The following is a 48,419-nucleotide window of genomic DNA, read 5'->3' on the forward strand; positions in this document are numbered from 1 at the left end:
GGCAGAGAGGTCACACCCGTTCCCATACCGAACACGGAAGTTAAGCTCTCTAGCGCCGATGGTAGTTGGGACCTTGTCCCTGTGAGAGTAGGACGTCGCCAAGCAACTAAAAACACAAGTCATTTGACTTGTGTTTTTTTGTATTGTTAAAAAGAATAGGAAAGAAGTAATGGTAATACAAACACGTTGCCCAAGAGTTAATCATATTATATAAAAGATGAGTGTATATTTTTCTGTAAATTGTTAAGGATTAGAAGTATAAAATAGGTTCACTTAAATAGGGAGGGAAGGTTATGAAATTACAAAGTGAAGTTTGTATTGTTTGTGAGACAAAAAGAAAAGAAGGTATATATGTTTATAATAATTTAATATGCTATGAATGTGAAAAGGATATGGTGAATACAGAGACAGATGATCCGAAATATATACATTATTTAAAGCAGCTTCGAAAATTAGAAGTATCATATTTTTAAATAGGCATATGCCTATTATTTTTTTTGTTCTGTATAATAGATAGAGAATGAATAATAAGGAAGAGATGTAGATGAATCAAAATCGTATGCCTTTATATGAGGCGTTAATAGAGTTTAAAGAAAGAGGGCCGTTATCCTTTCATGTTCCAGGTCATAAGAATGGTTTAAACTTCCCTCAGGAGGCAATAAGAGAGTTTAAAGATATTCTATCTATTGATGTAACTGAGTTAGCAGGACTAGATGATTTGCATAGTCCGTTTGAGTGTATAGATGAGGCACAACAATTATTGGCTGAAGTTTATAATACAAAGAGGAGCTATTTTTTAATTAATGGTTCAACAGTCGGGAACTTAGCAATGATTTTGTCTTGTTGCGGGGAACATGATATTGTTCTTGTACAAAGAAATTGCCATAAATCAATTATTAATGCTTTAAAACTTGCGGGAGCAAATCCCATTTTTTTAGATCCATGGATTGATGAAGCTTATAACGTACCGGTGGGAGTTCGTAACGAAATTATTAAGAAAGCAATTGAAAAGTATCCAAATGCGAAAGCACTCATTTTAACGCATCCTAATTATTATGGTATGGGTATGGATCTAGAGGCAAGCATCGCTTTTGCACATGCACATAAAATCCCTGTTTTGGTAGATGAGGCACATGGGGCACATTTGTGCTTGGGAGAACCATTCCCGAAGTCAGCATTAACATATGGTGCAGATATTGTAGTTCATTCTGCACATAAAACATTACCCGCAATGACAATGGGTTCCTATTTACATATAAATAGTCACTTAGTAGACGAAGAGAAGGTTACTACTTATTTAAGTATGCTACAATCTAGTAGTCCATCGTATCCAATTATGGCTTCCTTGGATATAGCACGCTTTACAATGGCGCGTATAAAAGAAGAAGGTCACAGTGAAATTGTTGAGTTTTTACGAAGATTTAAGGAACAATTACGTTCTATTCCCCAAATCGCCATTTTAGAATATCCGTTGCAAGATGAGTTAAAGGTCACCGTACAAACTCGTTGTCAGTTATCAGGGTACGAATTACAGTCTGTATTTGAAAAGGTCGGTATATATACAGAGATGGCTGATCCGTACAATGTCCTATTTATTTTACCCTTACAAGTAAATGAGGGATATATGAAGGTTATAGAGATGATCCGAGTAGCATTGCAACATTATGAGGTGAAAGACAAGAGGGAATCTATTCGTTATACTTATAAAGGTGAATTCTCTCTTTTACCGTATACGTATAAACAACTAGACGGATATGAAACAAAGATAGTATCTATAGAAGAGGCTGTTGGAATGATAGCGGCGGAAATGGTGATTCCGTATCCACCTGGAATTCCATTGATTATGTATGGAGAGAGAATTACTTCAGAGCATAAAGAGCAAATTATGTATTTAGAGAGAGCAGGAGCTCGTTTTCAAGGGAATACGAAATATATGAAAGTGTATGATATAGAAAGTAGGTTTTAGGATGAAGGGATTATTTGTAACAATTGAGGGCCCAGAAGGTTCAGGTAAAACAACGTTAATTAAAAGCTTATTGCCATATTTTGAACAAAAAGCACAAAAGGTAATGGCGACAAGGGAACCAGGCGGTATTGCAATTTCTGAGGACATTAGGACGATTTTACATAAACAAGAATATACGATGATGGAAGCACGTACAGAAGCGCTTCTTTATGCTGCTGCGCGCAGACAACATTTAGTAGAAAAAGTTATGCCAGCACTTAATGAGAACTACCTCGTGTTATGTGATCGTTTTATAGATAGCTCTTTAGCATACCAAGGCTATGCAAGAGGATTGGGTATGGATAAGGTATTTGAAATAAATCGTTTCGCAACAGAGGACTGTATGCCTAGTTTAACAATTTATCTAGACATTGAGCCTGAGGTTGGTTTGGCTCGGATTGAAAAAGATGCAGGACGTGAAGTAAATCGACTAGATATGGAAGATATCTCTTTCCATAAACGTGTGCGCGAAGGGTATTTACAAGTTGTAGAACGTTTCTCGGATCGTATTGTATTGGTAAATGCTGATCAGCCGATGGAAAAACTTATAGAAGAAGTTGTTCAGCTTATAGAAGATAAATTGTTATAATAGAAGGAAAGAATGAAATAAGTGAGGTATGCATTATGACGAAGACGTGGGAGCAGCTTTCTGCTATACAACCCATCGGTGTAAAAATGTTGATGAATAGCATTGCAAAAGAGCGTATATCCCACGCTTACTTGTTAGAGGGAGGGAAAGGGACAGGAAAGTTTGCGACAGCAATTCAAATGGCAAAGAGTTTCCTCTGTTCTGAGCGAAATGGGGTAGAGCCCTGCCATGTATGTACAAACTGTAAGCGAATTGATTCAGGTAACCACCCTAACTTACATATTGTAAAACCAGACGGATTATCTATTAAGAAGCAGCAAATTCATGATTTACAAGAAGAGTTTTCAAAAACAGGATTAGAAGCAAATAAAAAATTATATATTATTGAGCATGCAGATCGTATGACAGCAAATGCGGCAAATACACTTTTGAAATTTTTAGAAGAACCAAGTAGTGATACAACTGCTATTTTACTTACTGAACAAAGTCATCAAATTTTAAATACGATTTTATCTCGTTGCCAAGTTGTTACGTTTAGACCGTTACCTACGGAATCTTTAATTAGAAGATTACAGGATGAAGGGATTACAGCATCTTTATCGACACTTGCTGCTCAACTTACAAATAGTTTTGATGAAGCTTTAGCTTTATGTAGTGATGAATGGTTTGCACAAGCACGAGCTTTAGTGATAAAATTATGTGAAGCGCTCGAAAAAGATAAAACCTCTATTTTTTTTGTACAAGAAAAATGGGGAAAACACTTTGGAGAGAAAGAACAATTACAGCAAGGTTTAGATATGTTACTCCTTATTTATAAGGATTTATTATATGTTCAACTTGGAGAAGAAGATCGTCTTGTTTTTCATGAGCAGAAAGAGATGTTTGAATCGTTTTCCTATGCTCAGAAGCGCATTGTATCAGCTCTCTTTAATATATTAGAGGCAAAAAATAGAATCAACGCTAATGTAAATGCGCAGCTTGTGTTCGAACAGTTAGTGTTGCGGTTGCAGGAGGGATGACCGTTTTGTATGATGTAGTAGGTGTTCGCTTTAAGAAGGCCGGGAAGGTATATTACTTTGATCCAAATCAGTTCGATATCTCTGAAAATGAGTTTGTCATTGTAGAAACGGTAAGAGGTATTGAATACGGAAAAGTAGTTATTACCAAAAAACAAGTTGATGAAAACGACGTTGTATTACCGCTAAAAAAGGTTATTCGTATTGCAAATGAAAATGATCGTACCATTGTTGAAGAGAACAAACATGCTGCCAAAGAAGCATATCAAGTCTGTCAACAAAAGGTAGTAGAGCATAATCTTGATATGAAACTTGTAGATGTAGAGTATACATTCGATCGTAATAAGATTATTTTCTATTTTACTGCGGATGGTCGGATCGATTTCCGCGAACTAGTGAAGGACTTAGCCGCAATTTTTAGAACAAGAATTGAACTAAGACAAATTGGTGTTCGTGATGAAGCGAAGATGCTAGGTGGTATTGGTCCATGTGGTCGTATGCTTTGTTGTTCTACTTTTTTAGGGGATTTTGAACCTGTATCCATTAAAATGGCAAAGGATCAAAATTTATCATTAAATCCTGCAAAAATCTCTGGTTTATGTGGTCGCTTAATGTGTTGCTTAAAATATGAGAATGATGAATATGAGGCAGCAAAGGAACAACTTCCTGATTTAGATCAACGTATACAAACCCCGCATGGTACTGGCCGTGTTATCGGATTAAATATTTTAGAAAGATTAATTCAAGTGGAACTAGTAGACAAGGAACGGATAGTAGAATATACGTTAGATGAGTTAGTAAATAAAGGGGTCGTTTCGAGTCAAACCACAGATTAATGAGGTGGGTGCTTGTGGAGAAAAAAGATATTTTTGAATCGGTTTCTAGTATGGAAGAGCAAATTGGACATTTATACAAACAGTTGGGAGAGTTAAAACAGCATCTTGCAGAGTTGTTGGAAGAAAACCAGCATATAAAAATGGAAAATAACAATTTGCGACACCGTTTTGAAGAAGTGCAGAATAAAGAAAAACAAAAAACTCAAAAACGTAAAGAAGTGAAGCCGAAAACAGATATTGGTGAAGGCTATGACAATTTAGCGAGACTGTATCAAGAAGGTTTTCATATTTGCAATCTACATTATGGAAGTGTACGTAAAGAGGGAGATTGTTTATTCTGTCTGTCATTCTTAAATAAAAAGTGAAATTACCTTTCCAATTATAATTGGAAAGGTAATTTTTTATACATGAAATAGGGTAGGTTAAGGGTAAGAAAAGGAGCAGTATATGAATTTATATGAAGATGAACGTTTAGATTACTTATTAGCACAAGACATGAAGATTATACAAAGCCCATCAGTATTTAATTTTTCTTTAGATGCCGTTTTACTTGCAGATTTTGCATGGATACCAATTCAAAAGGGGAATTTACTTGATTTGTGTACAGGTAACGCGGTTGTTCCCCTTCTATTAAGTACAAGAACAAAAGGAAATATTACTGGTGTGGAAATTCAAGAACGCTTATATGATATGGGAGTAAGAAGTGTTCAATACAATGGGTTGGAAGAAAGAATTCACCTCATACATGGAGATTTGAAAGATATGCCAGAGAAACTTGGGCGTCATCAATATGATGTTGTTACATGTAATCCACCATATTTTCAAACACCTCAAACTTCAGAGAAAAATATGAATGAACATTTAGCGATAGCTCGTCATGAAATTATGTGTACATTAGAAGATGTTGTATCTGCAAGTAGTCAGTTAGTAAAACAAGGTGGGAAAGTAGCGTTTGTACATCGTCCAGGGCGATTACTAGACATTGTCACATTAATGCGTAAATATAAAATTGAACCAAAGCGTGTGCAATTTGTTTATCCTAAGGTTGGAAAAGAAGCAAATACATTGTTAATTGAAGGAATTAAGGATGGAAATGCAGATTTAAAAATTTTACCACCTCTCGTTGTATATGAGAACAATAACGAATATACAAAGGAGCTACGTTCAATTTTATATGGAGAAGAATAAGCATTTTTTTTATGTGGTAGAGTGCTCTGATGGAAGTTATTATGCTGGATATACAAACCATATAGAAAAGAGAATTCAGACTCATAATAGCGGCAAAGGAGCTAGGTATACACGCGCCAGGCTTCCTGTCGTTTTAAAATATGTAGAGACCCACAATGATAAGCGTACAGCTATGCAAGCGGAGTATTACTTTAAGCAATTAACGAGAAAACAAAAAGAGGCATATATGCAAAAAGGAGAACGCTATGTGGCAACAAAAAAGCTTTCAACAAAATGAAAAGGGAGTTTTATATTTAGTACCAACTCCTATTGGAAATCTAGAAGATATGACATTTCGTGCAATCCGAATTTTAAAAGAAGTTGATTTAATTGCTGCTGAAGATACGAGACAAACGAAAAAACTTTGTAATTATTTTGAAATTGAAACACCTGTCACGAGTTATCATGAGCACAATAAAGAAGTAAGTGGGAAGAAACTATTAGAGAAATTAGAGGATGGAAAGAATATAGCACTTGTTAGTGACGCTGGTATGCCGTGTATTTCTGATCCAGGTTACGATATTGTTGTTGAGGCAGTAGCTGAGCAATACCATGTAATTCCGCTTCCTGGAGCAAATGCAGCCCTTACAGCATTAATTGCATCCGGCCTTGAAACACAGCAGTTTTATTTCTATGGTTTCTTGCAGAGAAACAAAAAGGAACGGAAGATGGAGTTAGAAAAGCTTCGTTATGTACAAACTACAATGATGTTTTATGAAGCGCCTCATCGTTTAGATGATACTTTAATTTCGATGCAGGAAGTGTTGGGAAATAGAGAGATTGTATTATGTCGAGAGTTAACGAAAAAATTTGAGGAATTTATTCGAGGAACAATCGAAGAAGCAATTGAGTGGACGAAGCAAAATGAAGTACGTGGTGAGTTTTGTATTTTAGTAGCAGGTTCAACAGAAGAACCAGCTCCAGAAGAACAATGGTGGGAATCTCTTTCGGTATATGATCATATTGAACACTATATAAATGAAAAAAGTATGAATTCAAAAGAAGCGATTAAAACAGTCGCTAAAGATCGAGATTTGTCGAAAAGAGATGTATATCAAATCTATCATGTCGATAAAAAATAAGCTTCTCATAATTGAGAAGCTTATTTTGCTGTTTCGATATAATCTTGAAGTTCGTTTAAGATTTGCTCAGCGCCTTCTTTGCTTAAGATGATTTTACCTTCAGCTAAAGAAAGGTTACCGTCAGATACTTCACCAGTTACTTGGCAAGTCATGTTTGGTTTATATTTCTTTAAGATGATTTTTTCGTCATCAACATAGATTTCAAGAGCGTCCTTTTCTGCAATACCTAAAGTACGGCGTAATTCGATTGGAATTACTACACGACCTAATTCATCAACTTTACGAACAATACCAGTAGATTTCATAATTTTTTTCCTCCTAAATAAATAGTTTATAAGTTTCGAGTCTATTTTTAGATTCGTCATTTTTCGACAAAATACCCTATGGACATATGATACCAATCATTTACATTTCCGTCAATTCTTAAATTCTATATTTTTTAAAAAGATTTATAGATTTCTTATTTCTTATATATAATAGATTGAGAGGAAATTCCACAATTATTTACGATATTTTCTGAAAAAATAATAAATTTAAAGTGGAGATTGTATATTTTTTTGAAATATGAGCAATAGATGATAAAGATATTGAGCATTAAGACCTAAATTTAAAATTAGGTTGGCGTAAAGAAGATAAATTAGATTTGGGCTGCTCGTAAAAGCCTAATTAATGTGGGCTAATAATTAGTGGGGAGGAACAAAAACCCTACTGATTAAAGTTTCACTTTATATATGAGTTTTTGATATACTGTTTATAAATACATATGAGGTTATTCGGGAGGTCCAAAACAATGACAGAGGAAAATAAGTCCTTTTATATTACTACCCCAATTTATTATCCAAGTGGAAAATTACACATTGGACATGCTTATACGACAGTAGCAGGAGATGCGATGGCACGATATAAGCGTATGCAAGGTTATAATGTGCATTATTTAACAGGAACTGATGAGCATGGACAGAAGATCCAAAAGAAAGCAGAAGAGTTAAATATTACGCCACAGGCATATGTTGATAACATTGTTTCAGGAATTAAAGAGCTTTGGGAGAAGATGGATATTTCTTATGATGATTTTATTCGTACAACTGAAGATCGTCATAAAGATGTTGTCGAAAAAATCTTTAAGCAATTAGTAGATCAAGGTGACATTTATCTTGATGAATATGAAGGTTGGTATTCTGTACAAGATGAGACGTTCTATACAGAGCATCAATTAGTAGATCCAATTATGGAAGGCGACAAAGTAGTTGGAGGAAAAAGCCCAGATAGTGGTCATGATGTAGAACTTGTTCGTGAAGAATCTTATTTCTTTAGAATGGGTAAATATGTCGACAGACTATTAAAATTCTATGAAGATAATCCACATTTCATTCAGCCGGAGTCTCGTAAAAATGAAATGATTAATAATTTTATTAAACCAGGATTAGAAGATTTAGCAGTTTCTCGTACTTCATTTGACTGGGGAGTTCGTGTTCCTGGTAACCCAAAACACGTTATTTACGTATGGGTTGACGCATTATCTAACTATATTACGGCGTTAGGTTATGGAACAGCAAATGAAGAGAAATATAAAAAATTCTGGCCTGCAGATGTGCATTTAGTTGGGAAAGAAATTGTTCGTTTCCATACAATTTATTGGCCGATAATTTTAATGGCATTAGATTTACCTCTTCCGAAGAAAGTCTTTGCTCATGGCTGGATTTTAATGAAGGATGGAAAGATGAGTAAGTCAAAAGGAAACGTAGTAGATCCAGTTACATTAATCGATCGTTACGGATTAGATGCATTACGTTATTACTTACTTCGTGAAGTTCCATTTGGATCTGATGGCGTATTCACACCAGAAGGATTTGTGGAGCGTATTAATTTCGACTTAGCAAATGACTTAGGTAATTTATTAAATCGTACAGTAGCTATGATTGATAAGTACTTTAACGGAGAAATCCCTGCATTTAAAGCAAATGTAACGGAATTTGATGAAACGTTAGTAGCGTTTGCGCAAGATACTTTGAAAAAAGTAGAAGAAGCAATGGAGAATATGGAGTTCTCTGTAGCGTTAGGATCTATTTGGCAATTGGTTAGTCGTACGAATAAATATATTGATGAAACACAACCATGGGTATTAGCAAAAGATGAGAATGATCGTGAAAAGTTAGCTTCTGTAATGGCTCACTTAGCAGAAGTACTTCGTCAAACAGGTATTATGCTTATGCCATTCTTAACAGTAGCACCAAGCAAGATGTTTGCTCAGCTTGGCCTTACTGATGAAGCTCATAAATCTTGGGAAAGTCTATCTACAATTGGCTGCATTCCAGCTGGAACAAAAGTAGAAAAAGGAAACCCAATTTTCCCTCGTTTAGAAATGGAAGTGGAAGTAGAGTACATTAAAGAACAAATGAAAAGCTCTGCTCCTAAAGTAGAAGAGAAAAAAGAAGAAGAACCGAAGGCAGAAGAAATTACAATTGATGATTTCTTTAAAGTAGAATTACGCGTAGCTGAAGTACTATCTGCTGAACCTGTGAAAAAAGCAGACAAGTTGTTAAAAATTCAACTAGACTTAGGCACAGAAAAGCGTCAAGTTGTTTCTGGAATTGCAAAATTCTATTCACCGGAAGACTTAAAAGGTAAAAAGGTTATTTGTGTAACAAACTTAAAACCTGTAAAATTACGCGGTGAATTATCGCAAGGTATGATTTTAGCGGGTGAAGAGAATGGCGTATTGTCATTAGCATCAATTGACCAAAATCTACCAAATGGTACAAAAATCAAGTAATTAAGACAAGAAAAGAGATGTTTCACGTGTAACATGTGTGAAGCGTCTTTTTTCTTTTTACACTCTCTATTTTTGCATTAAGATTGTAGTATTGTTATCGTTAAGTTATTAAAGAACTTATTTTTGTAGAATAAACTTGATTTCAATATAAAAGGAGTTATGTATTATGTTGTTTGATACACATTCACATTTGAATGCAGAGCAATTCGAAGGAGATTTGCAAGAGGTTATTGCCCGAATGAAAGAAGCGGGAGTTACTTATACAGTTGTTGTTGGTTTTGATGAAGTAACGATAAAAAAGGCGATGGAATTAGCTGAAGCCTATGATTTTATTTACGCTGCGGTTGGGTGGCACCCAGTTGATGCAATCGACATGACAGAAGAACATTTAGCTTGGTTAGAAGAACTTGCTTCTCATCCTAAAGTCGTTGCACTTGGAGAAATGGGCTTAGATTATCACTGGGATAAGTCTCCAAAAGAAATACAGAAAGAAGTATTCCGTAAACAAATTGCATTAGCGAAAAAAGTAAAATTGCCGATTATTATACATAACCGCGATGCAACTCAAGATATTGTTGATATTCTAGAAGAAGAGAATGCAGCTGAAGTAGGAGGCATTATGCATTGCTTTAGCGGCAGTGTAGAGGTAGCAGAGCGATGTGTTGATATGAACTTTTTAATTTCGTTAGGTGGACCAGTTACATTTAAAAATGCTAAGAAGCCGAAAGAGGTTGCTACGGAGATTCCATTAGAGAAATTGTTAATAGAGACGGATTGTCCGTATTTAACGCCGCACCCATTTCGAGGGAAACGAAATGAACCGAGTTATGTAAAACTCGTAGCAGAAGAAATTGCGAATTTAAAAGGAATTTCTTATGAGGAAGTAGCAGAAATGACAACTAAAAATGCAAAAGTTTTATTTGGTGTTGAATAAAAAGAACGGGGGAACCTGTTCTTTTTTATTTTGAGAAAAACTAGTAGAAGTGATGAAGAAAATAAATGTGAATGATGAAGTGTTACAATAAGGACAGAGAACAAAGATTTTTCTATTCTATTTTTTAAAATATAAGAATGGGGAAAATAATAATGGAAAAGTCGTCATTTTTTTGTTTTACTAAGTAGAGACGAAATGAGTGTGGAGGCAAGCATGAAAATAAAAGAGATTATCGTTGTAGAAGGTAAAGATGATACAGTTGCGATTAAGCGTGCTGTTGATGCGGATACAATTGAAACGAACGGTTCAGCAATCGGTGATCATGTTATTGAGCAAGTTAAATTAGCGCAACAAAAAAGGGGCGTTATTATTTTTACAGATCCGGATTATCCTGGAGAGCGTATTCGAAAAATTATTTCTGACAAGGTTCCTGGCTGTAAGCATGCCTTTTTACCGAAGGAAGAAGCGCTTGCTAAAAGGAAAAAGGGTGTCGGGATTGAACATGCTTCTAATGAGTCGATTCGCCGTGCTCTAGAGAATATACATGAAGAAATGGAAGCTTACACAAGTGAAATTAGTTGGAGCGATTTAGTCGATGCAGGCTTAGTGGGCGGAGAAATGGCAAAGAGCCGCAGAGAAAGAATGGGTAAGCTATTAAAGATTGGTTATACAAATGCAAAACAGTTACATAAACGATTACAGATGTTTCAAGTTTCAAAGGAATCATTTGCAGAAGCTTATAAGCAAGTAATACAGGAGGAAAAAAAATGAAGGATATCGCAACGCCAAATCGTACAAAAGACATTGTTGAAAAGTATGGATTTTCATTCAAAAAAAGTTTAGGACAAAACTTTTTAATTGATACAAATGTATTAAATCGTATTGTCGATCATGCAGAAATTGGTTCAGAAAGTGGTGCAATTGAAATTGGACCAGGTATTGGTGCATTAACAGAGCAATTAGCGAAGCGTGCTAAAAAAGTAGTGGCTTTTGAAATTGATCAAAGACTATTACCAATTTTAGATGAGACGTTAGCGCCATATGGTAACGTTACAGTTATTAATAAAGACGTACTAAAAGCAGATGTACATGAAGTATTTAATGAGCAATTTGAAGAAGGACAAGATGTAATGGTAGTAGCTAACTTACCATACTATATTACAACGCCAATTTTATTTAAATTGCTTGAAGAAAAGTTACCAGTTCGTGGATTTGTTGTTATGATGCAAAAAGAAGTTGGAGATCGTTTAGCTGCTAAACCTGGAACGAAAGAGTATGGTTCTTTATCGATTGCCATTCAGTATTATACAGAGGTTGAAACAGTTATGACTGTACCGCGTACAGTGTTTGTACCACAGCCAAATGTTGATTCTGCAATTATCCGCCTTCTAAAGCGTCCTAAACCGGTTGTAGAGGTGAAAGATGAAACGTTCTTCTTTGAAGTAGTACGAGCAAGTTTCGCACAGCGCCGTAAAACTTTAATGAATAATTTATCAAATAATTTAAATGGTTTCCCGAAAGATAAGGAGTTATTGGATCGAATTTTAACAGAAGTAGGAATTGATCCAAAGCGAAGAGGCGAAACGCTATCTATTGAAGAGTTTGCAACATTAAGTAATGCATTAGTTCTTCATAAATTATCATAAGAATATGAAAGGGACAGTTCAAGTTGAACTGTCCCTTTTGTCACCTTTCTCTCTCTAAATTCATACTTTAAAAACAGGTAAGATGGCCTAATGAGTTTGGAGGTAGGAGAATGGTTTTACATGTTGGAGAATTAGTGGAACGATATTCTCATAAGAGGGATATTCTTTTTCGTATTATAGAAATAAAAGGCGAGATAGCTATATTGTTTGGAGAGGAAATTAGACTGGTGGCGGATGCGCCACTTGAAGATTTAATTAGTATAGATCAAAGAGAACATAAAAAAAGGGTGAAGCGTGAGAAAGAAACAATGGAGCGCACGTACCGTTTGTTTCAACAAGATTATGTGCTGATGAAACAAAGGCATGAACATACTTCAACTGGTGGATATACAAGTGAGGTGAATTATTTTCAAATGCCGGGACGTGTATTGCATATAGATGGAGACCCTTTATATTTGCGCAAGTGCTTAGATTTATATAATAAAATTGGCGTTCCTGTTCAAGGTATTCATTGTAAAGAAACGGAGATGCATGAAAAAGTAGTAGACTTAATAGATCACTTTCGCCCAGACATTCTCGTTATTACAGGGCATGATGCATATACAAAATCAAAAGGAGTGAAGGGAGATTTAGCGGCATATAGGCATTCAAGGCATTTTGTACAGGCTGTTCGTGAAGTGCGAAAAAAATATCCATCATTGGATCAACTTGTTATTTTTGCTGGGGCATGTCAATCACATTTTGAGGCACTAATTCGTGCAGGGGCCAATTTCGCTAGTTCACCATCTAGAATTAATATTCATGCACTAGATCCTGTATATGTAGTTGGTAAAATTAGTTTTACTTCATTTATGGAGAGAGTCAATGTATGGGATGTCGTACGTAATACAATTACTGGTGAAAAGGGACTAGGTGGAATTGAAACGAGAGGGATTTTACGAACGGGATTACCTTTTCAACATTATGAAGAGTAAGCAGGGTACATATGTATCTTGCTTTTTTGTATGGAAGGATTTAAATGAATTTGGATAAAAAGAGGCAAGAACGTACAGACTACGTAATGATACTTTTACAATATAGTATTTCTTCTATCTATTCAAACGCAGGATGATATTAGCTGTGAATCGCGGTTAATAATTAGGATAGATATATCGTGCTTTAAGTGTTCAATCTAAATTACAGCGAGGTGTAGCGAAGTATATGTCAAAACGTTTAGATGAAATTAAAAGCGAATTAGATCACCATCTTGGACAGCGACTTATGTTAAAAGCAAATAGTGGAAGAAGAAAAACTGTGGAGCAATCAGGTGTACTAGCAGAAACATACCGTTCCGTTTTTGTTGTACAATTGGATCAACAAGAAGATGCGTTGCAACGTGTATCTTATAGTTATGCAGATGTTTTAACAGAGACAGTAGAGTTAACATTTTATGGAGACCCTCATAATGAGGTCATTTTATAATCCGTATATCATTACATATATTCCCAGAAATGAAAAGCTATATTATTTTGCATACTAACTATACCGTAGCAAAATAAGGAGGGACTCTGCATTGAGTAGTAGACGAAGAGGTGTCATGTCAAACCAATTTAAAGAAGAGCTAGCAAAAGAGCTTGGCTTTTATGATGTTGTTCAGAAAGAAGGATGGGGCGGAATTCGTGCGAAAGATGCTGGTAACATGGTGAAACGTGCTATAGAAATTGCAGAACAGCAATTAATGAAACGAAACCAGTAGTTGTAAGATACTTTCTATGCTACGGTAGCCGAGGAGACATTCCTCGGCTTTTTGTACTCTAAAAGGTGCCATCATTTTACATAAGTAGTTTCATTCTGAATGCTTTTCGTTATAATTAGGGAAGTGTCATCGTCTTACTATAAATTTATGGTAAAATAAACGATAAAAGATTGAGTACATAGAGTGGGTGAATAGATTGAAGCTACTAGTGAAAGCACCAGCAAAGATTAATCTGTCGTTAGATGTACTGGGAAAAAGACAAGACGGATATCATGAAGTGAAAATGATTATGACAACCATTGATTTAGCAGATCGTCTAGAACTAACGGAATTAGCAGAAGACCGTATTGAAATTTTATCCCATAATAGGTATGTCCCAGACGACCAACGAAATTTAGCTTATCAGGCAGCGAAATTATTAAAAGAGAAGTTTAATGTAAAAAAAGGTGTATCTATTACTATTGAAAAAACGATTCCAGTAGCAGCTGGATTAGCAGGTGGAAGTAGTGATGCAGCAGCGACATTACGTGGTCTTAATAAATTATGGAATTTAGGGCTTACAATTGATGAGTTAGCAGAGCTTGGCGCAGAAATTGGATCAGATGTATCGTTCTGTGTATACGGCGGCACAGCAATTGCCACTGGAAGAGGAGAGAAAATTGAGCATATAAAGACTCCGCCTTCTTGTTGGGTTATTTTAGCGAAACCACATATAGGTGTATCTACTGCTGATGTGTATGGAAATTTAAAGTTAAATCGAGTTACACATCCAAATGTAGATAAAATGGTTGATGTCATAAATTCTGGTGATTATAAAGGAATTTGTGATAATGTTGGTAACGTTTTAGAAGATGTAACATTTGGAATGCATCCTGAAGTTGCCCGTATTAAATCACAGATGAAGCGATTTGGAGCGGATGCTGTATTAATGAGTGGAAGTGGTCCAACTGTATTTGGACTTGTACACCATGATTCACGAATGCATCGCATTTATAACGGATTAAAAGGATTTTGTGAACAAGTCTATGCGGTACGTTTATTAGGAGAGCGAGAAACGCTTGAATAAAGACGTATAATACGTTATGATTTGTTTAGAATATTCGTGATTTGAGGTGAGAGTATGAAAATTAGAAGAAGTACAAGATTAGTCGATATGACTTATTACTTGCTACAAAACCCTCGTCAGCTAGTATCTCTCACTTTTTTTGCTGAAAGGTATCAATCGGCTAAGTCTTCCATTAGTGAAGATTTAGTTATTATTAAGCAAACGTTTGAACAACAAGGGGTCGGCACATTGCAAACGATACCAGGAGCAGCAGGAGGAGTGAAATATATACCGTATATAAGTGAAGAAGAGGCAGATCTAATTATTGATGAGCTTTGTGGCTTATTTGAAAACCCAGATCGTATTTTGCCTGGTGGTTACTTATACATGACAGATTTATTGAGTAATCCTCGCCATATTAATGGCGCAGGTCGTTTGTTTGCTTCTGTTTTTGCTAGGCAACCAATTGATGCAGTTATGACGGTGGCAACGAAGGGGATTCCACTTGCTTATGCAGTGGCAAATTACTTAGATGTACCAGTTGTAATTGCAAGAAAAGATAATAAGGTAACAGAAGGTCCGACTGTTAGTATTAACTATGTGTCGGGTTCTTCTAAACGAATTCAAACAATGACGTTAGCAAAACGCAGTCTTCCAGAAGGGTCGAATGTTTTAATTATTGATGACTTCATGAAAGCTGGCGGAACAATTCAAGGTATGATGAGTATGTTAGAAGAGTTCAAGGCTAATGTTGTTGGTATTGGTGTATTAGTAGAATCCACAGATATTGAAGAACGACTAATTAATAATTTTGTATCATTAATTCGTCTATCGGAAGTTGATGTGAAAGAAAAAACGATTCAAGTGGAAAAAGGGAATTATTCTCTTGCACCATTTGATGAAGGGCTTGTAGAGGCGGAATAAAAGATAGAGCAGATAGCTCTATCTTTTTTTATTTTATTTATAGATTATAAAATAGATGGACAAACTGCCTTTCGTACACTATTTTTAAAGAGTAAAATAAATAATAAAAGGGTGAAAAGTATGAAAGTTGTTCAAACAAGCAAGGCACCACAAGCAATTGGACCTTATTCACAGGGGATTATTGTAAATAACATGTTCTATAGCTCAGGACAAATTCCATTGACGGCAAATGGGGAGCTTGTAACAGGAGATGTAACAGCACAAACAGAACAAGTATTTCAAAATTTACAAGCGGTATTAGAGGAAGCAGGTGCTTCATTTGATACAGTCGTAAAAACAACAGTATTTTTAAAGGACATGGATGATTTTAATGCTGTGAATGAAGTGTATAGCTCTTATTTCTCTACTCATAAACCAGCTCGATCTTGTGTGCAAGTAGCAAAATTACCGAAAGATGTTTCCGTTGAAATTGAAGTAATCGCCCTAGTTAAATAACCTTTTGTAAGCGATAACCTCCACTAATCTCTATATTCAACTACTTTAAAAATTTTTATCTTAAAAATTTTTAAAAAATTAAAGGGAAAATAGAAAATTTGTGGAATTTATACAAATATATCGCTTATTTAGAAAAGGGTGGTGAACACAAGATGGAAGTGACTGACGTAAGATTACGCCGCGTAAACACAGAAGGCCGCATGAGAGCAATTGCCTCTATTACTCTAGACCATGAATTTGTTGTTCATGATATTCGTGTAATTGATGGTAATAATGGATTATTTGTAGCAATGCCAAGTAAACGTACTCCAGATGGAGAGTTCCGTGACATTGCACATCCAATTAATTCTGGTACACGCTCTAAAATTCAAGATGCGGTTTTAACAGAGTATCATCGTTTAGGCGAGTTAGAAGAGGTTGAGTTTGAAGAAGCAGGTGCTTCGTAAAATTCGAATGAAAAGGGCTTTTGACAAAAAGCCTTATAATTTTGTAGCAAACTCCTGTAAGCATTTACAGGGGTTTGTTTTTTTTTGTTTTATATTTGGAAACTTCATAATTTATTAACATAAAAAGAAGAAACTACTAATTTTTTCAAAATCATTTTAAATAGTATAGCTTATTTCTTAAAAAAGATACTAAAGAGTAAAACATCTTATAAGAATTATGGTAAAATTTAATAGTTAAAATGTGTTTCTTGAAATATATGATGATTTAGGATAATATCTTTAATGGATAAATAGGTTGCGATGGAGGGTCTATATGTCAAACAGATTTGCAGTGATTCTAGCTGCAGGTAAAGGCACACGTATGAAGTCAAAGCTATACAAAGTGCTGCATCCTGTATGTGGAAAACCTATGGTACAACACGTAGTCGATCAAGTATCTCAATTAGGATTGCAGAAACTTGTAACGGTTGTTGGACATGGTGCTGAAATGGTACAAGAACAGCTAGGGAACGTAAGTGAATTTGCATTACAAGCAGAACAACTTGGTACAGCACATGCTGTAGATCAAGCTGCAAGTGTACTTGCAAATGAAGAAGGAACAACTTTAGTTATTTGTGGTGATACGCCTCTAATAACTGCTGAAACAATGGAAGCATTACTTCAGCAACATAAAGAAGCAGGAGCAATGGCGACGGTGCTAACAGCATACATAGAAGAGCCTGCTGGATATGGCCGTATTGTTCGTAATGAGAATGGTCATGTTGAAAAGATTGTTGAGCATAAAGATGCAAATGAGAAAGAATTAGCTATTAAAGAAATCAATACAGGTACGTATTGTTTTGATAATAAGGCTTTATTTGCTTCACTTTCTAAAGTTTCAAATGATAACGTGCAAGGTGAATATTACCTTCCAGATGTTATTGAGATTTTAAAAAATGAAGGTCATATCGTATCAGCTTATCAAACAGAGCAGTTCGATGAAACGTTAGGTGTTAACGACAGAGTCGCTCTATCGCAAGCGGAAATTATTATGAAAAACCGTATCAACCGAAAGAACATGGTAAATGGTGTTACAATTATTGATCCAAGTAACACTTATATTTCTGCTGATGCAATTATCGGTAGCGATACAGTTCTTCATCCAGGAACAATTATTGAGGGGAACACTGTAATTGGTTCTGATTGTGAAATTGGACCGCATACAGTAATTCGCGATAGTGAAATTGGAGATCGTACGACAATTCGACAATCTACTGTACATGATAGTAAGCTTGGTACGGAAGTATCGGTTGGTCCATTTGCACATATTCGCCCAGATTCAGTTATTGGAGACGAAGTACGCGTTGGAAACTTCGTGGAAATCAAAAAAACTGTCTTTGGTAATAGAAGTAAAGCTTCACACTTGAGTTATATCGGGGATGCACAAGTTGGAGAAGACGTGAATCTTGGTTGTGGTTCAATTACGGTGAACTATGACGGTAAGAATAAATTCAAAACTGTGATTGGTAATGGGGTATTTATTGGATGTAATTCAAACCTTGTTGCTCCAGTAACAGTTGAAGATGGTGCTTATGTGGCGGCAGGCTCTACAATTACAGAGAATGTTCCATCAAAAGCATTATCGGTAGCACGTGCACGTCAAGTTAACAAAGAAGACTATGTTGATCAATTGCTGAATAAGAAAAAATCATAATAATGTGGAGGGTTAATCTAGATGTCGACTCAATATCTAAATTCTAATTTGAAAGTATTCTCTTTAAACTCTAATAAGGAACTTGCTGAGCAGATTGCAAAGCATATTGGAGTAGGACTAGGAAAATGTTCTGTTGATCGTTTTAGTGATGGAGAAGTTCAAATTAACATTGAAGAAAGTATCCGTGGTTGCGATGTATTCATTATTCAATCTACAAGCTTCCCAGTAAACGAACATATCATGGAATTACTTATTATGATCGATGCATTAAAACGTGCATCTGCGAAAACAATTAATATTGTTATTCCTTACTATGGTTATGCGCGTCAAGACCGTAAAGCGCGTTCTCGTGAACCAATTACATCGAAACTTGTAGCAAACTTGCTTGAAACAGCAGGTGCAACTCGTGTAATCACTCTAGATTTACATGCTCCACAAATTCAAGGGTTCTTTGATATCCCAATCGACCACTTAATGGGTGTACCGATTCTTTCTGATTACTTTGAAACAAAAGGTCTTAAAGATATCGTAATCGTGTCTCCTGATCATGGTGGTGTAACTCGTGCAAGAAAAATGGCAGATCGTCTAAAAGCGCCAATCGCTATTATTGATAAGCGTCGTCCTCGCCCGAACGTTTCAGAGGTAATGAACATTATCGGTAATATTGAAGGCAAAACAGCGATTTTAATTGATGACATCATTGATACAGCTGGTACAATTACATTAGCAGCAAACGCTCTTGTTGAGAACGGTGCTTCTGAAGTATATGCTTGCTGTACACACCCAGTATTATCTGGTCCAGCAATTGAGCGTATTCAAAATTCAAACATTAAAGAGTTAGTTGTAACGAACTCTATTGTATTACCAGAAGAGAAGAAAATCGACAAAGTACATGAACTTTCAGTTGCTCCATTAATCGGAGAAGCAATCATTCGTGTATACGAAGAAGAATCTGTGAGTGTATTATTCAATTAATTGGATAGAATGAGACGTAACCAAAATTGGTTACGTCTTTTCGTATCGAAAAAAGAAAGTAGTGGTACAAGAATGAAATTGATAGTAGGACTTGGGAACCCAGGTAGAGAATATGAATTAACAAGGCATAATATTGGATTTATGGCCATTGATGAACTTGCGAAGCGTTGGAACATTTCTTTGAATGAACAAAAATTTAAAGGTGTATTTGGTGCAGGGTTTGTTAATGGAGAAAAGGTAATCTTATTAAAGCCGCTAACATACATGAATTTATCTGGGGAAAGTATTCGTCCACTCATGGATTATTATAAAATTGATGTTGAGGACTTCGTTGTTATGTACGACGATTTAGACATTCCTGTAGGTAAATTGCGTCTTCGCATGAAAGGTAGTGCCGGTGGACATAATGGTGTAAAGTCAACGATTTCGCACTTAGGAACACAAGAATTTCAACGTATCCGTATGGGAATTGATCGCCCGAAAAATGGAATGAAGGTAGTCGATTATGTATTGGGACGCTTTACATCTGAAGAGATTCCGGATGTTAACCATTCTATTGAAAAAGCAGCGGATGCATGTGAAGAGTGGCTAAATAAGCCTTTTCTTCAAATCATGAATACTTTCAATAGTTAAAAATGAGATTGGGAATATTTCTCTTTTGTTTTACCCATACTAGTAGTAATTGAATTTTTAGGAGGCTAGTATGGAAGGGTATTATTATTGCAGACACTGCGGAGGTAATGTAGGCTCCATTAACGCAGAAAAAGTATATAGCGACGTTTTATTTCAACTAACGGAGCAAGAAGTAGTAGAAATGATTCATTTTCATGAGAATGGAAATATATATATAAAAACGATTTGTGAATCGTGTCAAGAAACGCTCGCATCTTATCCTGAGTATTATGAGTATGAAAAATTTCTGCAATAAAATGTTGTCGCTTTGGCATGTCCAAAGCATTTTTCTGTTTTCCTTTTCCAAAATATTTGCATAAAATAGAATGACTTGCTCTTTATGTTGAGAGGAGTTTTAAAAATGATAGGTTTATTAGAGCAATTTTATAAAAATGAAGAGATACAATCGGTTATTAATGGGTTAGAAGATGGGTTAAAAGAACAACTTATATCAGGGATGGCAACGTCTTCTCGTTCATTATTAATGGCGGCTTTATATAAAAAAACAAAAAAATCACAATTAATCGTGACACATAACTTATACCAAGCACAAAAAGTACATGAAGATTTAGTGGCGTTACTTGGTGAAAAAGATGTGTGGTTATATCCAGTGAATGAACTGATAGCATCGGAAATTGGAGTTGCAAGTCCAGAATTGAAGGCGCAACGTATAGAAGTGTTAAATCGCTTGGCTGCGGGAGAGAATGGAATCATTGTAGCGCCAGTGGCAGGATTGCGTAGATTTTTACCAATAAAAGAATTGTGGAAGCAAAAGCAAGTTGAAATCAATCTAGGGCAAGAGATTGATTTAGATGCGCTCTTGCATACTTTACATCATATTGGCTATGAACGTAAGTCGATGGTAGAAGCTCCAGGGGAGTTCAGTTTGCGTGGGGGAATATTAGATATTTATCCTTTAACTGAAGAACTACCATTTCGTATTGAATTCTTTGATACAGAAGTCGATTCTATTCGATTATTTGATGTGGATGAACAGCGTTCTCAAGGTAAAAAAGAAAGCGTTAGGTTTGGTCCGGCAACAGAGTTTTTATTTTCACAGGAAGAATTAAAATCAGGAATTCAGCATCTTGAAGAAGGCTTGACTAAGACGATGCAAAAACTTTCTGATGATAAACTAAAGACTAAAGTGCTTGAGACGGTAAGTCATGAAATTGAGATGTTGAAAAACGGGCAAAGTATAGAACAGATGTTTAAATACTTATCTATTTTCTATAAAGAACCTGCTAGTCTGATAGATTATTTACCAGAAGATGGTGTTGTAATTTTAGATGAGATTTCCCGTATTCAAGAGACAGCATCACATCTTGAAACAGAAGAGGCGGAATGGTATATATCACTTCTTGGTGAAGGAACAATTATTCAAGATTTATCTTTCTCTCACCCATTCGAGGGGTTTCTTCATCATAAAAAAAGAAGTTTTGTATATTTAACGTTATTCTTGCGTCATATCGCACACACACATCCGCAAAATATTGTTAATGTAACATGTAAAACAATGCAAGATTTCCATGGACAGATGAATTTGTTAAAAACAGAAATTGATAGATGGAATGAAGGGCATTTTACGACTGTTGTACTTGGAACAGATGATGAACGTGTGAAAAAATTACAACATATTTTAAGTGATTATGATATTGAGGCAGATATTGTAGAAGGTACAGATATTTTATTGCCTGGAAGGTTACAGATTACTGTAGGTGATTTACATGCAGGATTTGAAATGCCGATGCAAAAGCTTGTTGTCATTACTGAAAAGGAGCTTTTTCATAAGAAAGTTAAAAAATCACAACGTAAACAAAAGTTATCGAATGCTGAACGTATTAAAAGTTATTCAGAATTAAAAGTTGGAGATTATGTAGTTCACGTAAATCATGGTATAGGTAAATTTTTAGGTATTGAGACATTAGAGATTAATGGTGTTCATAAAGATTATTTAAATATTAAATATCAAGGTAATGATAAGCTATACGTTCCAATTGAACAAATTGATCAAGTTCAAAAATATGTAGGATCTGAAGGTAAGGATCCGAAAGTTTATAAATTAGGTGGTAATGATTGGAAGAAGGTTAAAACGAAAGTTGAAAAATCTGTACAAGACATTGCGGATGACCTAATTAAACTATATGCTGAGCGCGAAGCTTCAAAAGGCTATGCATATACGCCAGATACGGCAGAACAACAAGAGTTCGAATCATCTTTCCCGTATCAAGAGACAGAGGATCAGTTACGTTCTATTGACGAGATTAAAAAAGATATGGAACGCGGACGCCCGATGGATAGGCTCCTTTGTGGTGACGTAGGGTATGGAAAGACTGAAGTGGCTATTCGTGCGGCATTTAAAGCAATTATGGATGAAAAACAAGTTGCAATTTTAGTACCGACAACGATTCTTGCGCAGCAACACTATGAAACAATTCGAGAGCGTTTTCAAGATTATCCGATCAATATAGGCTTATTAAGTAGATTCCGTACGAGAAAACAACAAAATGAAACAATTAAGGGCTTAAAGGATGGAACAGTAGATATTGTAATCGGAACACATCGTATTTTATCTAAAGATGTTACGTATAAAGATTTAGGGCTTCTTATTATTGATGAAGAACAAAGATTTGGTGTAACACATAAAGAAAAAATTAAACAATTGAAGGCGAATGTTGACGTATTAACATTAACGGCAACTCCGATTCCGCGGACGCTTCATATGTCTATGCTTGGTGTGCGCGACTTATCTGTTATTGAGACACCACCAGAAAATCGTTTCCCAGTCCAAACGTATGTAGTCGAGTATAATCCAGCGTTAATGCGAGAGGCGATAGAGCGAGAGCTTGCAAGAGGTGGTCAAGTTTACTTCCTATATAACCGTGTAGAGGATATTGAAAGAAAAGCAGATGAAATTTCGATGTTAGTTCCAGATGCCCGCGTAACGTACGCACATGGGAAAATGAACGAAAGCGAATTAGAGTCTGTTATGCTATCATTTTTAGAAGGACAGCATGATGTTCTTGTAAGTACAACAATTATTGAGACGGGTGTAGATATTCCGAATGTAAATACGTTAATTGTATTTGATGCAGATCGTATGGGATTATCACAGTTGTATCAGCTTCGTGGGCGTGTTGGACGTTCTAATCGTGTTGCATATGCATACTTTGCATATAAACGTGACAAAGTGCTGTCAGAGGTTGCAGAGAAGCGTCTACAAGCAATTAAAGAGTTCACGGAACTTGGATCTGGTTTCAAAATTGCGATGAGAGATTTATCTATTCGTGGAGCAGGTAATTTGTTAGGGGCAGAACAGCATGGATTTATTGATTCTGTCGGATTTGATCTATATTCTCAAATGTTAAAAGATGCAATTGAACAGCGTAGAGGAACAGATGGGGCTGAAAATATAGTTAATGTTGAAATTGACTTAGAGGTAGATGCATACTTACCAGATGCTTATATTTCAGATAGTAAGCAAAAAATTATGATGTATAAACAATTTAGAGGTGTTTCTGCAATTGAGGATATTGAAGAATTGCAGGAAGAAATGATCGACAGATTTGGCGATTATCCACAAGAAGTTGGTTATTTATTACAAATTGCAAATATTAAAGTGTTGGCAATGAAAGAACAAATTGAATTAATTAAGCAGAATAAATTTGAAGTAACATTTCTGTTTTCTGAACAAGCAAGTCAAAATATTGATGGTGGAAAATTATTCATGCTCGGAAATAGTTTTGGACGTATGATCGGTTTAGGAATGGAAGGATCACAATTGAAAATTGTTATGAAAACAAATGGCTTAGAGACATCGAAGTGGTTAACAATTGCTGAAAATTTATTAAAAGGCTTACCAGATGTAAAAAAAGAAGTAATAAATGCCTAAAATAAGATAAAAAAATACAATTCGACGTGCATAGAAGAACTAATGTGTAAAATACTATATCTAACAGTTGGTGATTTTTACATGAACAGGTAAATTCACCACTTTGATCATCAGTAGAAAGTGAGGCAGCATTAGAATGAAAGCAACTGGAATCGTACGTCGAATTGATGATTTAGGCAGGGTCGTAATCCCGAAGGAAATTCGTAGAACTTTACGTATTCGAGAAGGAGACCCACTAGAAATATTTGTTGATCGCGATGGAGAGGTAATTTTAAAGAAGTATTCTCCAATTAGTGAGCTAGGTGATTTTGCAAAAGAATATGCTGATGCTTTATATGACAGCTTAGGACATAATGTGCTTGTGTGTGATCGAGATTCTATCATCGCAGTATCAGGCGTATCGAAAAAAGAATACTTAAATAAAAGTGTTGGCGATTTAATTGAAAAAACGATGGAAGAACGAAAGTCTGTTATTATGACGGATGAAAGTGATATTTCCATTATTGATGGTGTAACAGAAAAGGTTCATTCTTATACAGTTGGACCAATTGTTGCAAACGGAGATCCGATTGGAGCCGTCATTATTTTTTCAAAAGAAGCTATTATAAGCGAGATCGAGCATAAAGCGGTTAATACTGCTGCCAGTTTCTTAGCGAAACAAATGGAACAGTAAGGGTATATTGATTTTAGAAGTAGCAATCTTTCCTAATTATGATCTTTCTTTTTGAGAAATCAATTATTTGGAGATATATGTATATTGAATGAAGGTAGCACTTTGCTACCTTTTTTCGTTGAATATTTTTAACGTGTAGGAACTCATTATTACCCGTGTTGGTAAGGGAGTTTGTTCTTTTCTTTATGATATAATACGAGAGGTGAGAATAGAAAAAGGAGTTTTCTTGTATGGAAGCGAAGAAGTATCAAGCCTTTTGGCGTGGGGCTATTATATTAACGATTGCAAGTTTTGTTACAAAAGTATTAAGCGCTTTTTACCGTATTCCATATCAAAATATAGCGGGGGATATTGGGTTTTATATTTACCAACAAATTTACCCGTTTTATGGATTTTGTTTAATTTTAGCTACTTATGGATTTCCTGTTATCATTTCGAAAATGGTTGCAGAACGACTAGAGCGGGGAAAACAAAAAGAAGCAGAAGAAATTATTTGTGTATCTTTTTGGTTCTTATTAGGAATTGGTTTTATAGGCTTCTTTACATTGTTTTTTGGGGCTGAAACAATTGCGGTAGCTATGGGCGATATACACTTAGATAAGTTACTACGTGTTATTTCATTTTCATTCTTATTGATGCCATTTTTGTCTGTAGCAAGAGGGTATTTTCAAGGATTTAATAATATGATGCCAACGGCTGTTTCGCAAGTAATAGAACAAACAATTCGAGTTTCTATTATTGTATTTTTATCGCTATTCCTAATTGCTCACGGATTTGATTTATATACAGTTGGTGCAGGGGCTATGTTAGGCTCAATTGCGGGTGGACTTATTGGGATTATTGTACTTATATTGTATATGCGTCAAGATTTTCGTTCTATATTTTTCAAAAGTGCAGCGAGAATTAAGGGTAAAAGGAAGATAGTTAAAATCCTTTTTTGGCAGGGGTTAGCGATTTGTGTTAGTAATTTAGTGCTTATTTTTATACAGATGGCTGATTCAGTGTCCTTTTACAGCTTACTTATTGGTGCTGGAGAACAGGCTGAAAATGCAAAGGTATTAAAGGGTGTTTATGATAGAAGTATTCCGCTAATGCAATTAGGTACTGTTGTGACGACTTCTTTCTCGTTGTCACTTATTCCGATTATTACAGCGGCGAAGGAAAGAGGAGATCTTTCCTTTATTCAAGAAAAGGTAAAGTTAGCAATGAAAATAACATTTGTTATTGGACTTGCAGCAGCTATTGGACTAACTTGTATTATTCAACCTACCAATATTATGTTGTTTGAAAACAGTGATGGATCAGATGTTTTATCTATTTTATCGTTATCTATTTTATTTAGTTCATTGTCAATTACGACAGCTTCTATTTTACAAGGATTAGGGCAAACGTTTAAGCCAGCATTATTTGTTGTATTTGGAGGTTGCTTAAAGTTAGCGTTAAATTATATATTCATGCCTTATTTTGGTGTGAAAGGTGCAGCCTTTGCGACTTTATGTGCGTTAATTATAATCTCTGGACTAAATAGTTTGTTGCTTACGAGAGCTGTATCAGGGGCACTTATCAATAAGCGAAATATGTTAGGGATAGTAATTAGTGGCATTTGTATGGGATTTGTATTAATGATGTTCACACGTGTGTTACATATGTCTGGATTAGTAATTAATACGGAACATAGAGGAAGCGCGACGCTTGAAGCGTTGTTAGGTGTAGCCATCGGCGGATTGACATATATGTTTTTTATTTTGAAATTACGTGTATTTACAAAAAAAGAATTAGGAACCGTTATGAAACAAGAGGAAAAAGAAGGTTCATTGAAGAAGAGTGGATAGAGGTGACTGGTTGTGAGTGGAATCATTACTATTTTAGGTTTAGGAGCTGGTGAATTAGATCAGCTAACGATGGGTGTATATCGAAAAATAAAAGAAGCAGACCATCTGTTTGTTAGAACGAAAGAACATCCAGTTATAGAAGAATTGGAGAAAGAAGGCGTACAATATACGTCTTTTGATGCTGTATATGAAGCACATGATACGTTTGAAATTGTATATGAAACAATTGCGAATAAATTGCTAGAACAAGCTGAAGGTACAGAAATTATCTATGCTGTTCCCGGGCATCCACTTGTAGCAGAAAGAACAGTTCAGCTACTGTTGGAAAAAGGAGAAGTTTCAAATGTTGAAGTGCGAATTGAGGGTGGACAAAGTTTCCTTGATCCTATGTTTGCAAGTCTAAAGATTGATCCGATTGAAGGATTCCAATTACTTGATGCTACATCATTTGAAAGAGGGCAATTAGAACTGCGTCAACATTTAATCTTTTGCCAAGTATATGATGCATTCGTTGCATCTGATGTGAAATTAACATTAATGGAGATGTTACCAGATGATTATGAAGTGTATATCGTAACAGCTGCAGGAACTTCATTTGAACAAGTAAAGAAGGTACCGTTGTACATGTTAGATCATGAAACGGAATTGAATAATTTAACGAGTGTGTACGTGCCGCCAGTTCAGGAGCGTGCGTCCTTGTATCAACAGTTTGATGTTCTTAGAGAAATTATTGCGGAACTTCGTGGTCCAAATGGTTGTCCGTGGGATAAAAAGCAAACACATCAATCATTAAAGAAATATTTAATTGAGGAAGCTTATGAAGTGTTGGAAGCAATCGATGAAGAGGATGATGATCACTTAGTAGAAGAATTAGGTGATATATTATTACAAGTTATGCTTCATGCTCAAATCGGAGAAGATGAAGGTTGGTTCTCTATAGATGATATCATTCGAACTCTATCTGAGAAAATGGTTCGTCGCCATCCGCATGTGTTTGGAAATACGGATGTAAACAGCGCTGATGAAGTGATTGCAAATTGGGAAGAGATTAAAAAACAAGAAAAAGGATTCGTGAAAGAATCTGTTTTAAATGGCGTTCCAAAAAGTTTGCCGCAGTTACTACGCGCCTATGAAATTCAGAAGAAAGCTGGTAAGGTTGGATTTGATTGGGTTGATGTGCAACCGATGATAGAGAAAGCCTTGGAAGAATGGCAAGAGTTCCAACAAGAAGTTACAAATATGGATGAGGAAAAGATGCTAGGTGAGTTTGGTGATTTACTCTTTGCATTTGTTAATATAGCTCGTCATTACAAAATAGATCCAGAAGAGGCGTTACGTTCAACTAATGAGAAATTCACTGGTCGTTTTTTATACATGGAGGCAAAAGTAGCTGAAATGAATAAAGAGATGAAAGATTTATCATTAGAACAGTTAGATGTTTTATGGGAAGAAGCGAAACAGACAGAGCGTTAATAGGGGGATTTGATATGCGTCTAGATAAGTTTTTAAAAGTATCACGTTTAATTAAAAGAAGAACATTAGCGAAAGAAGTAGCTGATCAAGGAAGAATATCTATTAATGGTCAGGTGGCAAAAGCGAGTTCTGATGTGAAAGTAGCTGACGAATTAACAATTCGTTTTGGTCAAAAAATAGTGACTGTGAAAATAAATGAATTAAAAGAAACAACTAAAAAAGAAGATGCAGCAAATATGTATAGCTTAGTTCGTGAAGAAAAAGTAAAAGCGGAAGAAGGCTTGTTCTAAAATCATTTATCCCCTCATACATTACTATTAGCTAGTAAAAACCTATGGGGGGATTTACGTGAATAATGGTTACTCACCTACGTCTTCTAATCAACAAAATGTTTCTGTAGAGCATGACATTATTATGCGTGGCAGGCGTATAATTGATATTACCGGTGTAAAGCAGGTAGAGAGTTTTGATAGCGAAGAGTTTTTACTAGAGACCGTAATGGGTTTTTTAACGATTCGTGGTCAAAATTTACAAATGAAAAATTTAGATGTGGAAAAAGGTATTGTGTCGATTAAAGGGAAAGTTAATGAGATGCTGTATATTGATGAAAATCAAGGGGAAAAAACTAAAGGTTTCTTTAGTAAGTTGTTTAAATGAGCTTAACAATTCAGTTGTATACAATGCTTTCAATGATTGGAATGGGTGCTTGGATTGGAGCGTCTTTAGATACATATCAACGTTTTTTAAAGCGCCAAGAACGTAAACGTTGGCTTGTATTTATACATGATATATTATTTTGGATTGTCCAAGCATTATTCGTCTTTTATGTATTGCTTCTCGTAAATGAAGCTGAGCTACGTATATATGTGTTTTTGGCATTATTATGTGGTTTTGCGGCATATCAAAGCTTACTGAAGGCACTATACATGAAGCTGTTAAATTTTCTCATCTATATTTTTATGCAAACAACATATTTTTTTGTTCGAATTATACAGCTACTCATGATAAAACCTGTTATTATTATAGCGCAGCTATTTATTGCATTTATATTATTCTTATTTCGTATACTGCTTTCAATTGGACATGTGTTATGGAAAATGGTGATTTGGATATTACTTTTCATATGGAAAGTTTTTTTCTGGCCTGTTCGATTTATTGCTTCGCTCATATGGAAACTTCTCCCTAATCGTGTTAAACTTTTTATAGTGAAACATATAGGGTTCCTGCAATATATAGCAAAATTGAAGGGACATATCTTCCAATTATGGGAGCGTATAAAAAAGAAGTTAGGGGGACCTCGGAAATGAGGGAACTGAGACAAAGAACAATCGAAAAACAGAGTCCAAATCCTGTTAAAGAGCATATAATACAAACGGATGAGAACAGGAAGCGACTTTATCGCCGTTTAGCGGTTTTTCTTGTCTTTACTTTTACAATTATTGCGAGTATTAGTGTAACGTTTTATCAACAAAACAGTTCCATTAAAGCAAAAGAAGCAAAAGTTAAGGACATGAAAAAAGAACTGGATTCATTAACGAATAAAGAAAAAAGTCTAAAAGACGAAGTTCAAAAGTTAAATGATGAAGAGTACGTATTAAAGATTGCTAGAAGGGATTATTTCTTCTCTGGTAAAGGGGAGATAATTTTTCCTGTTTCTAAGTAGAGTATGTCTTATTGACACTATATTTTAGGATTATATATAATAAAGTAAAATTTGACTTTTTAACCACTAAGGAGGAGCATTTTTTTTATGTCAATCGAGGTAGGCAGCAAGTTACAGGGTAAAGTAACAGGTATTACAAATTTTGGGGCTTTTGTGGAGCTGCCAGAGGGCTTAACGGGTCTTGTTCATATTAGTGAAGTTGCTGATAACTATGTAAAAGATATTAACGATCACTTAAAAGTGGGCGACCAAGTAGAAGTAAAAGTTATTAATGTTGAAAAAGATGGAAAGATTGGTTTATCTATCAAAAAAGCGAAAGAACGTGAAAAAACAGAAGGAGATCGTCCACGCGGTGAATACCAACGCGGTGGTGATCAACAACGTTCTGGACGTCCACAACGTAATAATCGCTCTTTCAACAGAGATAATCGCGGTGGCGGTAACGACCGAGCTCCGAAAGAAACATTTGAGCAAAAGATGGCACGCTTCTTAAAAGATAGCGAAGATCGCTTAACTTCTTTAAAGCGTAACACAGAGTCTAAACGTGGTGGCCGTGGCGCGCGTCGCGGATAATAAGAACGTTTAGTTTTTAACATATAGAGAGGTACCCAGGGTGATGGCTCAGGGTGCTTTTTTATATGTAAAAATATATTTTTAAAAAAGTTTTTGAGATGTGTTGACTTTAATTAGTATCTGATGTAAGATACTAATTGTCCGTTAAATAAGACGACATGGCGGTGTAGCTCAGCTGGCTAGAGCGTACGGTTCATACCCGTGAGGTCGGGGGTTCGATCCCCTCCGCCGCTATATTTAATTTAACGGCCCGTTGGTCAAGTGGTTAAGACACCGCCCTTTCACGGCGGTAACACGGGTTCGAATCCCGTACGGGTCATCAAAAAAGATCATGCAAATTTGCATGATCTTTTTTTGTTAAATAAATTAAGATATACAACACTTCTACAAAATCACCCTATATTTTCTGAATATTTAATTAAAATATCAAAAATAACTTACATACCGTGTATATCTGTAGAGTTATTTCGAATAAAAAGTCGAACGATTATAAAAGTGAAAACTGTTGTTTTGACAAAAAAACCAACAATCGTCTTTTATAATGACAGTAATTAAACTATGCAGGTGGTGTTAAAAATATGCCTAAAGCAGGAAGGAATACTATGAATACAAGTGCATTGGCAATGAATGAGAGTCAGCTTGGAGGAATAAAGTGGACGAGTAAGTTGCGAATGAAATTTGAGCAAGTTTTCTTTAGATGGGGATTTATTATTGTTGTTATTGGTTTTCTTTTGGGACGAGCATATATATTAACAAATATTTTACCGTTTGCACTGCCATTTTTTGCTGCTGTTTATGTTATGAAGCGGGATAAGATGCCGCTAGCATTTTTAGCTCTAATGGGAGGAGCTCTTTCAGTATCGATAGATAATTTGTTTTTTACCTTTGCATCCATCTTTACCTTCTTCATTTATAATATCTTCTTTAGTCGATTTACACGTAAAACTGTTGGACTTGTTCCATTTCAAGTATTTATCTCCGCATTAACAGCACACTTAGTTGTTGTATATTTTGCGCAACAAACTGTCACCATGTACGATTTACTCGTTAGTACTATCGAGGCTGGACTTAGTTTCGTATTAACTATGATATTTTTACAAAGTGTCCCGCTTTTAGTGGAAAGGAAAGGAAAACAACAGGCATTAGAGACGGAAGAAATTGTTTGTTTGATTATATTACTAGCATCTGTTTTAACAGGTACAACAGATTGGTTTGTATATGATGCTTCTATTCAACATATTTTTACAAGGTATTTAGTGCTAGTATTTGCATTTATTGCGGGTGCTGCCACAGGATCTACAGTGGGGGTTGTAACAGGACTAATATTAAGTTTAGCAAATGTGTCTAGCTTGTCTCAGCTTAGCCTTCTTGCTTTTTCTGGATTGCTTGGTGGATTGTTAAAAGAAGGGAAGCGTTTAGGTGTTAGTTTAGGTTTATTAATTGGGACAAGCTTAATTACATTATATGTAGACAAACAGACAAATATTGTAACAACTTTAATTGAGTCAGGTGTAGCGATTGTTATCTTCTTATTAACACCGCAGCTTGTTTTGGATCGTATTGCTAAATTTATGCCAGGTACACAAGAGCATTCGCAAGATCAACAACAATATTTAAGAAGGATGCGTGATGTTACAGCAAATAAAATCAACCAATTTGCAAATGTATTTGCTGCTTTATCTAATAGCTTTTCTGTATATGGGTATGTAGAGGAAGAAGATAAAGAGACAGAAGCAGATTTGTTTTTGAGTACAATTACTGCGAAAACATGTCAAACATGCTTTAAAAAGGATCAATGCTGGGTAGTGAATTTTGATAAAACGTACGATTATATGAAACAAATAATGAATGAAACGGAAGAAGGAACCCTGCAACATAATCGTAAATTAGTTCGTGAGTGGGACAAGCATTGTGTGAGAGGGAAAAAAGTGACGGATTTAGTAGCAGGTGAATTAGATCACTTCTATGAGGGTCAAAAATTACGAAAACAAATGAAGGAAAATCGTAGAATAGTAGCCGAGCAACTATTAGGTGTATCAAAGGTTATGGAGGATTTTGCTAAGGAGATACAACGAGAGCGTGAAAATCATCAAGTGCAGGAAGAACAGATTATGCAAGCGTTCCGTGATTTTGGTGTCGAAGTAGAGCATGTTGATATTTATTGTTTAGATAGAGGAAGTATTGATATTGAAATGTTAATTCCAGTTGCATCTAATGAACATGGTGAGTGTGAAAAATTAGTTGCACCGATGCTTTCGGATATCCTTAAAGAAAATATTGTCGTTAAACATGAAGAAAAGTCTTCTTATCCAAATGGCCATAGTTTAATATCATTTGGTTCGGCAAAGACGTATTCTCTTGATACAGGATTGGCTACAGCTGCAAAAGGCGGTGGATTTGTTTCGGGTGACTCTTATGCGATGATGGATTTAAGTGTTGGTAAATATGCACTTGCAATTAGTGATGGTATGGGTAATGGGCAAAGAGCTCATATGGAAAGTAAGGAAACGGTGAAATTATTACAAAAAATACTCCAATCAGGCATTGATGAAGAAATAGCAATTAAGTCTATCAATTCAATTCTTTCTTTGAGAACGACAGAAGAAATGTTTACGACATTAGATTTAGCTATGGTAGATTTGCGGGATGCGAGTGCAAGGTTTTTAAAGATTGGATCGACGCCGAGTTTTGTTAAACGTGCAAATAATATTTTGAAAATTGAAGCAAGTAATTTACCGATGGGAATCATCGAAGATGTTGAAGTTGATGTGGTGGGTGAACAATTAAAAACGGGCGATATTCTTATTATGATGAGCGATGGGATTTTTGAAGGAGCGCAGCATGTGGAGAATCATGAATTGTGGATGAAACGAAAAATTAAAGAATTGCAAACCGAAGACCCGCAAGAAATTGCTGATATCATTATGGAAGAAGTGATTCGCTCTTGTGACGGTTATATAAATGATGATATGACTATTGTAGTGGCAAAAGTGAAGAAAAATATGCCCAAGTGGGCTACGATTCCGATTGTAGGAATGCAGGCGCAGTAAAATGTAAGTGGAATGTTTATCTATAATTTGATTTTAAAAACCTAGGTGTATACCTAGGTTTTTTTGTGGAAAAAGGTAATGTTATTAATTTTGTGAATATACACGGAGGATGTAAGATAAAAATGTAATTTTTGTATATCTTTTTTTTGCACAATGTTTGTAAAAGTTGTACCATTGTAGACAAGGCGACTAAGGTTGCTGTTCTTGTTTAATGAAAGGTGATTGCGAAGTTGAAAGATACATTTGTTGAAAAAGTAGATGACTTTGTAAAGCAGCATGATGTATTAAAGAATGATTCAACAATTGTTGTGGGAGTTTCTGGTGGTCCTGACTCGTTAGCGCTTTTATATTATTTATTAGAAAAAAGAGCGGAAAAACAGTTGAAAATTGTAGTTGCTCATGTGGATCATATGTTTAGAGGTGATGAATCTTATGAGGATTTACAATTTGTGCAGGGCCTTTGTGAAGAACTGGGAATTATTTGTGAAACGATAAGGATTAATGTATCACAATATCAACAGCAATACGGAATGAATGCACAGGTTGCTGCTAGAGAATGCAGATATGCATTTTTGGAAAGAATAATGAAGAAATATGATGCAAGATATGTTGCTCTTGGACATCATGGAGATGATCAAGTCGAGACAATTTTAATGCGTCTCGTAAGAGGGAGTACTCCGAAAGGATATGCAGGAATTGCAGTGAAGCGTCCTTTTCATAATGGATATTTAATTAGGCCGTTACTTGGCGTAACAAAGGAAGAAATTGTTGATTACTGTAATAAGCTAAATTTAATGCCACGTATAGATCCGAGTAATAAAAAGGAAGTATATACAAGGAATCGATTACGTAAATATGTCCTTCCTCATTTGAAAGAAGAAAATCCACAAGTGCATGAGAAATTCCAAAAATTTAGCGTGCAGATGCAAGAGGATGAGGCTTATTTGCAGGAATTAGCTTTTGAGAAAATGAATAAAGTAATTACAAAAAAAAGTGATAAACAAATTAGCTTATCAATTCCTGCCTTTGAATCCATGTCTATGCCTTTACAAAGAAGAGGGATTCAACTAATATTAAACTATCTTTATGAATATAAGATTCCATCTTCTCTTTCTTCCATACATATTGACAAGGTGATTGAGTTTTTTAAGCGGACACAACCTTCAGGTTCACTTGATTTTCCGGGTGATTTGAAAATTGTTCGTACATACGAGGAGTGTAGCTTTAGATTTAAACAAGAAATTGTTTCTCCTTTTTTACAAGATTTATCAGTACCCGGGACCATTACGCTATTGAACGGGGATGAATTTGTAACAGAGGTGAGCGAAGATATACCAAGTAACATGAATGAAACAGTATTTGTTGCTAAGTATAATGATATATCATATCCACTTCGTATTCGTTCTAGGGAAAATGGAGATCGCATGTCAATACAAGGTATGAATGGCACGAAAAAGATAAAAGCTATTTTTATCGAAGCAAAAGTACCGAAAGAAAAAAGAGAAGAATGGCCGGTCGTTTGTGATGCAAGTGGGACCATTATTTGGGTACCCTTGTTGAAGCGATCTGCATTTGCAATTTCGAAAGAGATGGCAAAGAAGGATAAATATATGATTATTCACTACAAAAGCAAGGAGTCTTCCGGGAGGATAATGAAATGATGAATCAAGATATCGAAAAAGTATTAATTTCTGAAGAGCAAATACAAGAAAAGGTGCGCGAACTAGGTGCAATTGTTGCAGAGGATTATAAAAACACAGTACCTCTTGCAATTGGTGTATTAAAAGGCGCAATGCCGTTCATGGCAGATTTATTAAAGAGAACAGATACATATCTTGAAATGGATTTTATGGCTGTATCTAGTTACGGTCACTCTACAGTTTCAACAGGCGAAGTGAAAATTTTAAAAGATCTTGACACTTCTGTAGAAGGTCGCGATATTTTAATCGTCGAAGATATTATTGATAGTGGTCTTACACTAAGCTACTTAGTAGACTTATTCAAATATCGTAAAGCGAAGTCTGTAAAAATTGTTACATTATTAGATAAGCCAACAGGCCGTAAGGTTGATCTGAAAGCGGATTATGTTGGATTTACTGTTCCACATGAATTTGTAGTAGGATATGGATTAGATTATAAAGAGCAGTACCGTAATCTTCCTTATGTAGGCGTATTAAAACCAAGCGTTTACTCAAATTAATTAAATATAGGCTTCACAATTGTATAGGAAAGTTTTTCTATGTTACGATTTACTATAGTGTTTATGCCGTGAGAGGAGGTTAGGAATGAATCGTATCTTCCGTAATACCATCTTTTATTTACTGATATTCTTAGTAGTAATTGGAATCGTGAGCTATTTTAATGGTTCGACACAAAAAACGACATCAGTTAGCTACGACAAATTCATTACTAAACTAGAAAGCGGTGAAGTGCGTAATGTGCAACTTCAACCGAAAAATGGTGTATTTGAGGTAAAAGGACAATTTAATAACTCTAGCCAAGGAGAACAATTTGTTACTTATGCACCAAATACTGAGGAATTACAAAAGAAAATTAATGATAAAGCGAAAGGTGCCGAAGTTAAGTATCAACCAGCAGAAGAAACAAGTGCTTGGGTAACATTCTTTACTTCAATCATTCCATTTGTCATCATCTTCATTTTATTCTTCTTCTTATTAAACCAAGCTCAAGGCGGCGGTAGCCGTGTTATGAACTTCGGGAAAAGTAAGGCGAAGTTATATAATGATGAAAAGAAAAAAGTTCGTTTCAGAGATGTTGCTGGAGCGGATGAAGAGAAACAAGAACTTGTTGAGGTAGTTGAATTCTTGAAAGACCCTCGTAAGTTCTCTGAAGTTGGTGCTCGTATTCCAAAGGGTGTCCTATTAGTTGGACCTCCAGGTACAGGTAAAACTTTATTAGCGCGTGCTGTTGCAGGTGAGGCTGGCGTTCCATTCTTCTCTATCAGTGGTTCTGACTTCGTAGAGATGTTTGTCGGTGTCGGTGCATCACGTGTACGTGATTTATTTGAAAATGCAAAGAAAAATGCTCCTTGTATCATTTTCATTGATGAAATTGATGCAGTAGGTCGTCAACGTGGCGCAGGTCTTGGTGGTGGTCATGATGAGCGTGAGCAAACATTGAACCAATTACTTGTTGAAATGGATGGATTCGGTGCAAACGAAGGTATTATTATCGTTGCTGCGACAAACCGTCCAGACATTCTTGACCCAGCGTTATTACGTCCAGGTCGTTTTGACCGTCAAATTACAGTAGATCGTCCAGATGTAAATGGCCGTGAAGCTGTATTGAAAGTACATGCGCGTAATAAACCACTTGATGAGCATATTAATTTAAGAGCGATTGCGACTCGTACACCAGGATTCTCTGGTGCGGATCTTGAAAACTTATTAAACGAAGCTGCTTTAGTAGCTGCACGTCAAGATAAGAAGAAAATTGATATGAGTGATATCGATGAAGCGACGGATCGTGTTATTGCAGGTCCAGCTAAGAAAAGTCGTGTTATCTCTGAAAAAGAACGTAATATCGTTGCTTTCCATGAAGCAGGTCATACTGTAATTGGTGTTGTTCTCGATGAAGCTGATGTCGTTCATAAAGTAACAATTGTCCCTCGTGGTCAGGCTGGTGGATATGCGGTAATGCTTCCGAAAGAAGATCGTTACTTCATGACAAAGCCAGAGTTACTTGATAAAATCACTGGTTTACTTGGTGGCCGAGTAGCTGAGGAGATTGTATTTGGTGAAGTGAGTACAGGTGCTCATAATGACTTCCAACGTGCGACTGGTATTGCAAGACGCATGGTTACGGAATTTGGTATGAGTGACAAACTTGGACCGATGCAATTTGGTAGCTCGCAAGGTGGTCAAGTGTTCTTAGGAAGAGACTTCCACTCAGAACAAAACTATAGTGATGCGATTGCACATGAAATCGATATGGAAATGCAATCAATTATGAAAGAATGTTATGCTCGTGCAAAACAAATTCTTACTGAAAACCGTGATAAACTAGATATTATCGCGCAAACGTTACTTGAAGTAGAAACGTTAGATGCAGAGCAAATCAATCATTTATGTGATTACGGCAGATTGCCAGAACGTCCAACATCTTCAGATGATGTGAAAGTAAACATCAACATGAAGAAAGACGATGAAGATAAAGAAGATAAGTAAGAAAAGAAGGAGTGACTATCGTCACTCCTTTTTTGTTTGTTAAAACCTTTGTTAATTACTATTGAGAACTTAGTGGATAAAGTAATTTAAGTAAAACTAGTATTAAAAATTGAAATAGAGAGCAATCTTTTTGTAAAATGATGAGGATAGGAAAGCTGATTATATAAGTATGTGTGATATGATGTTTTTATAAGTTTTATACATACTGCACAAATATAGATTAAATAAGATAAGTGGTGAGAATATGATTTTTGTATTGGATGTAGGGAACACAAATGCTGTACTAGGTGTGTTTGAAGAGGGGGAACTTCGTCAGCATTGGCGCATGGAAACAGATCGTCATAAGACAGAAGATGAATATGGAATGCTTGTAAAGCAATTGCTTGAGCATGAGGGTCTTTCGTTTGAAGATGTGAAAGGTATTATTGTGTCTTCAGTTGTACCACCAATTATGTTTGCTTTAGAGCGCATGTGTGAAAAATATTTTAAAATTAAACCGCTTGTAGTAGGGCCTGGGATAAAAACAGGACTAAATATTAAATATGAAAATCCGCGTGAAGTAGGCGCAGACCGAATTGTAAATGCAGTAGCAGGAATCCACTTATATGGAAGTCCGCTTATTATCGTTGATTTTGGTACGGCTACTACATATTGTTATATTAACGAAGAAAAGCATTATATGGGTGGAGTTATTACACCAGGAATTATGATTTCAGCAGAGGCTTTATATAGCAGAGCAGCAAAACTTCCTCGTATCGAAATTACAAAACCAAGCAGTGTTGTTGGGAAAAATACAGTAAGTGCGATGCAATCTGGTATTCTTTATGGTTATGTTGGACAAGTGGAAGGTATTGTTAAGCGTATGAAAGAAGAAGCTAGACAAGAACCTAAAGTTATTGCAACAGGTGGATTGGCAAAATTAATTTCCGAAGAATCGAATGTAATTGATATTGTAGATCCGTTTTTAACGTTAAAAGGTTTGTATATGTTATATGAACGTAATGCAAATTTACAGCATGAGAAAGGTGAATAAATACGTATGAAAGATTATTTAGTAAAAGCGTTAGCGTTTGATGGAGAAGTGCGTGCGTATAGTGTGCGTACAACAAATACAGTAAGTGAGGCGCAAAGACGTCATGATACATGGAGAACAGCTTCAGCGGCACTAGGGCGTTCTTTAACTGCGGGTACAATGATGGGTGCAATGTTAAAAGGTGAGCAAAAGTTAACAATTAAGGTAGAAGGTAACGGTCCAATTGGCCCTATCTTAGTAGATGCTCATGCAAATGGAGATGTACGTGGTTATGTAACGAATCCGCATGTTGATTTTGAAGGAACAGAACAAGGGAAGTTACGTGTATATCAAGCGGTAGGTACAGAGGGGTTTGTAACTGTAATTAAAGATATTGGAATGCGTGAGCCGTTTATTGGTCAATCTCCAATCGTTTCAGGAGAATTAGGAGAAGACTTTACGTATTATTTTGCAGTTTCTGAACAAACGCCTTCTTCTGTAGGTGTTGGTGTTCTTGTAAATGGAGATGATAGCATATTAGCGGCAGGTGGATTTATCCTTCAAATTATGCCGGGTGCGCAAGATGAAACGATTTCATTTATTGAAGACCGTTTACAAAAGATTCCGCCTGTATCAACGTTGATTGAACAAGGCCTTTCTCCGGAAGAGCTACTATATGCAGTTCTTGGAGAAGATAAAGTAAAAGTATTAGAAACAATGGATGTTCAATTTAATTGCACATGCTCACGCGAGCGTATTGAGAGTGTATTAATTAGTTTAGGTAAAACAGAGTTAGAGCAAGTTCGTGAAGAAGAGGAAGAGACGGAAGTTCACTGTCATTTCTGTAATGAACGATACAAGTTCTCTAAAGAAGATATTACAAATTTAATCGAGAATTTGTAATAAGGGAATTAAGAGGAGCAATCCTCCAAATGAATTGACAAACAGGGAATTTTCTGACAAAATCTAAATATAAATAAAACCAATAAAAATACTCGGTGTTAGGAGTGACAGGAATGCGAGTGGCACAATCAGTTTCAGAATTAATCGGGAAAACGCCGATCGTTAAGTTGAACCGCATCGTAGAATCAGACAGCGCAGATATATACTTAAAATTAGAATTTATGAATCCGGGGAGTAGCGTTAAAGATCGTATTGCATTAGCTATGATTGAAGATGCTGAAAAAAAGGGATTATTAAAAGAAGGCGATACAATCATTGAGCCGACAAGTGGTAACACAGGAATTGGTTTAGCGATGGTAGCGGCTGCTAAAGGATATAATGCAATCTTAGTAATGCCAGAAACAATGAGTATTGAGCGTCGTAATTTATTACGTGCTTACGGTGCGGAATTAGTATTGACTCCAGGGCCTGAAGGAATGGGTGGAGCAATTCGTAAAGCGACTGAATTAGCAAAAGAGCATGGCTACTTTATACCACAACAGTTCAAAAACCAATCGAATCCAGAAATTCACCGTTTAACAACGGGTCCAGAAATTATTGAACAAATGGGCGACCAATTAGATGCATTTATTGCAGGTATTGGTACAGGTGGAACGATCACTGGTGCTGGTGAAGTACTGAAGGAAGCGTATAAGGATATTAAAATTTATGCGGTAGAACCTGCAGATTCACCAGTATTATCTGGTGGGAAACCAGGTCCACATAAAATCCAAGGAATTGGGGCGGGATTTGTTCCGGAGACGTTGGATGTAGAAGTATATGATGAAATTATTCAAGTGAAAACAGAGCAAGCATTTGAATATGCGAGAAGAGTGGCTAAAGAGGAAGGTATTTTAGTTGGTATCTCTTCAGGCGCGGTTATTTATGCAGCAACAGAAGTTGCGAAAAAGTTAGGTAAAGGGAAAAAGGTACTTGTTATTATCCCGAGTAATGGTGAACGTTATTTAAGTACACCACTTTATCAATTTGAATCATAATTAAATGCGATTGAAAAAGCATCCTTGAAAAAGGGTGCTTTTTCTTTTGGGATTGGAAATAGGAAAAGAGTGAATGACTAGAAAACTTCATGTAAAATAAGAGGTAGTATAATTAAATTATTTTCACTAGCCTTCGAGTATAATCAATCTCTATATAAATAACTTATGTAGTTTGAGCTGGTTTATCTAAGAGGGTGGGATAAAAGAAGACGGGGTGTTGATATGCAACGAAGAAAATCTTTAGCGCTTTCTATTCCATATCAGTTAGATTTCTTTAAGCAATATAAATTTCTTTCTCAGGGTAAATCGCAACATATTTTGTTAGAAAGTGGCCGTGGCGGTCGTTATAACATTGTAGGGCTGAACCCAGTAGCGGTAATCCAAGGGAAGGATGAAACGTTACATATAAGTGAAAGTGGTAAGGAAACAATAAAACGAGGGAATCCGTTAGATTTAATGCAAGAATATATGGAACAATGGAAGACGGACTATAACCCAGAGTATCCGCCTTTTCAAGGTGGTGCAATTGGCTATTTCAGTTATGACTGTATCCGTTATATTGAAAAGCTGCCTTCTCTTGCGGAAGATGATATTAATATACCTGACATCTTCTTTTTATTATTTGATGACGTATTTGTCTATGATCAAAAAGAACAAGTGTTATGGATTATTACGCATTATGTAGATAAATATGAAGAGGCAAAAGAACGGCTAAATGAGTGGAAGGGTCTTTGGATGACGGAAGCGCCTGAAGTGACAGTGCCCTTTGAAAGTCCTGAAAAGAAAAGTGAAGCGGTTGCTTTTACTGAAGCCAGCTTTATGAAGGCAGTTGAATGTATTCAAGAATATATTGGGGCGGGTGATGTGTTCCAAGTAAACTTGTCGACGAGACAAGAAAGAACGTTACAGACACACCCACTAGAAATTTATACAAGTCTTCGTGAAATTAATCCATCTCCATATATGGGTTACCTGGAGCTTGGGGATTTTCAAATTGTTAGTGGATCGCCAGAGTTGTTAATTAAGAAACAAGGAACTGAAGTAAGTACAAGACCAATTGCTGGAACGAGATCTAGAGGCGCGGATGAGCAAGAGGATGAAGAATTAGCAAGAGAATTAATTGAGAACGAAAAAGAAAGAGCAGAGCATGTAATGCTTGTGGATTTAGAAAGAAATGATTTAGGACGTGTTTGTAAATATGGCACTGTAGAAGTAGATGAATTTATGGTAATTGAGAAATACTCACATGTTATGCATATTGTTTCTAATGTGCGTGGTGAGGTGGAAGAAGATAAAGATGCTTTTGATTTAGTGAAGGCTGTATTCCCTGGGGGAACAATTACTGGTGCCCCGAAAATACGTACGATGGAAATTATTGAGGAATTAGAACCTGTTCGAAGAGGGATTTATACAGGTTCAATCGGTTGGATTGGTTATTCTGGAGATACAGAATTGAATATTGTAATTAGAACACTTCTTGCTAAAGATGGAAAAGCTCATGTACAAGCAGGGGCGGGAATTGTAATTGATTCAAATCCAGAAAATGAATATAAAGAGTCGTTAAAAAAGGCGATTGCTTTATGGCGTGCAAAAGAACGTAGCGAAGAAACGGTTAGGTGAGAGAAATGATATTAATGATTGATAATTATGATTCTTTTACATTTAATTTAGTGCAGTTTCTTGGAGAACTTGGACAAGAGCTCGTTGTTAAACGTAACGATGAAGTGACCATTTCAGATATTGAGAATATGAAACCAGATTTTCTAATGATTTCTCCAGGTCCATGTAGTCCTAATGAAGCGGGGATTAGTATGGAAGTTATTAAATACTTTGCTGGAAAGATTCCGATTTTTGGAGTTTGTCTTGGGCATCAATCCATTGCACAAGTGTTTGGTGGAGAGGTTGTCCGTGCAGAACGATTAATGCATGGGAAAACGTCGCTTATGCATCATGATGGAAAGACGATTTTTTCGGATATTCCTAATCCGTTTACTGCGACGCGCTATCATTCCCTTATTGTTAAGAAAGAAACGTTACCCGATTGCTTAGAGATAACATCTTGGACAGAGGAAGGAGAAATTATGGCACTTCGTCATAAGACATTGCCGATAGAGGGTGTGCAATTCCATCCGGAATCTATTATGACTTCTCATGGGAAAGAGTTGTTACAGAATTTCATTTGTAAATACAGGCCAAGTGCAACATTATGTTAATTTACGTAAATGGTCAGTATGTAGAAGCAAGTGAAGCGAAAATTTCTCCTTATGATCATGGTTATTTATATGGTCTTGGAGTTTTTGAAACGTTTCGTATTTATAATGGTCATCCTTTCTTATTGGATGATCATTATGATCGTTTAATAGAAGCGCTGGATACATTGCAAATTAAATGGACAATGACAAAAAATGATGTGATGCTTATTTTAAAAAATTTACTCGCTAAGAATGAATTGGAGCATGCATATGTACGTTTTAATGTATCAGCGGGTATAGATGAAATAGGATTACAAACGGAAATGTATGAAGAGCCTTCGGTTATTGTTTTTATAAAACCTTTAACAGCGCCGGGGGATGTAGCGGAAAAAGAAGGTGTTATTCTAAAACAAGTGCGAAATACACCGGAAGGAACATTTCGCCTGAAGTCTCATCACTATTTAAATAATATTTTAGGGAAGCGTGAAATTGGAAATGTTGTGAGTAAGGAAGGTATTTTCCTTACTGAAGCAGGTTATGTTGCAGAGGGTATTGTTTCGAATCTATTTTTTGTGAAAGGTGATGTTTTATATACGCCTTCGTTAGAGACAGGGATTTTAAATGGTATCACTCGTGCGTTTATTATAAAGAGTGCTGAACAATTAAATATAGAAGTAAAGGAAGGTTTCTTTACAAAAGATGAGCTACTTTCAGCGGATGAAGTCTTCGTAACAAACTCCATTCAAGAAATTGTTCCGCTTTATCGTATAGAAGCGCAGGATTTCCCGGGTAAAGTAGGAGTGGTTACAAAAAGTTTAATGTACCTTTATGGAATGCAAAGAGAGAAATTATGGAGCAGAAATGAATTACGAAGAGGAGATGCGTAGTTTGAAGTGGGATTATGATTTACGCTGCGGCGAATATACATTGAATTTAAATGAAAAAACATTAATCATGGGAATTTTAAATGTAACACCAGATTCGTTTTCTGATGGTGGGAGTTACAACGAGGTAGATGCTGCGGTACGTCACGCAAAAGAAATGCAAGGTGAAGGTGCTCATATTATTGATATTGGTGGCGAATCTACTCGCCCAGGTTTTGCTAAAGTATCAGTAGAAGAAGAAATAAAGCGAGTTGTCCCGATGATTCAAGCAGTTTCAAAAGAAGTAAAATTGCCTATATCTATCGATACATATAAAGCTGAAGTTGCAAAGCAAGCAATTGAGGCTGGTGCTCATATTATTAATGATATTTGGGGAGCGAAGGCGGAGCCAAAAATTGCTGAAGTCGCAGCTCATTATGATGTACCCATCATTTTAATGCATAACCGTGATAATATGAATTATCGTAATTTAATGGCGGATATGATTGCTGATTTGTATGACAGTATTAAAATTGTTAAAAATGCTGGTGTGCGAGATGAGAATATTATTTTAGATCCAGGTATCGGTTTTGCTAAAACACCTGAGCAGAACTTAGAGGCGATGCGTAATTTAGAACAGTTAAATGTGCTAGGTTATCCGGTTCTCTTAGGTACTTCGAGAAAGTCCTTTATTGGGCACGTATTAGATTTGCCAGTAGAGGAACGCCTTGAGGGAACGGGAGCTACTGTTTGTCTTGGTATTGAAAAGGGCTGTGAGTTTGTTCGTGTCCATGATGTGAAAGAAATGGCGCGTATGGCTAAAATGATGGATGCGATGATTGGTAAGGGGGTAAGGTAATTGGATAAAATTTATATCCATGATATGGAGTTTTATGGTTATCATGGTGTGTTCCCAGAGGAGAATAAATTAGGTCAGAGATTTAAAGTTGACTTAACGGTGGAGTTGGATTTAAAGTGTGCAGGGGAAAGTGATGACTTAGAGCATTCGGTCAATTATGGAGAGCTTTTCGAATTATGTAGAAAAGTTGTTGAGGATAGAAAGTATAAGCTTGTGGAGAGTATCGCTGAAAATATTGCTGCAGATATATTAAAACAGTATGAAAGTATTTCGCGCTGTACAATTAAAGTAATTAAGCCGGATCCACCGATACCGGGTCATTATCGTGCTGTAGCAGTAGAAATTACGAGAGGACGTCCATGAACAATATAGCTTACATTGCATTAGGGTCAAATATTGGAGAGCGTTATACGTATCTAACTGAAGCGATTCAGTTTTTAAATAAAAATCCTTATATTCAGGTTGATGATATTTCATCTGTATATGAAACTGAGCCAGTTGGCTATACTGACCAAAGTTGCTTTTTAAATTTAGTTATAAAAATTTCTACCAATTTATCACCACAAGAATTATTGAAAGTAACACAAAAAGTAGAAAATGACCTAGGAAGAAAAAGGGAAATTAGGTGGGGGCCGAGGACTATCGACCTTGACATTTTACTTTATAATCAAGAGAATATTGAAGCAGAGAATCTTATTGTTCCGCATCCGCGGATGTTTGAAAGAGCTTTTGTTATCGTTCCGTTGTTAGAGATTAATCAAGACATAAAACAAAACATTTCACGTTCACAAGTAGAAGAAATGAAAAGGCGAGAGGGAGTAACGGTATGGAAGCAGAAAAATGGGGAAGACGCATTCGTGCTTTTCGAAAGCTAAAAGGCTATACACAAGAAGGTTTTGCTAAAGAACTAGGGGTATCTGTATCTGTTTTAGGTGAGGTTGAGAGAGGGAATAGATCGCCTTCTCAAGATTTTGTAGTAGAAGTTGCCAAGGCATTAAATGTTTCAATAGAGGAATTAATGCCAAAGTGATTGTACAGGAAGGAGTAGATTGATTGTTAAAGATTGCAAATATCGAGATGAAAAATCCGGTTGTACTAGCACCGATGGCGGGAGTGTGTAACTCTGCATTCCGTTTAACAGTAAAAGAATTTGGTGCCGGCTTAGTTTGTGCTGAAATGGTAAGTGATAAGGCAATATTGCTTAATAATAAAAGAACATTAGATATGTTATATATCGACGAGAGAGAAAAGCCATTAAGTTTACAAATTTTTGGTGGAGAGAAAGAAACTCTTGTAGATGCTGCGAAATATGTAGATAAATATACGACAGCAGACATAATTGATATTAATATGGGTTGTCCAGTGCCGAAAATCGTTAAATGTGATGCGGGGGCAAGGTGGCTTTTAGACCCGAATAAAATATATGAAATGGTAGCAGCGGTTGTAGATGCTGTTGAAAAGCCGGTTACAGTTAAAATGCGTATCGGTTGGGATGAAGAACATATTTTCGCAATAGAAAATGCTAGGGCTGTTGAGCGTGCTGGTGGCCAAGCTGTGGCGGTTCACGGACGTACACGAGTGCAAATGTATGAAGGAAAAGCGGATTGGGATATTATTAAACAAGTAAAACAATCTGTAAATATCCCGGTTATCGGAAATGGTGATGTCGCAACGCCGCAAGATGCAAAGCGTATGCTTGATGAAATTGGTGTAGATGGTGTTATGATTGGTCGTGCTGCTCTTGGAGATCCGTGGATGATTTATCGTACGGTAAAGTATTTGGAGACGGGTGAATTAATGCCGGAACCAACAGTGCGCGAGAAAATTGATGTATGTATGTTGCATCTAGATCGTCTTATCGACTTAAAGAATGAAAGTGTCGCTGTAAGAGAGATGAGAAAACATGCAGCTTGGTATTTAAAAGGTGTTCGTGGTAATGCGAGTGTACGTAATGGTATTAATGCTTGTAACACACGGGAAGACCTTGCGAATGTGTTAGGTACATTTGTAGAAGAAGTGGAAGCGAAACAACAAACAATTTACGTTGGTTAATAATGGACATAGGAGATTGACATTCTTCTATACACTTCCTATAATTACGTGAAAGAAAGAAGAGCTGCCAGTTAGTTGCTGGCAGTTTTTCTAGTTGAGTAGAAAATGCTATACTGTATATATTGTAAAATTAAATAGAGCTGGAGTGATATCAATATCATGGATAACATGAACCACGAAGAATTAAACGACCAATTGATTGTTCGTCGTGAAAAGCTACATAATTTACGTGAACAAGGAATTGACCCGTTCGGTAAAAGATTTGAACGCACAAATTCAACAACTGACTTAGTGAGTCTATATGGAGAGTTCTCTAAGGAAGAATTAGAGGAGAAGGAAATCGCTGTTTCTATCGCTGGTCGTATTATGACAAAACGCGGAAAAGGGAAAGCTGGATTTGCACACGTTCAAGATTTACATGGACAAGTTCAAATTTATGTTCGTAAAGATGCTGTTGGAGATGACGAGTACGAATTATTTAAAACAGCAGATTTAGGTGATTTAGTAGGTATTGAAGGTAAAGTGTTCAAAACAAACGTTGGAGAACTTTCAGTAAAAGCAACAGGCTTTACGCTATTAACGAAATCTCTTCGTCCATTACCAGATAAATACCATGGATTAAAAGATGTTGAACAACGCTACCGTCAACGTTACTTAGACTTGATTACAAGTATGGAAAGTCGTGAAACGTTCGTTACTCGTAGTAAAATCATTCGTGAGATGAGAAGATACCTAGATGACAACGGTTATCTTGAAGTGGAAACACCTATGATGCATGCAATTGCAGGTGGAGCTTCTGCGCGTCCTTTCACTACACACCATAATGCGTTAGATATGGAATTATATATGCGTATCGCAATTGAGCTACATTTAAAGCGTCTTATTGTGGGTGGTTTAGAAAAAGTATATGAGATCGGCCGTGTATTCCGTAATGAGGGTGTATCAACTCGTCATAACCCTGAGTTTACGATGATTGAATTATATGAAGCATACGCTGATTATAAAGATATTATGAAGTTAACAGAAGATATGGTTGCTCATATCGCGAAAAAGGTACTGGGTACAACAACAATCCAGTATGGTGATTATGAAATTAATCTAGAACCAGAATGGACACGTCTTCATATGGTAGATGCGATTAAGCAATACTCTGGAGCTGATTTCTGGAATCCGATGAGTGTAGAAGAAGCGCGTGAACTTGCAAAAGAACATAATGTAGAAATTAAAGATACAATGGAAGTTGGTCATATTATAAATGAATTCTTCGAACAAAAAGTAGAAGATAAATTAATCCAACCAACATTTATTTACGGTCATCCGGTAGAAATCTCGCCGCTTGCGAAAAAGAATGATGAAGATCCACGATTCACAGATCGTTTCGAATTATTTATCGTTGCACGTGAACATGCAAATGCATTCACTGAATTAAATGATCCAATCGATCAAAAAGAACGTTTTGAAGCGCAATTAAAAGAGCGCGAACAAGGTAATGACGAAGCTCATATGATGGATGATGATTATATTGAAGCTCTTGAGTACGGTATGCCTCCTACGGGTGGATTAGGAATTGGTATTGATCGTCTAGTTATGTTATTAACAAATGCACCATCTATTCGTGATGTATTATTATTCCCTGCTATGCGCCATAAACAAGACTAAGCTTTGGAGATTTCTCCAAAGCTTTTTTTATTTGAGCATGAGTTGCGCGGGTATAGTAAATCTTGATAGTGCGAGAAATTATATTTATATAGAAGAAATGTGCTGTTTTTATACTTTTTTACTAAGTTAAAAATTTTATTAGAAAAACTATTGCATTTTAATAATCAAACTGGTATATTTATATTCGTTGCCACGAAAGGTAACAAACAAAACAAACGAAAAACAACTTATTGAAAAAAGTTGTTGACGAAAATATAACGAAATGTTATATTGATAAAGTCGCTTCCGAGCGACGAAGTAGTTCTTTGAAAACTGAACGAAACAAACAACGTGAAACGTCAATTTTTATTTTAGATGCTAGACAAACTAACTTTATTGGAGAGTTTGATCCTGGCTCAGGATGAAC

The 48,419-nt window shown here is 36.0% G+C and carries 50 protein-coding genes, 2 tRNA genes and 1 rRNA gene; 52 read left to right on the forward strand and 1 reads right to left on the reverse strand.

Features of this window, described 5'->3' with window-relative positions; all coding sequences use genetic code 11:
• The 10 genes from rrf to rsmI all read left to right on the forward strand — a co-directional run.
• Positions 1 to 104, forward strand: a 5S ribosomal RNA gene (gene rrf, locus ACTFRH_RS28790); the annotation flags it as partial.
• A 189-nt stretch (positions 105 to 293) separates the two neighbouring features.
• The gene (locus ACTFRH_RS28795; protein ID WP_000776279.1) at positions 294 to 473 is read left to right on the forward strand and encodes a sigma factor G inhibitor Gin; all 180 of its coding nucleotides are present in this window, start codon (positions 294 to 296) and stop codon (positions 471 to 473) included.
• A 71-nt stretch (positions 474 to 544) separates the two neighbouring features.
• Complete coding sequence (locus tag ACTFRH_RS28800; RefSeq protein ID WP_001075296.1) at positions 545 to 1,966, forward strand: aminotransferase class I/II-fold pyridoxal phosphate-dependent enzyme; 1,422 nt, start codon at positions 545 to 547, stop codon at positions 1,964 to 1,966.
• Between the two features lies 1 nt (position 1,967).
• Positions 1,968 to 2,594: a dTMP kinase gene (gene tmk, locus ACTFRH_RS28805; RefSeq protein WP_000677219.1), complete on the forward strand. Its 627-nt coding sequence runs from the start codon at positions 1,968 to 1,970 to the stop codon at positions 2,592 to 2,594.
• Between the two features lie 35 nt (positions 2,595 to 2,629).
• Entirely contained in the window at positions 2,630 to 3,613 is a 984-nt protein-coding gene (gene holB, locus ACTFRH_RS28810; RefSeq protein ID WP_000169564.1) for a DNA polymerase III subunit delta', read from the forward strand.
• 5 nt (positions 3,614 to 3,618) lie between these two features.
• Positions 3,619 to 4,446: a PSP1 domain-containing protein gene (locus tag ACTFRH_RS28815; protein ID WP_000272429.1), complete on the forward strand. Its 828-nt coding sequence runs from the start codon at positions 3,619 to 3,621 to the stop codon at positions 4,444 to 4,446.
• Positions 4,447 to 4,460: 14 nt separating this feature from the next.
• A complete protein-coding gene (gene yabA / locus ACTFRH_RS28820) occupies positions 4,461 to 4,811 on the forward strand; it encodes a DNA replication initiation control protein YabA (RefSeq protein WP_000412063.1) in 351 nt (116 codons plus the stop codon).
• 82 nt (positions 4,812 to 4,893) lie between these two features.
• Positions 4,894 to 5,634 carry a tRNA1(Val) (adenine(37)-N6)-methyltransferase gene (locus tag ACTFRH_RS28825; RefSeq protein WP_001055353.1) on the forward strand — a complete coding sequence of 247 codons (741 nt, stop codon included), beginning with the start codon at positions 4,894 to 4,896 and terminating at the stop codon, positions 5,632 to 5,634.
• On the forward strand, positions 5,621 to 5,911 hold the full coding sequence (locus ACTFRH_RS28830) for a GIY-YIG nuclease family protein (protein WP_000414352.1): 291 nt from the start codon (positions 5,621 to 5,623) through the stop codon (positions 5,909 to 5,911). The genes ACTFRH_RS28825 and ACTFRH_RS28830 overlap by 14 nt, the downstream gene beginning before the upstream one ends.
• A complete protein-coding gene (gene rsmI / locus ACTFRH_RS28835) occupies positions 5,880 to 6,755 on the forward strand; it encodes a 16S rRNA (cytidine(1402)-2'-O)-methyltransferase (RefSeq protein ID WP_000267817.1) in 876 nt (291 codons plus the stop codon). The genes ACTFRH_RS28830 and rsmI overlap by 32 nt, the downstream gene beginning before the upstream one ends.
• A 20-nt stretch (positions 6,756 to 6,775) precedes the next feature.
• Here the strand turns inward: rsmI and ACTFRH_RS28840 are convergent, their stop codons facing one another.
• Positions 6,776 to 7,060, reverse strand: a complete 285-nt coding sequence (locus ACTFRH_RS28840; RefSeq protein ID WP_000843036.1) for an AbrB/MazE/SpoVT family DNA-binding domain-containing protein — start codon at positions 7,058 to 7,060, stop codon at positions 6,776 to 6,778.
• A gap of 485 nt (positions 7,061 to 7,545) precedes the next feature.
• Here ACTFRH_RS28840 and metG point away from each other — a divergent pair, with 485 nt between their 5' ends.
• The 42 genes from metG to lysS all read left to right on the forward strand — a co-directional run bounded on the left by metG (position 7,546) and on the right by lysS (position 48,013).
• Positions 7,546 to 9,528 carry a methionine--tRNA ligase gene (gene metG / locus ACTFRH_RS28845; protein WP_000134143.1) on the forward strand — a complete coding sequence of 661 codons (1,983 nt, stop codon included), beginning with the start codon at positions 7,546 to 7,548 and terminating at the stop codon, positions 9,526 to 9,528.
• A 166-nt stretch (positions 9,529 to 9,694) separates the two neighbouring features.
• Positions 9,695 to 10,462 (forward strand): TatD family hydrolase, encoded by a 768-nt coding sequence (locus ACTFRH_RS28850; protein WP_000895851.1) that lies wholly within the window; start codon positions 9,695 to 9,697, stop codon positions 10,460 to 10,462.
• A 213-nt stretch (positions 10,463 to 10,675) separates the two neighbouring features.
• Positions 10,676 to 11,233: a ribonuclease M5 gene (rnmV, locus tag ACTFRH_RS28855; RefSeq protein ID WP_000692835.1), complete on the forward strand. Its 558-nt coding sequence runs from the start codon at positions 10,676 to 10,678 to the stop codon at positions 11,231 to 11,233.
• Complete coding sequence (gene rsmA, locus ACTFRH_RS28860) at positions 11,230 to 12,108, forward strand: 16S rRNA (adenine(1518)-N(6)/adenine(1519)-N(6))-dimethyltransferase RsmA (protein WP_000651547.1); 879 nt, start codon at positions 11,230 to 11,232, stop codon at positions 12,106 to 12,108. Before rnmV ends, rsmA begins: the two co-directional genes overlap by 4 nt.
• A gap of 110 nt (positions 12,109 to 12,218) precedes the next feature.
• Positions 12,219 to 13,082, forward strand: a complete 864-nt coding sequence (gene yabG / locus ACTFRH_RS28865; RefSeq protein WP_000242868.1) for a sporulation peptidase YabG — start codon at positions 12,219 to 12,221, stop codon at positions 13,080 to 13,082.
• A 226-nt stretch (positions 13,083 to 13,308) separates the two neighbouring features.
• The gene (gene veg / locus ACTFRH_RS28870; protein WP_000044347.1) at positions 13,309 to 13,569 is read left to right on the forward strand and encodes a biofilm formation stimulator Veg; all 261 of its coding nucleotides are present in this window, start codon (positions 13,309 to 13,311) and stop codon (positions 13,567 to 13,569) included.
• A gap of 115 nt (positions 13,570 to 13,684) precedes the next feature.
• Positions 13,685 to 13,843, forward strand: a complete 159-nt coding sequence (locus ACTFRH_RS28875) for a small, acid-soluble spore protein, alpha/beta type (RefSeq protein ID WP_000070633.1) — start codon at positions 13,685 to 13,687, stop codon at positions 13,841 to 13,843.
• A gap of 196 nt (positions 13,844 to 14,039) precedes the next feature.
• Positions 14,040 to 14,909: a 4-(cytidine 5'-diphospho)-2-C-methyl-D-erythritol kinase gene (gene ispE, locus ACTFRH_RS28880; protein ID WP_000772103.1), complete on the forward strand. Its 870-nt coding sequence runs from the start codon at positions 14,040 to 14,042 to the stop codon at positions 14,907 to 14,909.
• 54 nt (positions 14,910 to 14,963) lie between these two features.
• Positions 14,964 to 15,812 carry a pur operon repressor gene (purR, locus tag ACTFRH_RS28885; protein ID WP_000702466.1) on the forward strand — a complete coding sequence of 283 codons (849 nt, stop codon included), beginning with the start codon at positions 14,964 to 14,966 and terminating at the stop codon, positions 15,810 to 15,812.
• A 120-nt stretch (positions 15,813 to 15,932) separates the two neighbouring features.
• Positions 15,933 to 16,307 carry a RidA family protein gene (locus tag ACTFRH_RS28890; RefSeq protein ID WP_000869814.1) on the forward strand — a complete coding sequence of 125 codons (375 nt, stop codon included), beginning with the start codon at positions 15,933 to 15,935 and terminating at the stop codon, positions 16,305 to 16,307.
• Between the two features lie 152 nt (positions 16,308 to 16,459).
• Positions 16,460 to 16,753, forward strand: a complete 294-nt coding sequence (spoVG, locus tag ACTFRH_RS28895; RefSeq protein WP_000454041.1) for a septation regulator SpoVG — start codon at positions 16,460 to 16,462, stop codon at positions 16,751 to 16,753.
• A 313-nt stretch (positions 16,754 to 17,066) separates the two neighbouring features.
• Positions 17,067 to 18,446: a bifunctional UDP-N-acetylglucosamine diphosphorylase/glucosamine-1-phosphate N-acetyltransferase GlmU gene (gene glmU, locus ACTFRH_RS28900; RefSeq protein ID WP_000071039.1), complete on the forward strand. Its 1,380-nt coding sequence runs from the start codon at positions 17,067 to 17,069 to the stop codon at positions 18,444 to 18,446.
• A gap of 21 nt (positions 18,447 to 18,467) precedes the next feature.
• Complete coding sequence (locus tag ACTFRH_RS28905; protein WP_000107420.1) at positions 18,468 to 19,421, forward strand: ribose-phosphate diphosphokinase; 954 nt, start codon at positions 18,468 to 18,470, stop codon at positions 19,419 to 19,421.
• A gap of 72 nt (positions 19,422 to 19,493) precedes the next feature.
• Positions 19,494 to 20,054: an aminoacyl-tRNA hydrolase gene (gene pth, locus ACTFRH_RS28910; RefSeq protein ID WP_000767702.1), complete on the forward strand. Its 561-nt coding sequence runs from the start codon at positions 19,494 to 19,496 to the stop codon at positions 20,052 to 20,054.
• Positions 20,055 to 20,124: 70 nt separating this feature from the next.
• Positions 20,125 to 20,349: an anti-sigma-F factor Fin family protein gene (locus ACTFRH_RS28915; protein WP_000399438.1), complete on the forward strand. Its 225-nt coding sequence runs from the start codon at positions 20,125 to 20,127 to the stop codon at positions 20,347 to 20,349.
• A 105-nt stretch (positions 20,350 to 20,454) separates the two neighbouring features.
• Positions 20,455 to 23,985: a transcription-repair coupling factor gene (gene mfd / locus ACTFRH_RS28920; RefSeq protein WP_000579682.1), complete on the forward strand. Its 3,531-nt coding sequence runs from the start codon at positions 20,455 to 20,457 to the stop codon at positions 23,983 to 23,985.
• A 136-nt stretch (positions 23,986 to 24,121) separates the two neighbouring features.
• A complete protein-coding gene (gene spoVT / locus ACTFRH_RS28925) occupies positions 24,122 to 24,658 on the forward strand; it encodes a stage V sporulation protein T (RefSeq protein ID WP_000648302.1) in 537 nt (178 codons plus the stop codon).
• Between the two features lie 230 nt (positions 24,659 to 24,888).
• Positions 24,889 to 26,490 carry a putative polysaccharide biosynthesis protein gene (locus tag ACTFRH_RS28930; protein ID WP_000387584.1) on the forward strand — a complete coding sequence of 534 codons (1,602 nt, stop codon included), beginning with the start codon at positions 24,889 to 24,891 and terminating at the stop codon, positions 26,488 to 26,490.
• Between the two features lie 12 nt (positions 26,491 to 26,502).
• Positions 26,503 to 27,963 carry a nucleoside triphosphate pyrophosphohydrolase gene (mazG, locus tag ACTFRH_RS28935; protein ID WP_000014239.1) on the forward strand — a complete coding sequence of 487 codons (1,461 nt, stop codon included), beginning with the start codon at positions 26,503 to 26,505 and terminating at the stop codon, positions 27,961 to 27,963.
• Between the two features lie 14 nt (positions 27,964 to 27,977).
• Positions 27,978 to 28,253, forward strand: a complete 276-nt coding sequence (locus tag ACTFRH_RS28940) for an RNA-binding S4 domain-containing protein (protein ID WP_001234876.1) — start codon at positions 27,978 to 27,980, stop codon at positions 28,251 to 28,253.
• A gap of 58 nt (positions 28,254 to 28,311) precedes the next feature.
• Complete coding sequence (yabP, locus tag ACTFRH_RS28945) at positions 28,312 to 28,620, forward strand: sporulation protein YabP (RefSeq protein WP_001059104.1); 309 nt, start codon at positions 28,312 to 28,314, stop codon at positions 28,618 to 28,620.
• On the forward strand, positions 28,617 to 29,270 hold the full coding sequence (gene yabQ, locus ACTFRH_RS28950; RefSeq protein ID WP_000059773.1) for a spore cortex biosynthesis protein YabQ: 654 nt from the start codon (positions 28,617 to 28,619) through the stop codon (positions 29,268 to 29,270). Before yabP ends, yabQ begins: the two co-directional genes overlap by 4 nt.
• Positions 29,267 to 29,626, forward strand: coding sequence for a cell division protein DivIC (gene divIC, locus ACTFRH_RS28955; protein ID WP_001208739.1), 360 nt, complete (start codon positions 29,267 to 29,269; stop codon positions 29,624 to 29,626). The genes yabQ and divIC overlap by 4 nt, the downstream gene beginning before the upstream one ends.
• A gap of 87 nt (positions 29,627 to 29,713) precedes the next feature.
• Positions 29,714 to 30,199, forward strand: a complete 486-nt coding sequence (locus ACTFRH_RS28960) for a S1 domain-containing RNA-binding protein (protein WP_000021451.1) — start codon at positions 29,714 to 29,716, stop codon at positions 30,197 to 30,199.
• Positions 30,200 to 30,359: 160 nt separating this feature from the next.
• Positions 30,360 to 30,433 (forward strand) — tRNA-Met (locus ACTFRH_RS28965).
• A 13-nt stretch (positions 30,434 to 30,446) separates the two neighbouring features.
• Positions 30,447 to 30,518, forward strand: a tRNA-Glu gene (locus ACTFRH_RS28970).
• A 259-nt stretch (positions 30,519 to 30,777) separates the two neighbouring features.
• Positions 30,778 to 33,249 carry a stage II sporulation protein E gene (gene spoIIE / locus ACTFRH_RS28975; RefSeq protein ID WP_001123553.1) on the forward strand — a complete coding sequence of 824 codons (2,472 nt, stop codon included), beginning with the start codon at positions 30,778 to 30,780 and terminating at the stop codon, positions 33,247 to 33,249.
• 230 nt (positions 33,250 to 33,479) lie between these two features.
• Positions 33,480 to 34,910 carry a tRNA lysidine(34) synthetase TilS gene (gene tilS / locus ACTFRH_RS28980; protein WP_000655468.1) on the forward strand — a complete coding sequence of 477 codons (1,431 nt, stop codon included), beginning with the start codon at positions 33,480 to 33,482 and terminating at the stop codon, positions 34,908 to 34,910.
• On the forward strand, positions 34,907 to 35,449 hold the full coding sequence (hpt, locus tag ACTFRH_RS28985; protein ID WP_000981844.1) for a hypoxanthine phosphoribosyltransferase: 543 nt from the start codon (positions 34,907 to 34,909) through the stop codon (positions 35,447 to 35,449). Before tilS ends, hpt begins: the two co-directional genes overlap by 4 nt.
• Before the next feature lie 85 nt (positions 35,450 to 35,534).
• A complete protein-coding gene (ftsH, locus tag ACTFRH_RS28990; RefSeq protein WP_001079674.1) occupies positions 35,535 to 37,436 on the forward strand; it encodes an ATP-dependent zinc metalloprotease FtsH in 1,902 nt (633 codons plus the stop codon).
• Positions 37,437 to 37,680: 244 nt separating this feature from the next.
• On the forward strand, positions 37,681 to 38,469 hold the full coding sequence (locus ACTFRH_RS28995; protein ID WP_000578368.1) for a type III pantothenate kinase: 789 nt from the start codon (positions 37,681 to 37,683) through the stop codon (positions 38,467 to 38,469).
• Positions 38,470 to 38,475: 6 nt separating this feature from the next.
• A complete protein-coding gene (gene hslO, locus ACTFRH_RS29000; RefSeq protein WP_000656372.1) occupies positions 38,476 to 39,351 on the forward strand; it encodes a redox-regulated molecular chaperone HslO in 876 nt (291 codons plus the stop codon).
• 113 nt (positions 39,352 to 39,464) lie between these two features.
• Positions 39,465 to 40,388 carry a cysteine synthase A gene (gene cysK / locus ACTFRH_RS29005; RefSeq protein ID WP_001261712.1) on the forward strand — a complete coding sequence of 308 codons (924 nt, stop codon included), beginning with the start codon at positions 39,465 to 39,467 and terminating at the stop codon, positions 40,386 to 40,388.
• 222 nt (positions 40,389 to 40,610) lie between these two features.
• Positions 40,611 to 42,008 carry an aminodeoxychorismate synthase component I gene (gene pabB / locus ACTFRH_RS29010; protein ID WP_001189714.1) on the forward strand — a complete coding sequence of 466 codons (1,398 nt, stop codon included), beginning with the start codon at positions 40,611 to 40,613 and terminating at the stop codon, positions 42,006 to 42,008.
• Positions 42,009 to 42,013: 5 nt separating this feature from the next.
• Complete coding sequence (pabA, locus tag ACTFRH_RS29015; RefSeq protein WP_000602295.1) at positions 42,014 to 42,601, forward strand: aminodeoxychorismate/anthranilate synthase component II; 588 nt, start codon at positions 42,014 to 42,016, stop codon at positions 42,599 to 42,601.
• Positions 42,595 to 43,467, forward strand: coding sequence for an aminodeoxychorismate lyase (gene pabC, locus ACTFRH_RS29020; RefSeq protein ID WP_000909875.1), 873 nt, complete (start codon positions 42,595 to 42,597; stop codon positions 43,465 to 43,467). Before pabA ends, pabC begins: the two co-directional genes overlap by 7 nt.
• Positions 43,442 to 44,302 carry a dihydropteroate synthase gene (gene folP, locus ACTFRH_RS29025; protein ID WP_002164271.1) on the forward strand — a complete coding sequence of 287 codons (861 nt, stop codon included), beginning with the start codon at positions 43,442 to 43,444 and terminating at the stop codon, positions 44,300 to 44,302. The genes pabC and folP overlap by 26 nt, the downstream gene beginning before the upstream one ends.
• Entirely contained in the window at positions 44,303 to 44,665 is a 363-nt protein-coding gene (gene folB / locus ACTFRH_RS29030) for a dihydroneopterin aldolase (RefSeq protein ID WP_000358055.1), read from the forward strand.
• Positions 44,662 to 45,177, forward strand: coding sequence for a 2-amino-4-hydroxy-6-hydroxymethyldihydropteridine diphosphokinase (gene folK, locus ACTFRH_RS29035; protein WP_001059450.1), 516 nt, complete (start codon positions 44,662 to 44,664; stop codon positions 45,175 to 45,177). Before folB ends, folK begins: the two co-directional genes overlap by 4 nt.
• Positions 45,129 to 45,332 (forward strand): helix-turn-helix domain-containing protein, encoded by a 204-nt coding sequence (locus ACTFRH_RS29040; RefSeq protein WP_000387031.1) that lies wholly within the window; start codon positions 45,129 to 45,131, stop codon positions 45,330 to 45,332. Before folK ends, ACTFRH_RS29040 begins: the two co-directional genes overlap by 49 nt.
• Positions 45,333 to 45,355: 23 nt before the next feature.
• On the forward strand, positions 45,356 to 46,354 hold the full coding sequence (gene dusB / locus ACTFRH_RS29045) for a tRNA dihydrouridine synthase DusB (RefSeq protein ID WP_000912251.1): 999 nt from the start codon (positions 45,356 to 45,358) through the stop codon (positions 46,352 to 46,354).
• A gap of 159 nt (positions 46,355 to 46,513) precedes the next feature.
• Positions 46,514 to 48,013, forward strand: a complete 1,500-nt coding sequence (lysS, locus tag ACTFRH_RS29050) for a lysine--tRNA ligase (protein ID WP_000369668.1) — start codon at positions 46,514 to 46,516, stop codon at positions 48,011 to 48,013.
• The last annotated feature ends 406 nt before the right edge of the window (positions 48,014 to 48,419 follow it).

The organism is Bacillus cereus group sp. MYBK216-1, assembly GCF_051916495.1.
GTDB classification, from domain to species: domain Bacteria; phylum Bacillota; class Bacilli; order Bacillales; family Bacillaceae_G; genus Bacillus_A; species Bacillus_A thuringiensis_K.

Coding starts and splice junctions, on each gene's coding strand:
- pabC (WP_000909875.1), top strand. CDS start 42,595: ATGTTAATTTACGTAAATGGTCAGTATGTAGAAGCAAGTGAAGCGAAA.
- ACTFRH_RS28930 (WP_000387584.1), top strand. CDS start 24,889: ATGGAAGCGAAGAAGTATCAAGCCTTTTGGCGTGGGGCTATTATATTA.
- glmU (WP_000071039.1), top strand. CDS start 17,067: ATGTCAAACAGATTTGCAGTGATTCTAGCTGCAGGTAAAGGCACACGT.
- spoVT (WP_000648302.1), top strand. CDS start 24,122: ATGAAAGCAACTGGAATCGTACGTCGAATTGATGATTTAGGCAGGGTC.
- veg (WP_000044347.1), top strand. CDS start 13,309: ATGTCAAAACGTTTAGATGAAATTAAAAGCGAATTAGATCACCATCTT.
- ACTFRH_RS28915 (WP_000399438.1), top strand. CDS start 20,125: ATGGAAGGGTATTATTATTGCAGACACTGCGGAGGTAATGTAGGCTCC.
- pth (WP_000767702.1), top strand. CDS start 19,494: ATGAAATTGATAGTAGGACTTGGGAACCCAGGTAGAGAATATGAATTA.
- ACTFRH_RS28890 (WP_000869814.1), top strand. CDS start 15,933: ATGAAAGTTGTTCAAACAAGCAAGGCACCACAAGCAATTGGACCTTAT.
- pabB (WP_001189714.1), top strand. CDS start 40,611: ATGCAACGAAGAAAATCTTTAGCGCTTTCTATTCCATATCAGTTAGAT.
- purR (WP_000702466.1), top strand. CDS start 14,964: ATGAAAATTAGAAGAAGTACAAGATTAGTCGATATGACTTATTACTTG.
- ACTFRH_RS28905 (WP_000107420.1), top strand. CDS start 18,468: ATGTCGACTCAATATCTAAATTCTAATTTGAAAGTATTCTCTTTAAAC.
- ACTFRH_RS28875 (WP_000070633.1), top strand. CDS start 13,685: ATGTCAAACCAATTTAAAGAAGAGCTAGCAAAAGAGCTTGGCTTTTAT.
- ACTFRH_RS28995 (WP_000578368.1), top strand. CDS start 37,681: ATGATTTTTGTATTGGATGTAGGGAACACAAATGCTGTACTAGGTGTG.
- cysK (WP_001261712.1), top strand. CDS start 39,465: ATGCGAGTGGCACAATCAGTTTCAGAATTAATCGGGAAAACGCCGATC.
- ftsH (WP_001079674.1), top strand. CDS start 35,535: ATGAATCGTATCTTCCGTAATACCATCTTTTATTTACTGATATTCTTA.
- hpt (WP_000981844.1), top strand. CDS start 34,907: ATGATGAATCAAGATATCGAAAAAGTATTAATTTCTGAAGAGCAAATA.
- ACTFRH_RS28960 (WP_000021451.1), top strand. CDS start 29,714: ATGTCAATCGAGGTAGGCAGCAAGTTACAGGGTAAAGTAACAGGTATT.
- spoIIE (WP_001123553.1), top strand. CDS start 30,778: ATGCCTAAAGCAGGAAGGAATACTATGAATACAAGTGCATTGGCAATG.
- spoVG (WP_000454041.1), top strand. CDS start 16,460: ATGGAAGTGACTGACGTAAGATTACGCCGCGTAAACACAGAAGGCCGC.
- ACTFRH_RS28800 (WP_001075296.1), top strand. CDS start 545: ATGAATCAAAATCGTATGCCTTTATATGAGGCGTTAATAGAGTTTAAA.
- rsmI (WP_000267817.1), top strand. CDS start 5,880: ATGTGGCAACAAAAAAGCTTTCAACAAAATGAAAAGGGAGTTTTATAT.
- divIC (WP_001208739.1), top strand. CDS start 29,267: ATGAGGGAACTGAGACAAAGAACAATCGAAAAACAGAGTCCAAATCCT.
- folP (WP_002164271.1), top strand. CDS start 43,442: ATGAATTACGAAGAGGAGATGCGTAGTTTGAAGTGGGATTATGATTTA.
- ACTFRH_RS28830 (WP_000414352.1), top strand. CDS start 5,621: ATGGAGAAGAATAAGCATTTTTTTTATGTGGTAGAGTGCTCTGATGGA.
- ACTFRH_RS28840 (WP_000843036.1), bottom strand. CDS start 7,060: ATGAAATCTACTGGTATTGTTCGTAAAGTTGATGAATTAGGTCGTGTA.
- yabG (WP_000242868.1), top strand. CDS start 12,219: ATGGTTTTACATGTTGGAGAATTAGTGGAACGATATTCTCATAAGAGG.
- ACTFRH_RS28940 (WP_001234876.1), top strand. CDS start 27,978: ATGCGTCTAGATAAGTTTTTAAAAGTATCACGTTTAATTAAAAGAAGA.
- mfd (WP_000579682.1), top strand. CDS start 20,455: ATGATAGGTTTATTAGAGCAATTTTATAAAAATGAAGAGATACAATCG.
- yabQ (WP_000059773.1), top strand. CDS start 28,617: ATGAGCTTAACAATTCAGTTGTATACAATGCTTTCAATGATTGGAATG.
- ACTFRH_RS28825 (WP_001055353.1), top strand. CDS start 4,894: ATGAATTTATATGAAGATGAACGTTTAGATTACTTATTAGCACAAGAC.
- folK (WP_001059450.1), top strand. CDS start 44,662: ATGAACAATATAGCTTACATTGCATTAGGGTCAAATATTGGAGAGCGT.
- lysS (WP_000369668.1), top strand. CDS start 46,514: ATGGATAACATGAACCACGAAGAATTAAACGACCAATTGATTGTTCGT.
- holB (WP_000169564.1), top strand. CDS start 2,630: ATGACGAAGACGTGGGAGCAGCTTTCTGCTATACAACCCATCGGTGTA.
- rsmA (WP_000651547.1), top strand. CDS start 11,230: ATGAAGGATATCGCAACGCCAAATCGTACAAAAGACATTGTTGAAAAG.
- ACTFRH_RS29040 (WP_000387031.1), top strand. CDS start 45,129: ATGGAAGCAGAAAAATGGGGAAGACGCATTCGTGCTTTTCGAAAGCTA.
- rnmV (WP_000692835.1), top strand. CDS start 10,676: ATGAAAATAAAAGAGATTATCGTTGTAGAAGGTAAAGATGATACAGTT.
- ACTFRH_RS28795 (WP_000776279.1), top strand. CDS start 294: ATGAAATTACAAAGTGAAGTTTGTATTGTTTGTGAGACAAAAAGAAAA.
- tmk (WP_000677219.1), top strand. CDS start 1,968: ATGAAGGGATTATTTGTAACAATTGAGGGCCCAGAAGGTTCAGGTAAA.
- ACTFRH_RS28850 (WP_000895851.1), top strand. CDS start 9,695: ATGTTGTTTGATACACATTCACATTTGAATGCAGAGCAATTCGAAGGA.
- hslO (WP_000656372.1), top strand. CDS start 38,476: ATGAAAGATTATTTAGTAAAAGCGTTAGCGTTTGATGGAGAAGTGCGT.
- metG (WP_000134143.1), top strand. CDS start 7,546: ATGACAGAGGAAAATAAGTCCTTTTATATTACTACCCCAATTTATTAT.
- pabA (WP_000602295.1), top strand. CDS start 42,014: ATGATATTAATGATTGATAATTATGATTCTTTTACATTTAATTTAGTG.